The 42,862-nt window shown below is 69.2% G+C and carries 44 protein-coding genes, 1 tRNA gene and 3 pseudogenes; 16 read left to right on the top strand and 32 right to left on the bottom strand.

Annotation, left to right across the window (positions count from 1 at the left end; all coding sequences use genetic code 11):
- On the bottom strand, positions 1-881 hold an 881-nt coding region (locus ACFV9O_RS31400), incomplete at its 3' end, for an Hsp70 family protein (RefSeq protein WP_385423773.1).
- A 231-nt stretch (positions 882-1,112) separates the two neighbouring features.
- Between ACFV9O_RS31400 and ACFV9O_RS31395 the strand changes: the two genes are divergently transcribed.
- The 6 genes and pseudogenes from ACFV9O_RS31395 to ACFV9O_RS31370 all read left to right on the top strand — a co-directional run bounded on the left by ACFV9O_RS31395 (position 1,113) and on the right by ACFV9O_RS31370 (position 10,223).
- Positions 1,113-1,634, top strand: a complete 522-nt coding sequence (locus tag ACFV9O_RS31395) for a sugar transferase (protein ID WP_385423771.1) — start codon at positions 1,113-1,115, stop codon at positions 1,632-1,634.
- Positions 1,635-1,718: 84 nt separating this feature from the next.
- Entirely contained in the window at positions 1,719-4,013 is a 2,295-nt protein-coding gene (locus ACFV9O_RS31390) for a heterodisulfide reductase-related iron-sulfur binding cluster (protein ID WP_385423769.1), read from the top strand.
- A 406-nt stretch (positions 4,014-4,419) separates the two neighbouring features.
- A complete protein-coding gene (locus tag ACFV9O_RS31385; RefSeq protein ID WP_385423767.1) occupies positions 4,420-5,565 on the top strand; it encodes an FG-GAP repeat domain-containing protein in 1,146 nt (381 codons plus the stop codon).
- Between the two features lie 84 nt (positions 5,566-5,649).
- On the top strand, positions 5,650-6,573 hold the full coding sequence (locus ACFV9O_RS31380) for a Yip1 family protein (RefSeq protein ID WP_385423765.1): 924 nt from the start codon (positions 5,650-5,652) through the stop codon (positions 6,571-6,573).
- A gap of 686 nt (positions 6,574-7,259) precedes the next feature.
- Positions 7,260-8,286: pseudogene (locus ACFV9O_RS31375) on the top strand (polyphosphate kinase 2 family protein).
- A 203-nt stretch (positions 8,287-8,489) separates the two neighbouring features.
- Positions 8,490-10,223: a SulP family inorganic anion transporter gene (locus ACFV9O_RS31370; RefSeq protein ID WP_385423763.1), complete on the top strand. Its 1,734-nt coding sequence runs from the start codon at positions 8,490-8,492 to the stop codon at positions 10,221-10,223.
- A gap of 185 nt (positions 10,224-10,408) precedes the next feature.
- Here the strand turns inward: ACFV9O_RS31370 and ACFV9O_RS31365 are convergent, their stop codons facing one another.
- From ACFV9O_RS31365 to ACFV9O_RS31355, 3 genes are all read right to left on the bottom strand, one after another.
- Complete coding sequence (locus tag ACFV9O_RS31365) at positions 10,409-10,918, bottom strand: phosphoribosyltransferase (RefSeq protein WP_385423761.1); 510 nt, start codon at positions 10,916-10,918, stop codon at positions 10,409-10,411.
- 13 nt (positions 10,919-10,931) lie between these two features.
- Positions 10,932-11,507: a dCTP deaminase gene (gene dcd / locus ACFV9O_RS31360; protein WP_385423759.1), complete on the bottom strand. Its 576-nt coding sequence runs from the start codon at positions 11,505-11,507 to the stop codon at positions 10,932-10,934.
- 72 nt (positions 11,508-11,579) lie between these two features.
- Positions 11,580-11,792: a hypothetical protein gene (locus tag ACFV9O_RS31355; protein WP_385423757.1), complete on the bottom strand. Its 213-nt coding sequence runs from the start codon at positions 11,790-11,792 to the stop codon at positions 11,580-11,582.
- Between the two features lie 310 nt (positions 11,793-12,102).
- On the opposite strand from ACFV9O_RS31355, the gene ACFV9O_RS31350 reads away from it, so the two are divergent.
- Positions 12,103-12,176 (top strand) — tRNA-Gly (locus tag ACFV9O_RS31350).
- Positions 12,177-12,227: 51 nt separating this feature from the next.
- On the opposite strand, the gene ACFV9O_RS31345 is transcribed toward ACFV9O_RS31350, so the two are convergent.
- From ACFV9O_RS31345 to ACFV9O_RS31285, 13 genes are all read right to left on the bottom strand, one after another.
- Positions 12,228-13,388: a tyrosine-type recombinase/integrase gene (locus ACFV9O_RS31345; protein ID WP_385423755.1), complete on the bottom strand. Its 1,161-nt coding sequence runs from the start codon at positions 13,386-13,388 to the stop codon at positions 12,228-12,230.
- A complete protein-coding gene (locus ACFV9O_RS31340) occupies positions 13,388-13,600 on the bottom strand; it encodes a helix-turn-helix domain-containing protein (RefSeq protein WP_385423753.1) in 213 nt (70 codons plus the stop codon). Before ACFV9O_RS31340 ends, ACFV9O_RS31345 begins: the two co-directional genes overlap by 1 nt.
- A complete protein-coding gene (gene repSA, locus ACFV9O_RS31335; RefSeq protein ID WP_385423751.1) occupies positions 13,597-14,967 on the bottom strand; it encodes a replication initiator protein RepSA in 1,371 nt (456 codons plus the stop codon). The genes ACFV9O_RS31340 and repSA overlap by 4 nt, the downstream gene beginning before the upstream one ends.
- Entirely contained in the window at positions 14,964-15,281 is a 318-nt protein-coding gene (locus ACFV9O_RS31330; RefSeq protein WP_385423749.1) for a hypothetical protein, read from the bottom strand. Before ACFV9O_RS31330 ends, repSA begins: the two co-directional genes overlap by 4 nt.
- Positions 15,282-15,285: 4 nt before the next feature.
- A complete protein-coding gene (locus ACFV9O_RS31325; protein ID WP_385423747.1) occupies positions 15,286-15,474 on the bottom strand; it encodes a hypothetical protein in 189 nt (62 codons plus the stop codon).
- 92 nt (positions 15,475-15,566) lie between these two features.
- On the bottom strand, positions 15,567-15,896 hold the full coding sequence (locus ACFV9O_RS31320) for a SpdD-like protein (RefSeq protein WP_385423745.1): 330 nt from the start codon (positions 15,894-15,896) through the stop codon (positions 15,567-15,569).
- A 25-nt stretch (positions 15,897-15,921) separates the two neighbouring features.
- Entirely contained in the window at positions 15,922-16,080 is a 159-nt protein-coding gene (locus ACFV9O_RS31315; RefSeq protein WP_104860443.1) for a hypothetical protein, read from the bottom strand.
- Positions 16,081-16,096: 16 nt separating this feature from the next.
- On the bottom strand, positions 16,097-16,291 hold the full coding sequence (locus ACFV9O_RS31310) for a mobile element transfer protein (protein ID WP_134407181.1): 195 nt from the start codon (positions 16,289-16,291) through the stop codon (positions 16,097-16,099).
- A gap of 18 nt (positions 16,292-16,309) precedes the next feature.
- Entirely contained in the window at positions 16,310-16,969 is a 660-nt protein-coding gene (locus ACFV9O_RS31305; RefSeq protein ID WP_385423742.1) for a DUF2637 domain-containing protein, read from the bottom strand.
- A 20-nt stretch (positions 16,970-16,989) separates the two neighbouring features.
- Entirely contained in the window at positions 16,990-17,169 is a 180-nt protein-coding gene (locus ACFV9O_RS31300) for a hypothetical protein (RefSeq protein WP_385423740.1), read from the bottom strand.
- Positions 17,170-17,254: 85 nt separating this feature from the next.
- Positions 17,255-18,613 (bottom strand): FtsK/SpoIIIE domain-containing protein, encoded by a 1,359-nt coding sequence (locus tag ACFV9O_RS31295; protein ID WP_385423738.1) that lies wholly within the window; start codon positions 18,611-18,613, stop codon positions 17,255-17,257.
- Positions 18,614-18,615: 2 nt separating this feature from the next.
- Complete coding sequence (locus tag ACFV9O_RS31290) at positions 18,616-18,960, bottom strand: hypothetical protein (RefSeq protein WP_385423736.1); 345 nt, start codon at positions 18,958-18,960, stop codon at positions 18,616-18,618.
- A 138-nt stretch (positions 18,961-19,098) separates the two neighbouring features.
- The gene (locus ACFV9O_RS31285; protein WP_385423734.1) at positions 19,099-19,878 is read right to left on the bottom strand and encodes a GntR family transcriptional regulator; all 780 of its coding nucleotides are present in this window, start codon (positions 19,876-19,878) and stop codon (positions 19,099-19,101) included.
- An 18-nt stretch (positions 19,879-19,896) separates the two neighbouring features.
- On the opposite strand from ACFV9O_RS31285, the gene ACFV9O_RS31280 reads away from it, so the two are divergent.
- Entirely contained in the window at positions 19,897-20,364 is a 468-nt protein-coding gene (locus ACFV9O_RS31280; protein WP_385423732.1) for an NUDIX hydrolase, read from the top strand.
- Between the two features lie 357 nt (positions 20,365-20,721).
- Here the strand turns inward: ACFV9O_RS31280 and ACFV9O_RS31275 are convergent, their stop codons facing one another.
- The 3 genes from ACFV9O_RS31275 to ACFV9O_RS31265 all read right to left on the bottom strand — a co-directional run bounded on the left by ACFV9O_RS31275 (position 20,722) and on the right by ACFV9O_RS31265 (position 22,745).
- The gene (locus ACFV9O_RS31275) at positions 20,722-21,273 is read right to left on the bottom strand and encodes a hypothetical protein (protein WP_385423730.1); all 552 of its coding nucleotides are present in this window, start codon (positions 21,271-21,273) and stop codon (positions 20,722-20,724) included.
- Between the two features lie 305 nt (positions 21,274-21,578).
- On the bottom strand, positions 21,579-22,172 hold the full coding sequence (locus tag ACFV9O_RS31270; protein ID WP_385423777.1) for a DUF6221 family protein: 594 nt from the start codon (positions 22,170-22,172) through the stop codon (positions 21,579-21,581).
- Between the two features lie 312 nt (positions 22,173-22,484).
- Positions 22,485-22,745, bottom strand: coding sequence for a hypothetical protein (locus tag ACFV9O_RS31265; RefSeq protein ID WP_385423728.1), 261 nt, complete (start codon positions 22,743-22,745; stop codon positions 22,485-22,487).
- Positions 22,746-23,022: 277 nt separating this feature from the next.
- On the opposite strand from ACFV9O_RS31265, the gene ACFV9O_RS31260 reads away from it, so the two are divergent.
- Positions 23,023-23,190: a hypothetical protein gene (locus tag ACFV9O_RS31260; RefSeq protein ID WP_385423726.1), complete on the top strand. Its 168-nt coding sequence runs from the start codon at positions 23,023-23,025 to the stop codon at positions 23,188-23,190.
- 446 nt (positions 23,191-23,636) lie between these two features.
- On the opposite strand, the pseudogene ACFV9O_RS31255 reads toward ACFV9O_RS31260, so the two are convergent.
- Positions 23,637-24,068, bottom strand: a pseudogene (locus ACFV9O_RS31255) (site-specific integrase); the annotation flags it as partial.
- A gap of 903 nt (positions 24,069-24,971) precedes the next feature.
- Between ACFV9O_RS31255 and ACFV9O_RS31250 the strand changes: the two are divergent.
- From ACFV9O_RS31250 to ACFV9O_RS31240, 3 genes are all read left to right on the top strand, one after another.
- Positions 24,972-26,855, top strand: coding sequence for a PA domain-containing protein (locus ACFV9O_RS31250; RefSeq protein ID WP_385423724.1), 1,884 nt, complete (start codon positions 24,972-24,974; stop codon positions 26,853-26,855).
- Between the two features lie 695 nt (positions 26,856-27,550).
- Positions 27,551-27,898, top strand: coding sequence for a transcriptional regulator (locus ACFV9O_RS31245; RefSeq protein WP_385423722.1), 348 nt, complete (start codon positions 27,551-27,553; stop codon positions 27,896-27,898).
- A complete protein-coding gene (locus ACFV9O_RS31240) occupies positions 27,895-28,566 on the top strand; it encodes a nucleotidyl transferase AbiEii/AbiGii toxin family protein (protein ID WP_385423720.1) in 672 nt (223 codons plus the stop codon). Before ACFV9O_RS31245 ends, ACFV9O_RS31240 begins: the two co-directional genes overlap by 4 nt.
- 51 nt (positions 28,567-28,617) lie before the next feature.
- Here ACFV9O_RS31240 and ACFV9O_RS31235 read toward each other — a convergent pair whose 3' ends face one another.
- From ACFV9O_RS31235 to ACFV9O_RS31225, 3 genes are read right to left on the bottom strand one after another with little or no spacing between them, the layout of a single operon-like run.
- Entirely contained in the window at positions 28,618-29,439 is an 822-nt protein-coding gene (locus tag ACFV9O_RS31235; RefSeq protein ID WP_385423719.1) for a methyltransferase domain-containing protein, read from the bottom strand.
- Positions 29,439-29,666, bottom strand: coding sequence for a zf-HC2 domain-containing protein (locus ACFV9O_RS31230; protein WP_385423717.1), 228 nt, complete (start codon positions 29,664-29,666; stop codon positions 29,439-29,441). Before ACFV9O_RS31230 ends, ACFV9O_RS31235 begins: the two co-directional genes overlap by 1 nt.
- Before the next feature lie 13 nt (positions 29,667-29,679).
- The gene (locus ACFV9O_RS31225) at positions 29,680-30,198 is read right to left on the bottom strand and encodes an RNA polymerase sigma factor (RefSeq protein ID WP_385423715.1); all 519 of its coding nucleotides are present in this window, start codon (positions 30,196-30,198) and stop codon (positions 29,680-29,682) included.
- 180 nt (positions 30,199-30,378) lie between these two features.
- On the opposite strand from ACFV9O_RS31225, the gene ACFV9O_RS31220 reads away from it, so the two are divergent.
- Together ACFV9O_RS31220 and ACFV9O_RS31215 are read left to right on the top strand one after the other, a co-directional pair.
- Positions 30,379-31,011 (top strand): methyltransferase domain-containing protein, encoded by a 633-nt coding sequence (locus tag ACFV9O_RS31220; RefSeq protein WP_385423713.1) that lies wholly within the window; start codon positions 30,379-30,381, stop codon positions 31,009-31,011.
- Positions 31,008-31,517, top strand: a complete 510-nt coding sequence (locus tag ACFV9O_RS31215; protein ID WP_385423711.1) for a hypothetical protein — start codon at positions 31,008-31,010, stop codon at positions 31,515-31,517. Before ACFV9O_RS31220 ends, ACFV9O_RS31215 begins: the two co-directional genes overlap by 4 nt.
- Before the next feature lie 255 nt (positions 31,518-31,772).
- Here the strand turns inward: ACFV9O_RS31215 and ACFV9O_RS31210 are convergent, their stop codons facing one another.
- The 3 genes from ACFV9O_RS31210 to ACFV9O_RS31200 form a co-directional block, all read right to left on the bottom strand.
- Positions 31,773-31,937 carry a hypothetical protein gene (locus ACFV9O_RS31210; RefSeq protein WP_385423709.1) on the bottom strand — a complete coding sequence of 55 codons (165 nt, stop codon included), beginning with the start codon at positions 31,935-31,937 and terminating at the stop codon, positions 31,773-31,775.
- An 81-nt stretch (positions 31,938-32,018) separates the two neighbouring features.
- On the bottom strand, positions 32,019-33,125 hold the full coding sequence (locus ACFV9O_RS31205) for a S8 family peptidase (RefSeq protein WP_385423707.1): 1,107 nt from the start codon (positions 33,123-33,125) through the stop codon (positions 32,019-32,021).
- Positions 33,126-33,163: 38 nt separating this feature from the next.
- Positions 33,164-36,397, bottom strand: a complete 3,234-nt coding sequence (locus ACFV9O_RS31200) for a M36 family metallopeptidase (RefSeq protein WP_385423705.1) — start codon at positions 36,395-36,397, stop codon at positions 33,164-33,166.
- Positions 36,398-36,499: 102 nt separating this feature from the next.
- Here ACFV9O_RS31200 and ACFV9O_RS31195 point away from each other — a divergent pair, with 102 nt between their 5' ends.
- Positions 36,500-38,194, top strand: a complete 1,695-nt coding sequence (locus tag ACFV9O_RS31195) for a LuxR C-terminal-related transcriptional regulator (protein ID WP_385423703.1) — start codon at positions 36,500-36,502, stop codon at positions 38,192-38,194.
- Positions 38,195-38,537: 343 nt separating this feature from the next.
- On the opposite strand, the gene ACFV9O_RS31190 is transcribed toward ACFV9O_RS31195, so the two are convergent.
- Together ACFV9O_RS31190 and ACFV9O_RS31185 are read right to left on the bottom strand one after the other, a co-directional pair.
- Positions 38,538-38,903 (bottom strand): protein phosphatase, encoded by a 366-nt coding sequence (locus ACFV9O_RS31190; protein WP_385423701.1) that lies wholly within the window; start codon positions 38,901-38,903, stop codon positions 38,538-38,540.
- Positions 38,904-39,178: 275 nt separating this feature from the next.
- Positions 39,179-40,087 carry a GlxA family transcriptional regulator gene (locus ACFV9O_RS31185; protein ID WP_385423775.1) on the bottom strand — a complete coding sequence of 303 codons (909 nt, stop codon included), beginning with the start codon at positions 40,085-40,087 and terminating at the stop codon, positions 39,179-39,181.
- A 130-nt stretch (positions 40,088-40,217) separates the two neighbouring features.
- Here ACFV9O_RS31185 and ACFV9O_RS31180 point away from each other — a divergent pair, with 130 nt between their 5' ends.
- The gene (locus ACFV9O_RS31180) at positions 40,218-40,811 is read left to right on the top strand and encodes an MBL fold metallo-hydrolase (protein ID WP_385423699.1); all 594 of its coding nucleotides are present in this window, start codon (positions 40,218-40,220) and stop codon (positions 40,809-40,811) included.
- Between the two features lie 110 nt (positions 40,812-40,921).
- Here the strand turns inward: ACFV9O_RS31180 and ACFV9O_RS31175 are convergent.
- From ACFV9O_RS31175 to ACFV9O_RS31165, 3 genes and pseudogenes are all read right to left on the bottom strand, one after another.
- Positions 40,922-41,056, bottom strand: a pseudogene (locus ACFV9O_RS31175) (transposase); the annotation flags it as partial.
- Between the two features lie 52 nt (positions 41,057-41,108).
- The gene (locus ACFV9O_RS31170; RefSeq protein ID WP_385423697.1) at positions 41,109-42,050 is read right to left on the bottom strand and encodes a hypothetical protein; all 942 of its coding nucleotides are present in this window, start codon (positions 42,048-42,050) and stop codon (positions 41,109-41,111) included.
- Entirely contained in the window at positions 42,047-42,595 is a 549-nt protein-coding gene (locus ACFV9O_RS31165) for a SigE family RNA polymerase sigma factor (RefSeq protein ID WP_385423695.1), read from the bottom strand. Before ACFV9O_RS31165 ends, ACFV9O_RS31170 begins: the two co-directional genes overlap by 4 nt.
- Positions 42,596-42,862 lie beyond the last annotated feature (267 nt).

Raw genomic sequence — 42,862 nt, 5'->3', positions numbered from 1 at the left:
ATGACGTTGTGGAACGGCGTCTTGCAGCGCTCCAGCAGGTCGGCGGTGAGCTGCTGGAACTGGGCGCGCGTGAGCTTCTCGTCCAGGTGCAGCGGGCCCTCGGCGGACGCCGTGATGTAGGGCAGGTTGATGGTCGTCTCGGTCGAGGACGACAGCTCGATCTTCGCCTTCTCCGCGGCCTCGCGGAGACGCTGGAGAGCCATCTTGTCCTTCGACAGGTCCACGCCGTGACCGTTGGCGAACTGCCTCACCAGGTAGTCGACGACGCGCTGGTCCCAGTCGTCACCACCGAGGTGGTTGTCACCGTTGGTGGCCTTCACCTCGACGACGCCGTCGCCGATCTCCAGCAGCGAGACGTCGAAGGTGCCGCCACCGAGGTCGAAGACGAGGATCGTCTGGTCGTCCTTGTCGAGGCCGTACGCGAGCGCGGCGGCCGTCGGCTCGTTGACGATGCGCAGGACGTTGAGGCCCGCGATCTCACCGGCCTCCTTGGTGGCCTGGCGCTCGGAGTCGTTGAAGTACGCCGGGACGGTGATGACCGCGTCCGCGACCTTCTCACCGAGGTAGGCCTCGGCATCCCGCTTCAGCTTCTGCAGGATGAAGGCGGACATCTGCTGCGGGTTGAAGGTCTTCCCGTCGAGCTCGATCTTCCAGTCCGTACCCATGTGACGCTTCACGGACCGGATGGTCCGGTCCACGTTGGTGACCGCCTGACGCTTCGCGACCTCGCCGACGAGCACCTCACCGTTCTTCGCGAAGGCGACGACGGACGGCGTGGTCCTGGCGCCCTCGGCGTTGGTGATGACGGTGGGCTCCCCGCCTTCCAGAACGCTGACGACGGAGTTAGTCGTGCCCAGGTCGATGCCGACCGCACGTGCCATTTCGAGTCCTCCAGTGGGCTGTACTTGAGTGCAACTGGCTCAAGGATGCATCACGGGCCCCACGGAGTCAACAGACCTGAGTCGACCCGACTCAACTATGGTGCGCGCGCTCCCGGCGACCCGCCCGGCGCGGCCTGCACTCTCCACGCCACCCACCGTGCCATTGTTCGCATAAAGCGAGCGAAAACATGACACGAACGACGGAAGCGACGGAACGGTCGGGTGAGAGCCATGCAGCCCAAGCGTCTTCTCGATCTCGTCCTCGGCTCGCTTCTGCTGGCCCTCGTGGCGCCCCTGCTGGCGGCGGCCGCCTGCTCGGCAGTGCTGCGCCGCAGACCCGGCGGCGCGTTCGCGCGCGAGACGAGGACCGGACTGCACGGCCGCCCGCTGACCGTGCGCTCGCTGCGCACCCGCCGCTGCCGGCTGGATCTGCTCTCGCGGCTGCCCCACGTCGTACGGGGCGAGATGTCCCTGGTCGGGCCGGCGGCCCTGGCACCCGGCGATCCGCGCGCCGCCGCAGCCTGGCGGCAGGGCGTCAAGCCCGGGCTGACCGGCCTCGCCCAGGTCCGCCGGCATTCGGCGATGCCCTGGGACGAGCCGGAGCTGCTGGATCAGCACTATGTGGAGCACCATTGGATGGGCCTCGACCTGGCCATCCTCGTACATACGCTCCCGGCCCTGCGGGCGCCGCGTACTCAGGATGACCTGAGCGACGCAGATCACCGCTTGCGCAACTACAGTGCGGCCGAATAAGTGGGTAGTCTCAGCACGGACTGAATAAGTTACCGCTTAGTAAGTGCTGATCTTCCCACCTCGCAGGCCCGAGGGAGCCCTCAAATGCAACTCGCCGCGATCATCGTGTCGATGGTCCTGACCGTGGTCGGCGTTGCGCTCATCGCCCGAGCCGTCGCGCAGATCTACCGGTTCGTGAAGCTCGGTCAGCCCGTGCCTGCGGGCAGCCGCACCGACAATCCCAAGGCACGCACGATCACCCTGGTCAAGGAGTTCCTCGGCCACACGCGGATGAACCGCTGGGGGATCGTGGGCTTCGCCCACTGGTTCGTCGCGATCGGCTTCCTGACGCTGCCTCCGACGCTCGCACAGGCGTACGGCCAGCTGTTCCAGGCCGACTGGACCCTGCCGGTCCTCGGCGGCTTCCTGCCGTTCGAGATGTACATCGAGTTCATCGGCCTCATGACGGTCGTCGGCATCGTGATCCTGATGGCGATCCGGCTGCTGAACCTGCCCTCGCGGGCCGGCCGCAAGTCGCGCTTCGCGGGCTCCAAGGCCTGGCAGGCGTACTTCGTCGAGTACGTCATCCTCACCATCGGCCTCGCGATCATGGCCCTGCGCGGCCTGGAGGGCGCGATCCACCACGTGGACCACTACGAGGCCGCGTACTTCGTCTCGTACCCGCTGGTCCTGGCCTTCAAGGGCCTGAGCGTCCCGACCCTCCAGACGCTGATCTACTTCGTCGCGATGATCAAGATCGGCACGTCGCTGATCTGGATGATCACGGTCTCGCTCAACACCAACATGGGCGTGGCCTGGCACCGCTTCCTGGGCTTCCCGAACATCTGGTTCAAGCGCAACGCCACCGGCGAGTCCGCCCTGGGCGCGCTCCAGCCGATGACGTCGGGCGGCAAGCCGATCGACTTCGAGGACCCGGGCGAGGACGACGTCTTCGGCGTCAGCCAGGTCGAGCAGTTCTCCTGGAAGGGCATCCTCGACTTCTCAACCTGCACCGAGTGCGGCCGCTGCCAGTCGCAGTGCCCCGCCTGGAACACCGGGAAGCCCCTCTCCCCGAAGCTCCTCATCATGTCGCTGCGCGACCACGCGCACGCCAAGGCCCCGTACCTGCTGGCCGGCGGCGGCAAGACCATGGAGGGCGAGGAGAAGGCGTCCGAGGAGCAGCTCAAGGACGTCCCCGCCTCCGCTCTGGCCGAGGCCGAGCGCCCGCTGATCGGCACGGTCGAGGCTGCATCTGACAGCGGCTTCGCCGCGGGCGGCGTCATCGACCCGGACGTGCTGTGGTCCTGCACCACCTGCGGTGCCTGCGTGGAGCAGTGCCCGGTCGACATCGAGCACATCGACCACATCGTCGACATGCGCCGCTACCAGGTCATGATCGAGAGCGCCTTCCCGTCCGAGGCGGGCACGATGCTCAAGAACCTGGAGAAGAAGGGCAACCCCTGGGGCCTGGCCAAGAAGCAGCGCGTCGAGTGGACCAAGGAGGTCGACTTCGAGGTCCCGGTCGTCGGCAAGGACGTCGAGGACCTCAGCGAGGTCGACTACCTGTACTGGGTCGGCTGCGCCGGCGCCCTGGAGGACCGCGCCAAGAAGACCACCAAGGCCTTCGCGGAGCTGCTGCACATCGCGGGCGTCAAGTTCGCGATCATGGGCGGCGAGGAGAAGTGCACCGGTGACTCGCCGCGCCGCCTCGGCAACGAGTTCCTGTTCCAGCAGCTCGGCGCGGAGAACGTCGCGATGCTGAACATGGCGTTCGGCGAGGACGACGAGGACCCGTCGACGAAGAAGCCGAAGTCGTCGAAGAAGATCGTCGCGACCTGCCCGCACTGCTTCAACACCATCGCGAACGAGTACCCGCAGCTCGGCGGCGAGTACGAGGTCATCCACCACACCCAGCTGCTCCAGCACCTGATCGACGAGGGCAAGCTGATCCCGGTGACGCCGGTCGAGGGCCTGATCACGTACCACGACCCCTGCTACCTGGGCCGCCACAACAAGGTCTACACGCCTCCGCGCGAGATCATGTCGGCCGTCCCGGGTCTGCGCCAGCAGGAGATGCACCGCCACAAGGAGCGCGGCTTCTGCTGCGGCGCCGGTGGTGCGCGCATGTGGATGGAGGAGCGGATCGGCAAGCGCATCAACAACGAGCGGGTGGACGAGGCCCTCTCGCTCAACCCCGACATCGTCTCCACCGCCTGCCCGTTCTGCCTCGTCATGCTGACCGACTCCGTCAACGGCAAGAAGAACGACGGCGAGGCCAAGGAGAGCCTCCAGGTCGTCGACGTGGCGCAGCTGCTGCTCGACTCGGTCAGGACCCCGGTGGACCCGGGAGAGGGCGCGTCGGAGCCGGCGGACGAGCCGGAACCGCAGCCCGTGAAGTAGTCGTCCTCGTACTCGTACGGGACCGGTACGGGACCAGTACGGATCGGTACGGGAAGTGAGAAGCGGCCGGACCTGCCTCGGGGGCAGGATCGGCCGCTTTTCGCGTCACAGTCACCCGTCACCCGACCCTGTAGGTCTCCAGCAGCTTGCCCTCGAAGGAGTAGACCCGGCTCTCGCCGCCGTACCTGCCGTCCGGCCCGGAGATCACGACCACGGGGCCGCGGCGCGCTGACCCTTGATGAGCTTGGCGATGTGCCCGTCGGGCAGCGCGGTGTGGGCGTGCGCGCGGGCGTCCTGAGCAAGTGGGCCATTACGCACCGCTCAACCATTGGCCCACGCACCTGGCAGGAGCATGATGAGGCGGCTGGGTTCCGGAGAGACGGATGGGGATGGAATGGGTGGCGCCGTGCTGCGTCGACGCCGACTGCGCAGGACCGCGCTCGCCGGCCTGGGCCTGCTGCTGCTGACGCCGCTTCCGGCCGGCTGCGGGCTCTCACCGTCGCACCCCGACGCCGCGTCCGACCGCCCGGCCCCCGGCACCTCCGCCGCCCCTTCCGCATCCACCCTCGCCGGCAGCGCCGCCGCACCCGCCCTCCCCGTACCGCGCGGCGACGGCAGCCGCGTCCCGGAGGACTTCAACGGCGACGGGCACCGCGATCTCGTCCTCGACGACCTCGTCAAGGCGCCGGGCGCGGCCCACGACGACGACGCCGGCATCGGCATCGTCTACGGGACCTCGAAGGGCTCCCTGGCCCCATCCGTACGCCGGCTCCTCACCCCGCGCGCGAACGGCGCCCCCGTCGCGGGCGTGCTCCCCTCCGCGTTCGACGCCGCGGCCGCGTGCGACCTCGACAAGGACGGCTTCAGCGACCTGATCGTGGCCACGGACCCCCCGTACGACGGCGTCGGCCGCCCGCCCGTCCCCCTCCAGCTGCTCTTCGGCGGCCCCACCGGACTCACGGGCAAGGCGGTCGTCCTCCGCATCCCGGAGCAGGCGCGGTACGGCAACGAATGGCCCGACCACCCCGTCTGCGGCGACTTCGACGGCGACGGCGCCCAGGACCTCGCGGTCACCGCGAGCGGCGGCCGGCTCAGCTTCCTGCGCGGCCCCTTCACCCGTACGGGCGGCCCGCGCGCCGCCGGGGCCCCGCTCCAGGGCGCGGGCCCGGTCCTCGCGGCCCCCGAGCCCGACGCCGACCCGAACGGAGACGGCTACGACGACCTGGCCTTCTCCACGCGGCCCCGCACCCCCGGCACCGCGGCCGAGGCCAGGCTGCTGCTCGGCGGCCCCGACGGCCCCGGCCGCCCCGGAGGCACGTACACCTTCAAGGCCGTGCGCCTCCCGCCCGCGCCGGCGCTCCCGGCCGGCGAGGCCGCGGCCGTCACCGAGCTGCTGCGCCACGCGGACTTCGACGGCGACAAGCGGGCGGACGTCGTGACGCGTACGCACCGGGGCGAGAACGCCGACGTCATCGCGCTGTACCCGGCCTCCGGCGACCGCGCAAGGCCCTTGATCACTTTCAGCACGTCGATCTTCCTGGGGATCCCTTAGGGGATGTCACAGGTCGGCAGCAAAGGCCCCCGGGTTCCTCCGGCCGGGACACCGGACACAGCGGGAACAGGTACGTTCGAATGCGTGGCTGGATTCAGGATCGGACGCGGCCGGGGCAACAACCGCACCCCGCAACAACAACCGCAGCAGGCGCCTCCGCCGCCGCACGGGCAGCAGTACGGCCAGTACGGCGGTCAGTACGCAGGCCCGTACGCAGGCGACCGGACGGCGCCCTCGTACCCCCCGCAGCAGCAGTGGCAGCAGCACCAGCAGCCGCACGGCGAGCCGGAGTACTTCGGCGACCCGTACGCCCAGGCGCACCCGCAGCAACCGCAGCCGGGCGGGTACGCGGCGGGTGACCCGTACGCCGACAACCCCGGTCACACCCGCGCCTTCAGCGTCGGCGACGACCCGTACGGCGACGGCGCCACCTACCGCGCAGGCGCCGCCCCCGCGGCCCCCGCGGGCCCGCGCCTGCACTGGAAGGAGCTGCTGAGCGGCATCGTGCTCCGCCCGGGACCGACGTTCCTGCAGATGCGGGACCACCCGGTCTGGGGCCCCGCCCTGACCGTCACGTTCCTCTACGGCCTGCTCGCGATCTTCGGCTTCGACGAGACGCGCAAGGAGGCGATCAGCGCGCCGTTCGCCACCGCACTCGTCTCCGTGCTCATCACCGGCGTGGTCTTCGTCATCGGTGGCCTGATACTCGGCGCCGTCACCCACACCCTGGCCCGCCAGCTCGGCGGCGACGGCTCCTGGCAGCCGACGGTCGGCCTCTCCATGCTGATCATGTCCCTGACGGACGCCCCGCGGCTGGTCTTCGCCCTCTTCCTGGGCGGCGAGAACTCACTGGTGCAGGTGGTCGGCTGGGTGACGTGGCTGGCGGCGGGCGCGCTGTTCACGTCGATGGTGAGCAAGTCGCACGATCTGCCGTGGCCGAAGGCGCTGGGGGCATCGGCGATCCAGCTGATCGCGCTGCTGTCGATCATCAAGCTGGGAACGATCTGACCCGAGCGGACACAAACGGATACGAGAAGGCCCCCACCCGGGAAGAGCGTGGGGCCTTGCTGTGAGCGGCGCCGGCAGCGCAGGACCGAGGCCGAAAGGGCATCGTCGGCCTCGTTGGCTCCCGGACGCCGCCCGGGAGCGATCTTGAGGCGTCGGCCGGAGAATGGGGTGGCGGACTCGCTCACGGGCGATGGCGTGCTCCGAGGTGCGGGGGTCTGGAGGTCGTGGGCCCATGCAGTCTGTGACATTCGGGAACGGAGCACGGGGCCGGGCCGTGCGAGTCCGCGAAGCGCCAGGTGAGCGGGGCGTCGTCGGGCTGCTCCTCGAACCCGTGCCGTGCCCGTCCGGCAACCGCAGGCCGTCCCGGCACGTATGGCACGCGGCAGAAGCCGCAGGCCCGGTGACCAAGGTGACCTGGGCGCTGCTGCCCCCGGATGCCGGGCCGGCGCGGCCATGACGGACGACGAGCAGACACCTCAGGCCGGCGAGTGTCCTCCCGCCGAAGAAGGGAGTCGCTGTCCCGGCCCGGTGGACCACGCGCATCCGGCAACGCCGGGGCAGAGCCCATGTCCCGATCCTGGAGGGCGGCGGGGCTGCCCATGCGGCGGCGGGGAGAAGTCCGCGACCGTGGCGAGGGCTTGGGACGCGCAGCGCTCACCGTGACCGGAGAGAAGGGCTGATCGGTGATGGCGGACGAGAGAGCCGAACGCATCGCGGAGATCATCAGGCCGCTGCGGGTGAAACCGGGCTCGAAGGTGAACCTGGGCCGGGACTTCGATCCCCGCCACAAGGCCGGCCTGAAGAAGCGCGACGGGGTCGAGCTGCTGCGGACCGGGGTGTCCCTGCTGGCCGAGTACCAGGATCGGCTCGCCGCCCAGGACACGTACGGCGTACTGCTCTGTCTCCAGGCGCTCGACGCCGGGGGCAAGGACGGGACGATCCGTCACGTCATGAGCGGCGTCAATCCCCAAGGCGTGCGGGTCAGCAGTTTCAAGGTGCCCTCCACCGAGGAACTCGACCACGACTACCTGTGGCGTTACGCCCGTCGGCTGCCCGCGCGCGGAGAGATCGCCGTCTTCAACCGGTCGCACTACGAGGAGGTACTCGTCGTGGGGTGCACCCCGAGAACCTCGTCCGGCAGAAGCTGCCGGACCACTCGCGTGGACCGGGGGTATGGGACCGCCGCTACCGGGAGATCAACGACTGGGAGCGCTACCTCACGGACAACGGGTTCAAGGTGGTGAAGATCTTCCTGAACCTGTCCAAGGAGGAGCAGCGCACCCGCTTCATGAAGCGGATCGACCTGCCGGAGAAGAACTGGAAGTTCTCCGCGGCCGACGTCCGGGAGCGGCGCCGGTGGGACGGCTACCGGCACGCGTTCTCCGAGATGCTGTCCGCCACGAGCACGGAGTGGGCGCCCTGGTGCGTCGTGCCGGCGGACCGGAAGTGGGTCGCGCGGATCTGCGCGGCGGCGGTGCTCGCGCACACCCTGATGGACATCGATCCCCGGTACCCCGAGGTGGGGGAGGAAGCGCGGAGGGATCTGCTCGCCACCAAGCGGGAGCTGGAGCAGGAGGCCCCGCGGGGGCCCCGGCCGATCCGTACGCCTCCCGTCATCCGGCGCCCGCCCGGGCCGCCGGCGGGAGTGACACGCCCGCGGGAAGCAGACGCGCGTCCGGCGCCGGGCGTCGGACGAAGAAGAAGCGCGGCTAGGATCCGGCGGACCGGCGTAGACCCGCCCGGATCGGAGGCACGACGATGACGGTGCAGTCGGAACCCGGGGGAGAGTGGTCCCACCCTCCGGAGGAAGGCTGGTACGCGCGTTCTTCCGAGCAGGTCGTAGCGGCGTTCGGTGTGGATCCGGCGGTCGGTCTCCCCGCGGCACGTTTCCTCGCCCGCCGGTCCAGGGGCACAGGGTGAGCCGTCGTTCCGCCCTGCCCCGCGCGCCGGGCATCGCCGTTCTCAAGGGATACCGGCGAGGCCGGCTGCGAGGGGACCTCGTGGCCGGGATCACCGTAGCGGCCTATCTCGTGCCGCAGGTCATGGCGTATGCGAGCGTCGCCGGTCTGCCGCCGGTCGTGGGACTGTGGGCGATCCTGCCGGCCATCGTCCTCTATGCGTTCCTCGGCACGTCACGGCTGCTGTCGGTCGGTCCCGAATCGACGACCGCGCTGATGACCGCCACGGTGGTGGGGCCGCTCGCCGCGGGGGATCCCGCGCGGTACGCCGTCCTGGCATCGGCGCTCGCCGTCGCGGTCGGCCTGATGTGCCTGGTGGCGTGGGCCGCGCGGCTCGGCTTCGTGGCCGATCTGCTCTCGCGGCCCATTCTGATCGGCTACCTCGCCGGCGTCGCACTGATCATGATCGTCGACCAGCTGACCAAGCTCACCGGTGTCCCGACGGAGGGCTCCGGCTTCTTCCCACAACTGCTGTCCTTCGTGGGGAACCTGGGCGAGGCACATGCGACAACGGTGATCTTCAGCATCGTGGCCCTGCTCTTTCTCTTCCTGGCGGCCCGCCTTCCCCGCGCCGTCCCCGGTCCGCTGCTGGCCGTCGTGCTCGCTACGGCGGTGGTGGCGGCGTTCGGCCTGGAGAAGCGCGGCCTCTCGGTGATCGGGGAGATCCCGGCCGGGCTGCCGGGCCCGGAACTCCCGGCGCTGGGCGACCTACCCCGGCTGCTGCTGCCCGCAGTCGGTGTCCTGCTCGTCGGCTACACCGACTTCATCCTCACCGCGCGTGCCTTCGCCACCGACGACGGCGGGCCGCGCCTGGACCCGAACCAGGAGCTCCTCGCCCTGGGCGCCGCGAACCTCGGTGCCGGCACGATGCAGGGATTCCCTGTGAGCAGCAGCGCCAGCCGGACCGCGCTCGCGCAGTCGGCCGGCGCACACACACAGGGCTACGCGCTCGTCGCGGGCGCGGCCGTACTGGCGGTGCTCCTGTTCCTCAGCCCACTGCTCACAAACACGCCCACGGCCGTACTGGGCGCACTGGTCGTCTACGCCGCCGTACGGATGATCGACCTGACGGGCTTCCGGCGGCTGGCCTCCTTCCGGCGCAGGGAACTCCTGCTGGCCCTTGGCTGCCTCATCGGGGTCCTCGTCCTGGACATCCTCTACGGCGTGCTCGTGGCCGTGGGCCTGTCGGTCGTCGAGCTGCTGAGCAGGGTGGCGCGACCACACGACGCCGTCCAGGGGCTGGTGCCGGGCCTGGCCGGCATGCACGACGTCGACGACTACCCGCAGGCGCGGATCATCCCCGGGCTGCTGGTCTACCGCTACGACTCCCCGCTGTTCTTCGCCAACGCGGAGGATTTCAGACGACGCGCCCTGGCCGAGGTGGCCGAGCAGGAGAGCCCCGTCAGGTGGTTCGTCCTCAACGCCGAGGCCAATGTGGAGGTGGACATCACCGCGCTGGACGCCCTGGACGCACTGCGACGGGAGCTGACCGGCCGCGGCATCGAGTTCGCCATGGCGCGCGTCAAACAGGACCTGCGCGACGAGTTGGACGCGTACGGGCTCACCCAGTCCGTGGGCGAGGACCGGATCTTCCCCACCCTGCCCACGGCGGTGGCCGCGTACCGCGCCTGGTCCCGGGAGAACGAGAACGGTGACGGCGGCGCGCACCCGGCCGACGGGGCCCCCGGCTAGGACGCTTCGTTTGCCGTGCGACCGGCGACCGGGCGGCTCCGGCAGGGCTGGGGTGCCGACGCCTCCATCCGGCACACAAAGGGCACGCGCTGCCCCCTCCGCGCCCCTCATACATCGTGACTGATCCTTGCCGGACCGTAGCTACCGCAAGGATCGCCATCCGGAGGGCACAACCGCCTCGGCGGCTACAGCGCCTCCTTGGAGGGCGTGATGGGCTCGCCCGACTTACGTACGGGAGGCAAGACGCTCCACGGGAAGTTGATCCAGTCGTCGGTGCGCTTCCAGACGTACTCGCACTTCACCAGGGAGTGCGACTTCTCGTAGACGACGGCGGACCGCACCTCGGCGACGTGGTCGACGCAGAAGTCGTGGACGAGCTTCAGGGTCTTGCCCGTGTCGGCGACGTCGTCGGCGATGAGGACCTTCTTGTCGGAGAAGTCGATCGCGTTGGGCACCGGCGCGAGCATGACCGGCATCTCGAGGGTCGTCCCGACGCCCGTGTAGAACTCCACGTTGACCAGGTGGATGTTCTTGCAGTCCAGGGCGTACGCCAGCCCGCCCGCGACGAAGACCCCGCCCCGCGCGATGGACAGCACGATGTCGGGCTCGTACCCGTCGTCGGCGATGGACTGCGCGAGCTCACGGATCGCGCCGCCGAACTTCTCGTACGTCAGGTTCTCGCGTACCCCACTCATTGCGTACCCGCCCTCACACCTGCGTCCGGTGGAAATTCATGAACGACCGCGAGGCCGTCGGCCCCCGCTGACCCTGGTACCGGGAGCCGTACTTCTCGGACCCGTACGGGTGCTCCGCCGGCGAGCTGAGCCGGAACATGCACAGCTGCCCGATCTTCATCCCCGGCCAGAGCTTGATGGGCAGGGTGGCGAGATTCGACAGCTCCAGCGTGACATGCCCCGAGAAGCCGGGATCGATGAAGCCGGCGGTCGAGTGCGTGACCAGCCCGAGCCGCCCGAGGGAGCTCTTGCCCTCGAGCCTGGACGCGATGTCCTCCGGCAGCGAGACGACCTCGTACGTCGACGCCAGCACGAACTCGCCGGGGTGGAGGATGAACGCCTCGTCGCCCTCCGGCTCGACGAGTCGCGTCAGGTCCGCCTGCTCGACGGCGGGGTCGATGTGGGGATAGCGGTGGTTCTCGAACACCCGGAAATAGCGGTCCAGCCGCACGTCGATGCTCGAGGGCTGCACCATCGAATCGTCGTACGGGTCGATACGGACCCGTCCCGCGTCGATCTCGGCCCGGATGTCCTTGTCTGAGAGAAGCACGCCCCGAGGATACGCAGAGCGCGCGGGCCCGCCCCAATCGGGCGGATCCCCGCGCGCCACCTCCGCCACACCTCAGCGCTTCTGCAGCTCCACCACTCGGTCGCCCTGCCCGGCCTTCTGGACGGGCACGGCATGCCTCAGCCGCGCACACCGCGGACACCGGATGAGCCGCCCGGGCCCGATCCGGTCGGCACCGAGCTGCTGCATCGGGAACGACGAAGTGGTGAAGACATGCCCTTCGGCACAGCGGACGACGGTGCGCTCCGTCGAGTCCTTCGGGTCCATGAAGTCCCTTCCCCAACACGTGGACGAGATAGCCACATTAGGGGATCAACAGGACACCACTCCACGCGGCACTCCGCTCCCCCAAGGTACGCCTCCACCCCTCCACGCCACCCGCACATCCCCGACTCCACCACGACGCGGGCACGGGCCGGGCGCGAGCCGGGCGCGGCGCCGGCGGGGGCCCGGGGTTGCTCCCGGCGCGGCTCCGGTGCGGGGCCCTGACAGCCCGAAGGCCCCGCGGCTCAATTCACCGGGGGCCTTCGATGGGGTACAGTGTGCGATGATGCAGTGCTGATCAAACGGCCGCTGTGCGGGTGTAGTTTAATGGTAGAACATGAGCTTCCCAAGCTCAGAGCGCGGGTTCGATTCCCGTCACCCGCTCCACGACGAAGGTCCAGGTCATAGACCCGGGCCTTTCTTGTTGTCTGGACCTGCCTAAGCGTCCCGTGCCACATCCGTGCCAGATGCTTGGTCATCCACTGCATCACGCCGCTGCCGGACGAGCCTGTCGAGACCGGCCGCGACCTCCCGCTGACGCTCGACGTCCGAGTGCTGATAGATCAGCGCGGCCCGCTCGGTCGACTGTCCGGCCCGCACCATCGTGTCCTTGAGCGTCGCGCCGGAGCGGGTCGTCAGGGTGTGTCCGGTGTGACGAAGGTCGTAGAAGCGGAAGCCGTCGGGGAGACCCACCTTCGTACGGGCGGTGCGCCACTTCCGCCCGAAGCTGGACCGCCGGAACGGTTTGCCCTTCTCCCCCACGAACAGAAGCCCGTCCGGGCCCTTCTCGGCGTACCAGTCGAGGTGCCGTCGAAGGTCGGTCCGCAGAAAGGCCGGCAGGACGACGAGCCGCTTGCCCGCTTCCGACTTGGTCGGCCCTGCGGCCCGCTTGCCGGTGGTCAATTCCGGTGCAGCCTGCCGAACGCGGATCGTCAGGTTGTCGAGGTCCACATCCTTGCGGCGCAGCTCGGCTTGTTCCTCCGGGCGGAGCGGACCGTACGCGCCGAGGTAGACCATCAGCCGCCAGCGCGGACCGAGGGCGTCGGCGAGCGCGTCGACCTGGTCGACGGTGGCGACAGGGCGTTCGGCGGCGGTTTCCTTTCCGGCACCGCGAATACGGCAAGGGTTGCGGCGTATCAGCTCGTCCTCGACGGCCGTCTCCAGGATGGCCTTCAGAAGGCGATAGCTCTTGGCGACGGTGGTCTCCGCCCCGGTCGAGTCGAGCCGTTCCGAGCGCCAGGAGCGCACGCGCGGAGCCGTGATCTCGTCGAGGTCCAGGTCCTCGAAGGCGGGCAGGATGTGCAGCCGGAGGAGTCGCCGGTACAACTCGTCGGTCGTCGGGGAAAGCCGCCGTTCCTTGACCCACAGGGTCGCGTACTCCTCGAACTTGACCGCTCCGGCGTCCGGGTCCTGCCAGTCACCACGGCGGATCTCGGTCCGCTTCTCGGCGAGCCAGTCGTCAGCGTCACGCACGGTCGCGAAGGTCTCGGGCGCCGGCCGCATGACACCATCCGGACCGGGATACCGAGCTTGGTACCGCCCGGAGGGCAGCTTCCGCACCGCCCCGAACGCCCGCCGCTTGCCCTTCTTGTTGGCCATCAGGCAGCCCGCTCATACCGCGCACGGCGACGGCGGATCGGCTGGACGGTGTTGCCGTTGATGTAGGCGTCCAGCGCGCTTTCCGCGATCCGCACATGGCGACCGACCTTGACGAAGGCGATCCGCCGTTCGGCGATGAGCCGCCGAGGGAAGCGGATGGTGGTGCCGAGGCGTTCGGCGGCTTGCTCGACGGTCAGCAGGAGGTCACTCACGACCGGTCTCCTTCCAGGGCGGCGAGTGCTTCGCGGGCGGTTTCGCGGTTGAGTTGGATGTCGCAGGCGATCGAGGCAGCGAGTGCGGACTCACCAGAGGTATGGCCGTGCCCGGCGTACTCCCAAGAGGCGAGGACCAGCACCGTGTCCGGGTCGCCGAGCGCGTCTTGCTCCTGGGCGGCGCGGTAGTCGGCGCGGATCTGGCGGAGGGCGCCGAGGGTGGTGGAGTAGCGGCGGGATTTGGTGGAGAAGTGACCGCGAAAGCCGAGCATGTGCGCCCAGGCGCCCAGCTTGCGGTCCGGGTAGAGCGGGGCGAGGTCGAGGCAGGCCTCGATGAGGCGGCGGGGGTGGTCGGGCACGTCCAGGAGTTCGAGGACCTCCCGGTTCCCGATGCGGCGGTCGAGGCTGCCGGTCGACTCGGCTGCTTTCGTGGCGTACTTGGCGACGTACGAGGCAACAGCTTGCTCGGTGATGTCGGAGCCGTCGCCGAAGGCCTTGACCGGTCGGATGTCGAGCTGGCGGCCCCAGCGGAAAGGCCGGCACGGCTCGTTCCCGGCGGCGGGCACGGTGATCGAGGTGTAGGAGTGTGCGACCGCAGCGCGGATGGAGTCGTCGAGCAGCTGCACGGTGGCCCAGGGCGGCGGGGCGGTGTCTGGGCCGTCGGGTCCGTCGAGTCGGATCACGGCGTGGAAGTGGATCGCGCCGCGTTTCTGGAACTCGGCGACCTTGCCGTACGAAACGCGCAGCGCGTCTTTGAGCTCCCGCTGTGAGAGCCCGGCGCGGGCGGCGATCTCGCGGCGCAGGCGGGTGGTGAAGCGCTGCCAGAGCTGCCCGGCGTGGTTGTTGAACAGCACCGTGCCCGCGTAGTCATAGGTGGCCGGGTCGAGGGCCGTGCCGAGGACGGGGGCGTCCTCGGAGTGGCGGGTGCCGCAGCGGCAGACGCCGCGGTCGGGCCGGTTGTGCACGGGGCCGAACGAGGGGGCGGTGAGGGTGGCGAAGACGCGCGGGTGGTCGCGGACGGTGGCGGGGATGTGCTTGCTCTCGTCTCCGGCGAGTCCTGCGCGGATGAGGTGATAGGTGTCTCCGGCGTAGGTGTAGGCGCAGGTGGGGCAGCGGGAGGCGCGGCGGTTGCCGCAGGCGACGCGGAGCCGTCCGTCCGGTTCGGTGTCGGTGGAGTAGCGGCGCAGCGTCTCACCCGTCGCGCGGTCTTTGGCGAGGGTCCAGCCGGTGAGGTGGATGGGGTCGGAGCAGCCGCCGGTGCGGTGCACCTGGTCTTTCCAGCGGTCGAAGCCGGGGGACCCGGCCACCCTGAGCAGGTCGTTCAGGGTGGCCGGGTTCAGACCCGCGAAGGTCGCGGTGTCGGTCACGCGCTCACCACCAGGGCGGCAGGGGTAAAGACCGTGTAGACCCGCAGCGAGATCCGGCCGAGGGGTGCCGTGAACGACAGCTTCGTCTCGTCACCGCGCTCGGTGATCAACACGTCTGCGGGGTCGGTGTGGAGGGCTTGGCGCCACGCTTCGAGGTCGCTGGGGCTGTCGAGCAGGACGTGAGTCTCGCCGGGGGTGATGTCACTGGTGGTGATGTAGGCACCCGGCAGGGCCTGGTGTGTCTCGGCGAAGCGGGCCAGCGCGGCGAGTAGTGCGGCTTGCATGCCCAGGGGGTTGTTCAGGGACTCGTTCATGCGCTTACCTCCCCGCCGGTGCGGTGAGCGGGTGGCGGGCCGGGCGGGTGCCGGTGCCGTGGCAGGCCGGGCAGTGGGCGGCGATGGTGCGGAGGTTTCCGCGTCGGTCCCGGCCGCCGAGGGTGACGCGGACGGTGGGGAAGCCGTCGCAGTTCGAGCAGACCCGCACGGCGGGGGTGGTGGGCTGGGCCATGATGGGTGTTCCTTCCGGATCGTGTGGTTCGGGCAGGGGCACGGCTCCCGGGGCGGGCAAGACTTGGCGGTTGAGACCGCCCCGGGGGCCGGTCAGCGGCGCTTGTGCTCGGAGGCGATCAGCGAGCGGACGACGAGCGCGCACACGGCGACCGAGGCCGCGGTGACGGCGGCCGCCAGGAGCATCGAGACCAGGACCGCGCCGACGACGAGCACGACGGCGGTGCCGCCACCGACGAGGGCGAGCGCGGTGCCGGGCGTGAGCTGGACCGTGGGCCGGGCCCAGGCCGCCGGGGCGTCGGAGACCGGGGCCGGGGCCGGAGCCGGGGCGGGAGTGTGCTGGACGATCGCGGTCGGCTCGACAGCGGGCGGGGTGACGATGCCGGTCGGGGTCGGCATGGTCGGGATCTTGGGTCGGAACATGAGTGCATCTCCTTCCTGCGGTGGACTACTTGCTGATGGCGGTGTCGATGACGGGGGCCAAGAGACTGTCGGCGAGGAGGAAGCCCCCGAGGAGGAGCACAGCGACGAGCCACCAGGGCGGGCGGATGAGCTTGATACCAAGGGCGCCGACGACGACCAGGGCGAGCCAGAGCGGAACGTCCATGGCGGTGATCTCCCGTTCAGTCGGTGATGCGGCAGCGGTGCGTACGGGCGGCGAGCTGGGCGGCCGAGGAGCTGGAGAAGTCGGCGGACCAGCCGCAGCGGTCGGCCGTGCAGACCGCGGCGTGCTTGGTGCGGCCGTGCCGATCGCGGTGGGTGCCGATCTGTACGGGGCCGATCCGCATGACGGAGTGGAAGTGGTCGCGGGCGGGCATCGCGGTCGTCCTTTCTGGTCAGGCGAGTTGGGCGGCGATGGCGTCGGCCATCGGCGCCGGGACGCCGAGGCGGGCGCGCAGGGTGTCGGTGTCGATCGGTGTGCCGGTACGGGCGTGGTGGTCGTCGGCGACCTTGCGGGCGTGGTCGACCAGGGCGGCCGGGACCGGTGGAGCCGGGACGGGAGCAGGTTCGGCAGCTGCGGGCAGCGCCGGGGCGGGCTCCGCCTCGGCGACGGGGACCGGCTCGGGGTCGGACTCCGGTTCGGCCGGCACAACCTCGACCGGCTCCGGCTCCGGCTCCGGCTCCGAGTCAGTCGCGGCCGGTGAGTGGGCGAGGAGGGTGCCGCCGAGGAAGGCGAGCGCGGGCCATCCGGCGATGCCGAAGCGCAGCCAGGCGGGCGGATGCGCCAGGTCGAGGAATCCAGCGGTGGCGACGTTCGCGCCGAGCGAGGCGACCAGGGCGATCAGGAACCAGCACCAGGCGAGCCGGGACGGGCCGTCGTTGCGCAGCCGACGCCAGGCGGCGACCAGGAGCAGGTCGACGGAGACCGGGTAGGCCCATGCCTTCCAACCGGACTGTCCGGCAGCGGCGGCGAGGTCGTGCAGGTGGGCGAAGGACAGGGCCCCGGCAATCACGGCCTGCACCAGGACGGCATCGATGCGGAGCTTGCGGGTCATGTCCTCACCTCCTTCAGGTGTCAGTGGTCGTCGGGTGTGCTGGCAACGCGAGGGCCGAGGAAGAGCAGGAGTTCAGCCCGGGCTTCGCCATCGGTCGCGGCGCGGTAGGCATCACGGGCGATGCGCAGCGCCGTCGTGAAATCCGAAGCGTCGAGGGCCTGTAGGACTTCACGGATCACGACCTCGTTCGCGGCTCGCATGGGCGTGCTCCTTTCTGAAGCCAGGGCATGGCAGGGGTAGGGAGTTGGCGCGAGGCGGTCGCGCCGACCGGGGTGGGGGCGGCTCTCAGACGGAGGCGGGTGCCTCGGTCTGGGCCGGGATCTTGACGAGTGAGACCGTGGGCGGCAGCTCGGGCCGGAAGGCGGCGAGGCCGGGCAGCTCGGGGGTGCGGTGGGCGTGCCGGTTGCAGGCGTTGACTGCCTGGCGCATCGAGGTGTGCGGGGTGCGGATGCGGGCCCAGCCGCCGGTCGAGTCGCCGGTGACGGCGAGGCCGGGGGTGTCGGTCGGGATGGAGATGGCAGCCAGGACGGCGTCGGGGGCGATGTCGCCGAAGGCCATGTTGGCGGAGGTCTCGTCGTTGACGCGGTGGGCGGTGCGGGCGGTGAGTTGGGCGCGGAGCATGGTGATGCCCTTGCCGAGTTCGGAGCCGAAGCGCTGTCCGCAGATCTCCAGATAGATGCCGGCAGCGCGGCCGAGCTGGGCGAGCCGGGCGAGCGCGGTGATGATGCGGTCCCGGCGCTTCTCCTCTTCCTTGGTTGCGAACAGGGCGAGTTCGGCGACCTCGTCGACGAGCAGGACGATCGGGGTCGGGCGCAGGCGAGCCGGGAGGTCCCAGATGTCGGCGGCGATCTCCGCGTCGGGTATGTCGGCGGTGATGCGCTGGTCGTCGCGGATCAGTTGGTAGACGCCCTCCATGTGTGTGACGAGTGCGTCGAGGAGGTCGGCGGCGGTGTCGGGGTTGTCGGCCAGCGCGGAGAACCGGCGGGCCAGCGGGAACAGCTCCACGCCTTGCTTGCAGTCGATGCCGACCAAGGCCACGTCTTGTGCGGCGAGTTCGGCGACCAGGTTGCGCTGGTAGACGGACTTGCCGGACTTCGTGGCCCCGACGGTCAGGGCGTGCGGGGTGGTGCGGTAGTCGCGGTAGTGGACGGCGCCGTCCTCGCGCAGGGCGACCGGGACCCGCATCGGCACACGCTCGACCTTGGTAGGCATCTGCACCTGGGCCAGGACGTCGTAGCCGGTCATCCGGAGTTCGACCACACCGGAGCGGATCTCGCGCGAGGTGACGCCGTACATGGCGAACGAGTGCCGCAGCCGGTCACACGAGGCGGCCACGTCGAAGGCGTCCTGACCGGGCCGTAGCCCCAGCCGCAGCACCAGGCCGGTGCGAGTCGGGCGGAGCCGCAGGATGCGCGGTGCACGCGACTCGGGAGCTGGACGGTTGGCCATCCGGGCGAGGGCGAGCCGCCAGCGCGGGGGCGGGACGGTCAGCCCGCACGCTTCCATGACCGAGGCGTAGCGGACCAGGACCCGCAGCACGGCGAGGGTGACGCCGAAGGTCATCCAGTACCAGGCGGGGCGCCGCCACCGCAGGAGACCCGCGACGGCGACGACCACCAGCAACGCGACCGTGAAGCCGGTCATGATCAGGCCACCTGGGGCTTCGTGGCGCCCTCGACCAGCGACGTGACGGCGACCGCGCGGAAGGCGATGCCGTGACGGCCGTCCCGCTCCCAGGGCCGAGCGACCAGCCCGGTCAGCGCGACCGGAGTGCCCATCGTCAGGTCACCGGAGATGCCGGTCTTCGGGACCGTCACGGACAGGAGTTCCACGGTGTCGTTGGCCGCGAACATCACGTTCACGGTCATCAACGTCGCCCCGGTCTCGGCGTCGACGGCGATTTCACCGGTACGGCGGTCCTTGACCTTGGGCTGCGGGGGCTGAGCCGCCATGACGGAGGCGGCGGAGGTGTCGACGGGGATCTGACGCACAGAGATCACTCCTCTAGAAGTGCTGAACTCCGTCACTTATGTATATGAGTGACATGAAGAAGAGTGCATGACTCCTGTACATGAGTCAACCCGCCAGGGCAAAGAAGTCCCGGCGGGTTGTGCAGAGTTGAGTGAGCGTCAGTCGGCAGCGGGGATGCGGTACTCGAAGACGAACTGATCAGCGGCCATGAGGGTGTCGCAGACCTCCACCACCCGGCCAGCTTCGGTGACCGCGTTACGGATGAGGTGAACGACAGGCGCGCCGGGGCTCAGGGACAGTTCGGATGCCTCAGCCTTGGCGGCCGGGCGCGCTGTCAGCGTCTCGACAAACTCGGCGAAAGTGTGGCCGTCGTCCTCCAGGCGGGCGTAGATGCCGCCAGGGCCGGGGTTCTCCGCGAACAGTTCTGGGATGTCCTTGACGACGTCCCACGGCAGGTACGACGACGCGGTCTCGACCGGGACGCCGTTGCGGAAATAGAGCCGTCGCCGTGCAAGGACCTGGGTGCCGGCGGAGACGCCGAGCCGGTCGGCAATGTCCTCCGGGGCCTCCATCGGGCCGATGTACAGAACGCTGACCTTGGCCGTGGCGCCGGATTGGGCCGACTCGGCGAGGTACGCGGCCTTACCTCCCCGCCGGTGCGATGCCCGGAACCGATCCGAAGAGCGCAGCCGCACGGGCGGTCGGTCCTTCACGATCGAGCCCTTGCCGTGGCGGGTGTCCACGAGCCCACTGGCCCGGACTTCCACCATGGCCTTGCGGATGGTGCCGCCGGAGACGCCGTAGCGCTCGACCAGCTCGGATTCGCTCGGCACCATGTCACCAGGCTTGAGGACGCCAGCCCGGATCTGCTGGATGATCTCGTCGGCGATCTGAACGTACCGAGGTACGGCCCTCCCACCTCCTACGGCTGTTCCCATAGTCCTTCTCACTCTCCTATGCTCCTGTACATGAGTAACAGCGCCCGAGAGACCCAGTCAACGCCACTGCACTCCGTGTCCGTGGCGGGAGCAGTGGTACGCGAGGACGGGCGTCTCCTGGCGATCCGCCGAGCCGACAACGGAACGTGGGAGCTCCCGGGCGGCGTGCTCGAGCTCACCGAGGCCCCCGAAGACGGAGTGGCCCGAGAAGTCTGGGAAGAGACCGGCATCCGAGTCGAGGTGGACGAGCTCACCGGGGTCTACAAGAACACGACGCGCGGCATCGTCGCCCTAGTGTTCCGATGCAAGCCGTCCGGGGGCGTTGAGCGAACCTCGGTCGAGTCGACGGCAGTTGACTGGCTCACGCCCGAAGAGATCCGCGAGCGGATGGCCGAGGTCTACGCGGTCCGGCTGCTCGACGCACTGGACGGGCACGGGCCCCACGTCCGGAGCCATGACGGCAAGCAGCTGATCCAAGCGCGGTAAGAGTTTCTCTACTTCATCAAGGCGGCTCGCTCCGCTCGCCGCGCGCGGCACCGGCTCGCCGCCGGGCCCGACGCTCCTGTCTTCGCCCCGCTCCGGGCCCGGCTCCGCCGGCCGCGCGGCTGAGCGAGCAACGCCAGATGCGCGAGACGGTAACCCGCTGTGGCTGGGGCGGTCGGCTCCGCGGCTTTACGCAGCCACCATGGGGCGAGCCTCGAAGATCATGGCCCCGATCGGGCTATTGCGGGCAGGCGAGGAGCCAGCCCGATTCGCGGCCAGCGTAAGGGGCCATGATCTCTCGCCCCATGGCAGCTCCAGCCCAAAGCCGCTACACCGACTGCGTGGACGTGCAGCCATCAGCTACGCGGGAGGCGCGAAAGGGTTCCCGTCGGACGTAGAGTGACCGTCCCGCCGCGCCCACGGTGGTGGGACAGGGGCCCAATCCGGTCCGCGGTGGGCCAGCCACCACCGTTCGATGGCGTGGAATTTCTCCTCGAACCTGCGATCCCAGCAGAGGATCCCGGTAACGGGTGCCCGTAGGCGGGTGCGGCGACCGGTGGCCTCGTAGATCACGACGGTCCGCTGCCCCAGGGAAGACTCGGCTTGGACGCCTTGCACGTCGGACCACGGGATGGTCCGCCGGCGCAGATTGTGCACGACGGCTGCCGACGGCGTGAGGGTGATCCCATGGCGCGGAAACACGATCATTGGCAACCAAGGCATGGCGATCCACACCCAAAACGGGTTGGCAGCCCCAGCGCTGTACGGCTCGCCTCGCATCCAGTCCATGACCTCGATGACCTCGATGACGACACCGAGGACAGCAAGGGGCAGAAAAGGCAGCGCGCGCTGGAAGGGGGTCAGCCCGTAGCGGATGCGCTCCGGCGGCGAGGCCTCGGCCTGTGCTCGCATCACCAATCCCCACCCCACTGCACCGTGCAGCCGCAGCTGCGTGATCGCCGATGCAGCATGTCGGAGCGGAGCCGGGCTGTCCAGATCCCCCGCGCAGCGTGCCCCCTGCGTGCCCGTTCAGTCGGAGACGAGCGGGGACCCTCGGGGAATGGCGGCGGCTCAGCGGCTCCCCCGCAGGTCGGCAATGCCACAGGTCAGGCCGCATCCGCATACGTGGTCTTCCAAACAGGTGCTCAAGCGCCCTGTCTCCGGCCCTTTGCCAAGCTGCAGACTCCACCGTCTTCAAGGGTCTCCTTGATCAAACTCTAGGGACGCCACTGCTCACGGTATTCGGGGTGCTCAGCATAGGACTGTGCGAGTACGCGAAGGGCGTATGTGAGGCCGGCGAAGCGTGGGTCCGTGGGATCCATAGCCGCGTAGTCCCGCGCCAGCATGTTGACAAGGTCGAGCATCGGCAGGTGACTGTCGAGCAGGGCATCGCCGCCGAAGCGGTAGCTCACCTCGGCATAGGCGTGGTTGTCCGCCTCGTACTGGGCGTGAATGAACTTCAGCATCCTGACAACCAGCGGCAGCTGCCAGCCGGCGCAGGCCACTAGTGCGCTGCCGTCCTCGGTGAGGAAGAGCAGGGTGGTCCATGTCCGATCGGCAGAATCGATAAACCCTGTGCGCACGGGCCGGCCATGTTCGCGGACGAGCTGCACTGCTCGTTCCAGTCCACGAGGTTCGAGTCCGTGCATCCGCATGCGCTGAAGACGGAGCTTGAAGACTCCGGCATGCTGGCCTGCGGGTTGTGCCCGGTCTCCCACCCAGTAGGTGGCGCCGTTGCGGAGGGTGGCCAGAGCTATCACGGACGCCTCGTCATCACCGGCCAACAGCGATTCCAGCACATGCCGTTCCATGGTCACCCCCGCCTGGATCCTGCGGTACAGCAGCCAGGTACCGCAACCCAGCAACCGCCCGCGTCCGGTAGCGCTCCTCCGGGGCCTGGTAGCGGCCGGAATGGACGTCGCTGACCGATTCGGCTAGAGCTACGGATCAGAAGTGGCCGTGCCCCTCCCGTGCCCGATCTAGGGGGAACCGGCGGGGAACCACGGTGATGGACGGGCAGCAAGCAAGAGAACGGCCCCTGACCGATTGACCTGGTCAGGGGCCGTTTCACCTGGCGGTGGGTGTGGGATTTGAACCCACGGTGACTCGCGCCACGACGGTTTTCAAGATCGTGGGGTGTGGTCCGAAGACTGGCGATGCAACCCCCAAGCCCTGAACCGGCCGCTCACAAAGACTCCCACGCCGAGAGACGCGACAATCAACAGGGCGGAGCCCCCAACATCGAGGGTCACCCGGTGCCCGGCTGCGAGCGGCAGCAGAAGCATGATCATCGTGAGGGCCACGGCTGCCACGGCAAGGCCGATCACCATTTCAGCCCACCACATCGCCCGTGTTGGTTGAGTCGTCACGGCGTCGTTGTACATCGCGAAACCGGCTGCTGTACAGCAGCGGAGTACAGCAACCACGGCGTTGCGGCATTCGTGTCTCGTCCCGGGCCGTCTGTGGGCCGTACGGGGGCGCCCGAGAGTGACCGACGACGACAAACAGTGACAGATCAACTACGAGGGTGATCAGCTAAGGGCCAGGTCAGAGGCCCCCGATCCCATGGGTTTCGTTCCAGGGGTGGCGGTCAGGCAAGATGGGGTGTTTCTTACCGTGAGCGGATTACACGTCGTCGAGGCAAGCAACCAAGGAACCCTTATGACCGCCGTCTACGTACGCATCGGGGACCACCGGTCCAAGTACCACACCGATGTTGACTGTCCGTCGCTCAACGGGAAGCAGGACACCTACATGGGTCAGGAGTCGATGCCCGAGGACGAGGCCAGGGAGCAGGGGCTCACAGCCTGCAAGCACTGCAAGAGGTAGCTGTCCAAGCGCCGCGGCAGTCCAGTCACCTGGTCGGGGCCAAGACGCCGACGGCAAAAGGCAACACGCATTGCACGGCATGCGATGAGTGTCTAACTGGGTGACAACGCCGACGAACAGCGGCGGACAAGCGTAGACGGTTGCGGACCAGCGCAGCAGCTCAGAGACACAACGGCCTCTGGTCAAGTGCCAGTACGAGTTGCTTCGGGACGAAGAGGTCGCCGTGCCATAGCCGTGCCAGAACGCCGGGCAAACAGCGGTCAGCAGCGGTCAACCAACCCTCCCTTTGGGAGTCGCTCAGAGCTTCGTCGTCGCAGGTCAGCACTCGGCCATCTGTAGTCATGCCGGTGATTCCCAAGCTCAGAGCGCGGGTTCGATTCCCGTCACCCGCTCCACGAAAAAGCCCCAGGCCAAGAGCCCGGGGCTTTGTTGTTGTCTAGACCGCGCTAGGCGTCGCGCACCAGATCCGCACCAGAAGGCTGGTCACGACCCTTCTGGCGAGCGGCTCGCACGAGCTTGTCGAGGCCGCCCGCGACTTCCTGCTGTCGCTCAAGATCCGAGTGTTGGTAGATCAGCGCGGCCTTCTCCGACGACTGCCCGGCGCGGACCATCGTGTCCTTGAGCGTGGCCCCGGAACGGGTCGCGAGGGTGTGCCCCCGCCTCCGACTTGGTGTCGCCAGGAGCGCGGCGGCCCGTCGTCAGCTCGGGCGCGGCCATGCGCACGCGGACGGTCATCGCGTCCAGGTCGATGTCCTTGCGCCGCAGCTCGGCTTGCTCCTCCGGCCGCATCGGACCGTACGCGCCGAGGTAGCCATCAGCCGCCAGCGAGGACCGAGGGCGTCGGCGAGCGCGTCGACCTGGTCGACGGTGGCGATCTGCTCGGCGCCGACATCGAGACGATCTCGCCCACCCAGTGCCGTCTGACCGGCGCAGGCGTGGAGGCCACAGACATCCGCACCGGCTCGGCCCTGCTTGTCGCCGGACTCACCGCCCGCGGCGTCACCACGCTGCGGCCGTACGCCTCGCACAGCGTCCGGCAGGCCACCAGGGTGGTGCGGACCGCGGAAAGACACCCGAAGAAACACCGGAGGAGATCCTCGACCGCCGCTCCGCGTCCGGCGAGATCGACGCGGACACCTACTCCGAGGCGCGCAAACGCCTCGCCGATCACCGGCCGGGGCCCCGGTGACCAGTCTCCGGGGCCGCTGGCTGCCGCTGACCGTGCTGGTCGCGGCGTTGGCCATGCTGATTGCCTCTATCGTGTGGGCCGCCGGAAGCGACTTCGCTGGTACGTCTTGGCGACCGTGGTCGGCTCAGGTGGTGTCGCGACGGCAGAGAAACCCCGCGTATCACTGGCAGAGGCGGCAAGCAGGACCATCAGCCGCCGGCGCAATCCGATCACGTGGGCGAGGGGAAAGACCTGCACGACCGAGGCGACGGGGCCCGGTTGGGCACGCGGAGGGCGCGAGTGCTGGGTGAGCGGCATACGCTCACCACCCCCGTCATAGGAACGTGTCGATGACCTGGGCGTCGTATCCGCTCACGGCCTTCCCGCAGGAGAAGCCCTCAGCCCGCTGTTCCCTTGGCAAGGTTGAATGCCGTTTTCGTGCGCCGCAGAGGCGACGACCGCCACGGCCGCCGACAGCCCATGGAACGGTGAATACGATCACGTTAACGCGGCTCCGCGACCCTTTCCACACAGGCCACGCACAGAGTACGTTCCCCTCGCCGCCCCCCGCGCCTTCTTCACTCTCAGACCAAGGAGAGCCATGGGAAGAGCCATGGGCAGAGCGAGGGTCCGCGTACGCGCCGTGAGTTGTCTCGCCGCGGCCGGCCTCGTCGCCGGCGCCTTCGCCGGTGCCGCCCGAGCACATGACGGTGTCTCCGCCGACGACGGCGGTATCGACAACGCCGGGGCCACACACGATCACCACAGCCACCAGCACGGCGGTGACGAGGGCCATCTCCCCGCCGGAAGTGAGAACGTCCGGCTCGTCAGCAAACTCGGCCTGAGGAACGTCGAGCCCGAGAAGATCGCCGACGTCGGCGTCTTCGAGGGGTACGCCTACCTCGCCGCCTGGGGCGGCGCGACGTGCAAGTACAACGGCGTGCACGTGGTGGACATCCGCAAGCCCGCCGCGCCCAAGGAGGTCGCCTTCATCCAGGCGAAGGAGGGCAGCGCACCGGGTGAGGGCATCCAGACCCTGCACATCGACACCCCGTACTTCAACGGGGACGTGCTGGTCAGCAACAACGAGAAGTGCAAGGAGGCCGCTGGCTTCGGCGGCATGAACATCTACGACGTCAGCGACCCGGCCCATCCGACACCGCTCGCCGAAGGCGTCGGCGACCACACGGTCATGGGCCAGGGCAAGAAGGACTCCAACGACATCCACAGCGTCTACGCCTGGGACGCGGGCGACAAGGCGTACGCGGTCATCGTCGACAACGAAGAGGGCCCGGATGTCGACATCGTCGACATCACCAACCCGAAGAAGGCGAAGGTCATCGCGGAGTACGACCTCGACGAGGCGTTCCCGCAGATCGTCCAGGACGCCCCGCCCAACCTCACCGAGATCTTCCTGCACGACATGGTCGTCAAGCAGATCGGCGGCCGCCAGATCATGCTCGCCTCCTACTGGGACGCGGGCTACGTCACCCTCGACGTGACCGACCCGACGAAGGTCGCCTACCTCGGGGACACCGACTTCGCCGCACTCGACCCCGAGGCGCTGGAGAGCGGCTTCCAGGTGGCGCCCGAAGGCAACGCCCACCAGGCCGAGTTCACCCTCGACAACAAGTACGTCATCGGCGCCGACGAGGACTTCGGGCCGTATGCGCTCACCGCCCGCAACCTCACCGACGGCACCGAGCTGACGGCCAGCCAGGGCAGCAACACCACGCGCCTGGAAGAGGGCCGGACCATCACCGGCGACTCCGTCTTCGTGGGCCGCGCCTGCATCGGCGACCCGGCGGTCCCCGCCGGCGACCCGAACGCCGTGGACGTCGCCGTCGTCGAGCGCGGCGTGTGCACCTTCACCGAGAAGGTCTCGAGCGTCATTGCCGCGGGCGGCTACGACGCCGTACTCATCTTCAACCGTACCGGCACGGACGCCTGCGACCAGACACTCGGAATGAGCGTCGAGGGCGACATCCCGACCTTCGGCGTCGCACCGCGCGGCCAGGGCTTCGCCATCTTCAGGCAGCCCTACGACGAAGCGGCCTGCCTGGCCGGAACGGGCCCCGCGCAGCTGCCGGTGGCGCTCGGCACCAAGGGCGACCGGCTGGCCTTCTCGTCGTACTTCGACGGCTGGGGCTACGCGCACCTCTACCGCAACGAGAGCGGCAAGCTCACCGAGCTGGACACCTACGCCGTTCCCGAGGCGCACGACCCCGTCCACGCGACGGGATCCGGCGATCTCTCCATCCATGAAGTGGCCGTCTCCGAGAAGCGGGCCGACCTGCTCTACTTCTCGTACTACGCGGCCGGTCTGCGCGTCGCGAAGATCGTCGACGACGAGATCGTCGAGGTGGGCCACTACATCGACGAGGGCGGCAACAACTTCTGGGGCGCCCAGGTCTTCGAGTCGGGTGCCAAGGAGTACGTCGCCGCGTCCGACCGCGACCACGGGCTCTACATCTTCGAGTACACCGGAGGACTGTGAGCAGCGGGCGCGGCCCGGAACGGGGCCGCTGACAACGCGGGGCCCCGCCGATGCGGGCGCGGCCCCGCGCGTCGCACTTGGAAGGAGACCGCCTGCCACGGCGTCGTGCCACAAGCGTGCCCTTCAGAGCCGGCCTCACCCGCTCCAAGCAGTCGCGCCATGGGCCCTTGGTGGCTGGCACCGCCGCTCCTTCTGGGCGTGGTCGCGGCCGCCCGGTGGGCCGTCGGAGGGTTAAGGACGGTCGTCCTCACTCATGCCCCAACCGTGCCCTTCAGAGCGGTTACCAGCGGTCGGCACGGGTGTCCACCAGCCTGCGGAATGAGCGCCACCAGAGCATGTTTCCGCAGTTCAGACGTGAGATGATCGAGCTGGGCGTCAGTGATTCCCAAGCTCAGAGCGCGGGTTCGATTCCCGTCACCCGCTCCATGACAAAGCTCCAGGTCGGCGGCCTGGAGCTTGTTTGTTGTTCAGGTGGACCCACCACTTGAACGCCGGAATCGCCCCCTTTGCGCCTCCGAGATAGGGCACGCGAAGGGCACGAGCTGCGCGTTGATCCCTCCGGTTCGTCCGCGCGTGCACCCCTGACCTGTGCCTACGCCGTCGGTGCCCTCACTTCTATCAGGCTGAAGCCCTGAGCCCGGCGTTCCTTGTGCAGGAACACCTGGCCGCCAGGTCTCCTGCGGAATAATCAAGGCATGGCAGCCACGCCCAGCGTCTCAGAACTACGCCGCGCCAGATTCGCCCGGCGGCTTCCCGCCGAGCTCTCGGAGCTCGACGGCCCCGCACACGGCACGGTCAACCTCCCGCTGCACCTCGCGTGGTCCGGCCTGTCCCACTTCGATATCGACCAGCCGCGGCTGCGGATGAGCTGCTACAGGATCGTTCTGGCCGAGGGACAGCACGATGATCTGGTCCGCTGTCTGAATCGGGAACTGCTCATCGGCATGTGGCCCGTCCTGCGCACGCTGATCAGCCGGGACATCCGCGACGTCTGGGAAAGCGCCTTCACCGAGCTGGCGTCCAGCGCCCGGACCGCCGCGTGAACCTCACGCAGCTGCGCCGCCGCCTGCTCGCGGACGTCCTCGCAGTCGGCAATGCCTACCCGCTCGTACTCACCGGTGGCTACGCCGTCCAGGCACACGGTCTTGTCAACCGGCTCAGCCAGGACCTCGACGTCGCCACCGAGAATCCGGAGCCGATGGAGCACATCGCCGCCAACGTGCGCGCCGGGCTGGAAGAACGCGGTTGGGGCGTCCGGGCGTTGGAGGCAGATCCGCTTTCCGCGAGGCTGATCGTCACTGACCCCGCCACCGGAGAGGAATGCGAGATCGACATCCTCAAGGAAGCGCTCTGGCGTCCTCCTGTGGAAACCGAGCACGGGCTGGCGCTCTCGCTGGAGGACGTGGTCGGCACGAAGGTACGCGCACTGGCCGACCGGGGCCTGGCCCGTGATCTCATCGACGTCCGAGCCGCGGCCGACCGCTGGAGTCACATCGAACTCGAAGAGCTCGGCCGCCGCCACGCACGCGACACCTTCGACCTCACAGACCTCCAGGCCCGACTCTCCGGAGCCGACTGGATCGACGACACCGAGTTCGCTGCCTACGGACTCGACGACGACACGATCACCGAACTGCGCCGGTGGGCTCAGACTTGGTCCGATGACATTGCCGAACGGCTCCAGGAACTGGAAGACCCGTTTGAAGACTGATCAACTGCGCTGTTCATCGAGGTGCATCCGCCCACTGCGCGCGGATGTCACTCATGGACGTGCAGGCGCAGGGCCGCTCCCCGCGAACTCCGCCCGAACGACGATCGAGACAGCCACAGCCTGCTGCTTCTCCGCCGGGATGAGGTCCCTCATCAGCTGGATCGTCTCCGGGCTGAAGAGGGGATACAGCGCGCAGTCGTCGACGCTCATCGGCTGCCGGTACGGCACGTGGATGTCCCGGAAGCCCGCCCGCTCAAGCTTTCGTACGAACTCCTCCTCGGCCAGCGCGCCGGCCACGCACCCCGCCCATGCGGTCGGCTGCGTCAGGATCTCCGGCGGAAGCTCGTCCTGTCCGACCGTCAGGTCCGAGACGCAGAGCCTCCCTCCAGGGCGGAGAACCCGTGCGCACTCGGCCACCACCCTCGCCTTCCTGGGCGACAGGTTGATGACGCCGTTGGAAATGATCCGATCCACCTGATCGTCCCGGAGCGGGATGGCCTCCATCTCTCCCTCCAGCATCTCCACGTTGTCCAGGCCCGCCTCGGCCACCGCACGGGCGGTGCGCCGGAGCATCTCGGGCAGGAAGTCGAGAGCGACCACCCGGCCGGCGGGGCCGGTGCGCCGAGCGGCGAGGATGGTGTCGATACCACCGCCACAGCCGAGGTCGAGGACGGTCTCACCGAGGTGGATAGCGGCGAAGCGGAGGTGGTCGGCCACGCCGAGGGCACAGTCGATCGCGCGCTGGGGAACCTGGGCCAACTCCTCAGCGCTGTAGAGCTTGTGGGCCACGGCGGCCGTGGTGGCGGGGATGTTCCGGTAGGCGTCCTGGACCAGTTGCTTCACTTCGGCGCTGTGCATCAGGTCCCGGCTCATCAGTCCAGCTCGTTCAGAGTCTGGTTCAGGCGCCGCATGACGTCGTCCGGGATGTCCCTGCGACCCGATGCGGCCAGGAGCCGCCGCAGCTCGACGGCGAACTCCAGCTCACCACAGCAGCGACGGCACAGCGACAGGTGTTCGTCGACCTCCTCGTGCTCGGCCTGGCCGACCGTGTCATCGAGGTACTCCCAGAGCCGCTTCACCGCATCCGAGCAGCTGATCAACGCACACCCTCCTTCAGCAGTCCGTTCTCCTGCGCGTAGTCCCACATCTGCTTCTCGAACAACTTCCGCCCCCGATGCAGGCGCGCCAGCACGGTTCCCGGGGCACCTGGAGGATCGCGGCAGTCTCCTTGACCAGGAAACCGTCCATGTGGACCAGGACGAGTGGGACCCGGTAGAGCTCGGGCAGCCGGCGCAGCACAGCGTGCACGTCCTCCCGCCCGAACTCCTCAAGAAAGTCCAGATGCAGTGAGTCCGAGTAGGGGAATGGATCCTCGTACGCGATCTTGCGGAAGAGGGAGAAGTTCTCGGCCTCCTCGAAGTCCACCGAGTCCGGCTGCCGGGCAGTGGCCCGAAGGCGGTCGCGACAACAGTTGACCAGGATGCTGCGCAGCCATGCGGCGCCCGCCGCAGGATCGTTCAACTGATCAAATCTCTCGAACGCCTTGACCATGCAGTCCTGGACCGCGTCCTCGGCATCGTCGCCGACCAGAGCCCGGGCGACCCAGTAGAGGCGGGGAAGCTGCTCTCGCACCAGTTCGCGAAAGCCTTCCCTTCGATCCGCCCCGACGACCTGCACTGACACCACATCCACAAGACGGTCCCGGCGGCCATTTTATTGCGTTTCATCCAGATGCAATGACACTCGGCACTCAGGCGTCTCCATAGCCAGAAGGAAGCCACGGGCCGAAGAACCCCGAAGGGCGTGGAGGCCATGACCGCAGTGGACTCCGCGGTGCTTGAAGTCAAGGTCAAGGACCTCTACCGGCATGTGGCCGAGGAGCCGCAGCGCCCCTATCACTTCGAGATGGGCCGGCAACTCGCCGACCGCCTCGGCTACCCCGCCGACCTGCTCGACCAGGTCCCGGTAGAAGCGGTCGAATCCTTCGCCGGCGTCGCCTATTTCTTCGACCTTGCCGCTCTCCGGCCCGGGGAAGACGTGATCGACCTGGGCAGCGGTTCAGGAATGGACGCTTTCTGCGCCTCACTGCAGACCGGGCCGATGGGCCGGGTGATCAGCATCGACTTCACCCTCGAGCAACTCCGCAAAGCGCGACGGCCGGTCGGGCTGGGCCTCGGCACCGGACCCCGCCGCGGCCCCACGGACGACGCCGACCTGCGGGCCTCGTGCATCGGCGGAGCCGCTCAGCAGGACGCCTACCGTCACATGATCGAGGACGCAGGACTGAAGGTCCTCAGGGTCCGCCAGAACCCGTACGCCTTCCTCTCCTCACGGGCGCGCGGGGCGAGCGCTCGGTACGGGGTCAGAAGCATCTCGCTGCTCGCGGCCAAACCCGGGCCGTGGACCACTTCTTCCGCCGATCGACCGCCGAGGAGGCAGCCATGACCAACATCATCCACCAGACCACGACCCCGGCCACGACGAGCCCGGGCGCGCTCCGTCTCGGCTCCGGCCTTATGGCGCTCGCCGGCCTGGCATTCATCGGATACGCGGTGATCTTCTTCATCCGCAACCTCACCGGATCGTTCCTGGAGCTGGGCATCGGCCCAGGCGAGGTCGATGTCGGCGAGCCCGAGATCAAGGCGTTCAGCCCTGACCTGTACGAGTACATCTCACACCTGCACATCGCCGTGTCCGGCTTCATCGCGGCCGCCGGACTGGCCACCGCGGCACTCGCCTGGTTCGGCGTACGCCGCGGCCTCCTGTGGGCCTACGTCAGCGCAGTCGCCGTCCCCGTGCTCGGCCTGGCCGTCGCCCTGCCCGCCCACTACCCCTACAACCTCGACACCCTCGGCCATCTCGGCCTCATCTACCTGGCGACGGCTGTCTTCGTCATCGGAGCACTGATCGCCCTGAGACCACTGCTGGCGGCACGGAAGGAGAACGTCTGATCTGACAGACACGGACCCGACCGCGCTCCCGCACCGAGCTGGCTGCGGGAGCACGGTCGCAAGGAAATCGCTCCCCCGCCCTCACCACCCGGGCCTCGCACCTCCCCGCCGTGCCGCCCAACCGGCTTTCCTCAGTCCTGGATCGACGTGCCACCCGGCCGTGCCACCACGTGCCATTCACATCGGTGGGCAGCGGTCGACCGAGGCGCCTTCCGACCACCACAGGACATGGTCAGCAAGGGCTGTTTTCGCAGGTCAAGCCAGCAATGGTCGCCACGGTAACCGGTCCGCGTCCTGGCCTTCGACAAGTGTCTCGATGTGCAGATCTGCTGGAGCTGCCGCAAGCTGGCGGATCAGCCGCTCGGCCCAGGTGAGGGGATAGCCCTGCTCGGGTACCACCACCTCGATCGACGTGCGCAACTTCCCCGTACGTGGGCGTCCACCCAGGACACACGGGTGGCCGCCCCAACGTCCAACGTCGAGCGATGGAGACCGATCGGTTCAGCGCTTCTCCGTACCGCCCTTACGGCCCTTGCCGGCGGCCGCGCCGGCATACTTCACGGCGGCGGCGGCGTCCGCGATGCCCCAGCCGTAGGCCGGTGAGTAGACCCCCGTCAGGCCGGTGCCCGGCTGGCGGGCCGTGTCGAGCAGCGCGTCCTCGACGTTGGCCAGAGTCCGGCCCTGGGCGAAGAGCAGGGCGGCGACACCCGCCACGTGGGGCGTGGCCATGGATGTGCCGGCGTAGTAGTCGTAGTCCTTCTGGCCGCAGGACGCGGATCCGGTGCCGACCGGCACGGTGGACACGATGTCGTCCTTGCAGGAGACGAGTCCCGCGCCGCCGGGTGCGGCGACGGCCTTCAGGTCGGGCTTGTTCGGGAGTTCGGAGAACCAGCTCTTCAGCTCGTTGCGGTCGGTCGAGGCCACGCAGATCGCGCCGGGCTCCCACGCCGGGGTGTTGCAGATCGCGGTGGCGGAGTTCCCGGCGGCCACGATGACCGAGGTGCCGTGCGCGTTGGCGTACGCGATCGCTTCGGTCACCGACGACTCCAGGCCGGTGAGGGTGAGGACCTGCGTTCCCGCGAGCCCGCCAAGGCTCATGTTGATCACGTCGGCGCCGTGGTCGACCGACCACCGTATGCCGGCGGCGATGTCCTCGAAGGTGCCGCTGCCGTCCTCCAGGACCTTGACCGGCATGATCTTGGCGTTCGGCGCGACACCGGCGACACCGGTGCCGTTGTTGGCGACGGCGGCCACGATGCCGGCGACGTGGGTGCCGTGCTCGTCGGCGTTGTTCTGCCCGTCGGGGCCGCGGAAGTCGCCGTTCCCGCAGGGCCCACCCGCCTTGCCGCAGCCGGTGAACGTGGCGCCGGCCACCAGGTTGCCCTTGAGATCGGGGTGGCTCAGGTCCACCCCGGTGTCGACGACGGCAACGACGGCACCCGTGCCGGTGCTGGTGGCCCACGCCTGTTCGGCGCGGACCTGGTCCAGGCTCCACTGGTCGCCTCGCAGCGGGTCGTTGGTGCCGGCATGCGCGAGGCCAGCCGATGTGCTCAACAGGGCGGCGCCGAGAAGCGACGCGACCACAGTGAATCTGCTGGTGTAGGACATGTGTTCCTCTCCTGGGTGACGGACGGGAGCACCGATGGTCAGCCGGCCTGCCGCGCGGTGAGTGTGAACTGGTAGTCCGTGCCGTACAGGTAGAGCAGCCCGACGTAGGCCGCGCCGGGGGCGATCACGGCCTTCTGGCCCGGGATCGCGAAGTCGCCGGTGATCGGCTTGCACGCCGAGTCGTAGAAGAACATCTGCATCTCGCCGAGTTGGCTCTCCGGCTCGGTGTAGGACGCCACGTGCAGTCCGTCGCCCCAGCCGGCCGGCAGCTTCGTGATCCACGCATCGGTGCCCTGAGCGGCCGGCGGTGTGCCGCAGGCTGCCTGCCAGGAGGCCACGGTCACGCCGGGGCGGTAGGGCTCGGTGCCGGGGAGGTACCACAGTCCCTGCGGCTCACCGGCCTGGATCGTTCCCGACTCGCTGACCGGTGCGTCCGGCGTGAACGGCAGCGGCTCGACACCGGAGGCGTTGCCGAACACCTGCAGTTCGGACAGCACGGCGTACGTCTTCGTCTCGCCCTGGATGGAGTCGATAAAGACCCGGACGTGGCTCGCCCTGACCGGCGTGTCCAGCTTCAGGGTCTGGATCAGCATGTCCGGGGCCGTCGGCCGCGGAGCCTGCGCACCGAACGTGCCCGCCTTGACCGTCTTCCACAGCACACCGTCGGTCGAGGTCTGGACCGTGAAGTCCTTGGTCACGTTGAACCGTCCGGCCGTCGTCGGCTTGAGCGTGCTGACCGCGACGCTGGAGACCTGCGCCTCCTTGGCCAGCTTCACCTCGGCGACCTGGTGCGCGCCGGCGTTGTACGGCTCGCCCAGGTCCTTGGTCTTCCACGCGGTCGCCTCGGTGTCGTCGATCAGGAAGCTCGCGGGAAGGCCGTCGTCCTGGCTGGACGTCTTCACGACGGTCGCGCCGTTGTGCTTCGAGGCGAGGTTCGGCGCCAGCTTGAGGGTCCGAGCGGTCGTCCTGCCCGACTGCACCGACAAGCCCCGGAACTTCTGGATGCCGAAGCCGCGCGCCTGCACGGTCACCGTGTACGCGCCGTCGACCATCGGCGCCGAGACGACACCGCCGGAGCCCGACGTGCCGAGCGGTGTCACCCGGGCCTCGAACTCACCGATCATCACCCGGGCGTCCTCGACGGGCTCGCCGGTGGAGGCGTTCACCAGCTTGACGGCGAGCATCCCGTTGCGCGACGGGGCCGCATGGTCGAAGCCCGGCTTCGGGTCGGAGTCGTCGGGACCTGCGGTCGCGGCCGAACGGCCCGCGCCGCGGCGGGCGAACGCGGTCCAGATGGTGTCGGTGTTGTCGCCGTGGAACCGGAGGGTGTCCGCGTCGAGGATGGCGTCGCGCATGTCGAGGAACGACGGCGACGGCGGGGAGAGCGGCATGGCGTCGGTCACCAGGTGCTCGGCGATGTCGCTGCCCGCCTTGGTGCCGTACCGGTCGACCAGGGCGCGACGCAGGTCCCACAGCATGGCGGTCCAGATCTCGCCGTCCGCGTGAACCTCGGGACCCGTGATGTCGTAGCCGTAGTCGCCGTACGTCAGCGGGCTCTTGTCGTACGCCCAGTTGCGGATGCCCCGCTCGGCGTTCCCCACGGCATACTCGCCGACCACGGCCTTGTCGTAGAGCCCCTCGCGGCCCAGGTGGTTGATGGCGTACCAGTCACCCCAGCCCTCGCCCATCGCACCGGACTGCTCACCGCCGAGCGAGCCGAGCCCGCCGCCGCCGACGTACCGGTTGGACAGACCGTGGCTGTACTCGTGCTGGATCACCGTCTGGTCGAAGTTGCCGTCGGCGTACGGGCCCTCGAACGCATCGTTGATCGGTTCCCACAGATACATGCTCGAGAACGACGGGATGCCGTCGGGCAGGGTCAGCATGTTGGCGTTGTCCCGGCCGAGGTAGGTCGGCGCGCCACCGGTCGCGGCGCCGGAGTGCGCGAGACCGCTGATCGGGTCGCCGCCCTGGCCGCCCTTGCCGAAGTTGTTGACCTGGAAGTTTCCTGCCGTCTCGGTGAAGCCGAACCGGTAGTACTCGTCGTGGATCCGGTTGTGGTGGTAGAAGAGATTGGTCACCGCGGGGTCGCGGTCAAGGACGTACGACGGCGGCAGCGTCTGGCCTTTGGTACGGGCCCAGTTGGCGCCGTACGCGTAGTTGAACTGGGCCGTCGGGCTGACAGGCCGGTTGTGCTCGTCGGTCGGCGCCAGGGGTGCCGTGTACTGCGCGAAGGTGTTGGCGTTGTTGCCGAGCGTGGTGGGGCCCGGCAGTCCCAGGGCCCCGGTCGGGTCGACCCAGCCGCCGGGCGACGACGCGTTCGGGCCGAAGCTCTTGATGACCGGCCCGCCGCCCTGCGCAGCGCCCGGGAAGTTCTCGTAGACCGTGCCCTCGGGCTCCAGGGGGCCTTCGTGCTGCACCAGGGAGTGCCGGGCCAGCGTCTTCCCGGTCGCCGCGTCGACGACCACGCCCCACGCCTCGTCGAGGCTGTTGACGAACAGCACACTGTACGCCGGGCGGGCGCCGCCGGCCGTCGGGAAGGCGGCCTTGCGGACCCGCTGAACCTGTGCGAACGGCCCGGCCGCGAACACCTGGTAGCCGGCCTGGGTCTCACCCGTCGGCAGCGGGACAAAGCCGGAAGAAGGGGCCAGTGACGACACTACGGCGGTGAGCGCGTCGGCCGGAGACCTGTCGAATCCGGCGAGCAGGCCGCCGCTCCGTACCGGATCACCGGCGTAGGACAGCACCCGGCCGTCCTTGGCCACGGTCACCGTCAGCACGCCACCGTGCACGGCCTCGACGCCGCCGAAGGTCTGCGTGAAACTCACCACCCGGGCGCCGATGCCCGGGAGTTCGTGGTTGCGCCGCACCGCGAGCGCCTCGACGTCCGCGGCCGACAGGCCGAACGCCGCGCGGTTCGCCTGCAGCCAGCCCTTCGCGATGGCGAGCGGCTCGCCGGCCTGAGGACCGGTGAGATAGCCGCCGGGCGCCCGCACGGCCCGAGGCGTGCCGTAGGTGGTGTTCCAGGTTATTCGCGGCGATATGCCGTCCGGTGCGGATCTCAGCAGCGCCGACACCGCGGCGCGCTGCGCCTCCGTGGGCGACAGGGGAGGCAGGTCACGCCGCACGTCCATCGAATCCTGCGGTACGTCACCGGCGATGGTCAACGCCGGTACGGACAACTGGTCATCGGTCGCCGAGTAGGCGACCGTCGGCGTCGCGATCAGCGCTGCGGTCAGCGCCGATGCGACCAACTTGCGGGATCCGTTCATGGGCACTCCTCAGCTGGAAGGGATGCCCCCCGTAATCGGCCATGAAAGCCCGCGCTCAGCCCCCTGGACAATCCAGAAACTGCACCTATTCTTGCTGTCACCATGAACGCCAACGCGTCCGGAGCACGCCCGCTCCTGCCGGTCCCGTCCCATGCGTACTTCGCCAAGAATGTTTCGCCCGTCGTCCAGGAACAGCTTCGGCACGCGGAGTCGGCCGGGCTGGCCGGCCGGGCCGACCTCGGCTTGGGCACGCTGCTGTACGCCCTGGCGGAGTTGCCGCGGCTCGCCGACGACGACCGAGTCGCCCTCGCCGAAATGGTCTCCCTGCTCACCCGGTGGGGAGCGCCCGGCCCCGGCCCCTGGGCGTTCCTCGACGAGTTGGCCGCCTCATGCCACACCCCCCGCGCACGCGGCGCGGTGTTTCTCGCCCAGGCACGGGCCGCCCGGGGCAAGGCGATGGCAGAGTACGGCACCCGCGCCCTCTTCGAGTTCACCTCGGCAGGAGACATCGGGGGACAGGCCCTCGCCCTGAGCCGCATGTCCTTCCCCGCCGACGCCGGCCTCAGCCCCGCCTACCGGCGAAAACTCGCCCGCCGGGGCCTGGCCCTGGCCCAGCAGTCCGGCGAGCCATGGATCATCGCCCTCGTCGCCGGCATGTTCGCCGCCGTCGAGACCTACCAGGGACGCAAGCGCGCACCCAAGCGCTGGCGGCAGGCCGTCTCGCTGCTGTCGGCCGACCTCGATGCGGTCACCGGGGAGATCGCCTCGCTGAACTACCTGAACTGGGCGCTGACCTGCGCGTACTTCGGGGACTACCACACTGCCCTGGAGGCCGTCGCCCGCGGCCGAGTGGTGGGCCGCGGGCCCTGGGTCAACAAGTTCGCCGCGGTCGAGGCGCTCGTGCGTCACCGTACGGGGCACCTTGACGCCGCGAGGGAGCAGGCTGGGGTCGCCATGGCCGGCGTCGCGCCGGGCATCCGCGAACTCGGCAGTGCTGTCGCCGCCGCGGTGACGTTCGAGACGGCCCGACGCCTCCAGCACGACAACCTCGAGGAGGTCGTCGAGGTGGCGTACGCGACCTCGCCTCCGTGCGGCGCGAGCGCAGCGGCAACGCTTGCCTACATACGGCATGCGCGCCGCGAGCCGCGCCCGGCGCGCGGGCTGCCCCGGATCCTGCGGAAGGCGCGCGAGGCGGAACACCACTTCGGCTGGGAGGACGCCCTGCTCGCGCTGGCCGAGATCGCACCCGCCGCGGCAAGGGACGAGGCCGCCGCCATGTCCCGGCTCTGGTCGCCCTATCCACGCGCCGCCGCGATCCGTTCGGTCGTCGAGGGGCATCTCGCCGGCAAGCGCGGCTGGACCTCTCTGATCAAGGGCGCGGACGCCCTCGCCGACATGGGCGAGCCCATCACCGCCGGCCGCGCCTACCACGCCGCCGCGAAGGTGGCCCCCTCCCGGCTCGAACAGGCCCACGCCCGCGACCGCGCCGCCCAACTCCTCACCTCGACCGGAGCCGACAGATCCCTCGCCACGCTCGCCCGCGACCGCTCCCTGCACCACGGCCTGCTCCACGTACCGGAGAACCAGCGCCATCAGGTGAACGCCGGACTGACCCCCCGCGAGCGCGACGTCGCACTACTGGCGGCCCAGGGGTTCACCGCGGTGGAGATCGCCGACCATCTGGGCATCACGGTCGGCACCGCGCGCAACTACGTGATGAACGTCCGCCGGAAGTTCGGCTCGGTACCCAAGCGACGCCTGGCACTGGTACTCGGCATCGTCGGCGAGCCCGACTGAAAGCGACATGGCTACCGGTGACAGTCTGCGTCGCACCTCAAAGTTGTCGGACCTGTCGCAGCCGCCGCGGAACCAGCGTTGGTTCGTCTTCAAATCGATCTGGCCCAGAGCAGGAACGAGGCCAGAAGACCACTGCTTCGTAAGAGCTGACGATCCTCCGAGCCCGACGCACCGACTGGAACAACAACCCCGCCCGTTCGTCTGGACGAAGACCGCCGACGAGGTCCTCGTCCCGTCTCGCCAGTCCGGCCTGCAGTGGCGGACAGGCTGCGATGCGGGCTGACCCGCTCGTGCCTTCAGGCCAAAGCCACCTGGCTTGTTCTTCGGCCCCGACCAGGCTGTGTCAGGAGGGCGTTTCAAGTCCCGCCAAGAGGTAGGCGACGTCAAGCCCCGTGGTGAGGTACTGCTCGAAGGTCTGACTGTTCAAGGCTCGCGGGGATCTCTTCTGCCGAAGGAGGGAAATCGCTGCGGTGGTGTCGTGTCCCAGCTCAATCAGCGCCTGCGCGGCTACGAGGCCGGAGCGGTTGTAGCCGGAGTGGCAGCAGAGCAACGTAGTGCGCCCTTCCCGCACGGCCTGCGCGGCCCTGACTGCGAGCTGCTGGACCGTGAGGATCTGCCCGGCTGTGAGGGGGGCGTCTGGGATCTCGGAGACCACGTGCTCGACCTGCGGGTCCGGTCCGTGCCCTGCACGGGCGAAGAGGCTGATCACCAGGTCGAACTCTCGGGCCGCAACGGTTTTGGGCCTCGCCGAGCGGCCCTCACGTGGCTGGAGTCGATCACCGCCCGGGACCAGTCCAGTTGCTTGGCCGCTGTCCTGTGACAGCGAACCTTGACCGATTGCCATCGAAGTCTGACGACCGGGCGTCCGTGCCATCGAAGCTTGACCGGAAGGAGTTCCGCAGCTCATGCCGTAGCCAGGTGCCTGCGGGAGTGGGAGGCGGCCCTGCTCGGAGCGGCGTTGGCCCGCCTGGCTCGCCTTGTTCGTTACGGCGCGTTCGTGAAGGAGCGGCGGTAGGAGTGGGGCGGCACTCCCCGGCGGCGCACGAACTGTTCGCGCAGGACGGCCGCGCTTCCGTATCCGACGCGGTGGGCGATCTCCTGGACCGGCAGGTCCGTGGTCTCCAGGAGCTCCTCGGCGCTGCTCAGACGCAGGCTCCGCAGCCAGGCGTGGGGGGTGGTGCCGGTCGCGGCGGTGAAGCGGCGGGCGAAGGAGCGTTTGCTCATCAAGGCACGCCGGGCCAGTTCCGCGACGGGAAGCGGCTCGTGGAGGTTCTCGCGGGCCCACGCGAGTACCTCGGCGAGACGCTCGTCGCGGCAGTCTTCGGGGACGGGGGCGGCCAGGTACTGCGCCTGCCCGCCGTCGCGGTGGGAGGGCAGCACCACGTCCCGGGCAACGGCGTTGGCCATCGCGGCTCCGTACTCCCGCCTCAGCAGGTGCAGGCAGAGATCGAAGCCCGCGGCGGCTCCCGCGCCCGTGATGATGCGTCCTTCGTCGATGTAGAGGGCGTCGGGTTCGACGGTGACGTTGGTGTGGCGGCGGGCGAGCAGTTCGGCGAACCGCCAGTGGGTGGTGGCCCGCCGACCGTCGAGCAGTCCGGCGGCGGCGAGCGCGAAAGCGCCGACGCAGTGGGCCGCGACCAGTGCGCCGCGCTCGTGTGCGGCCGACAGTGCATCGAGCACGGCGGGAGTGGGTGGCGTGCGGAAGCCGGCCCACGGCAGGGCGATCACCAGATCGGCCGAGGCGAGCCGGTCCAGGCCGTGGGTGATGGTGAGGGCCAAGCCGAGGTCAGTGGGGACCGGTCCGGGCCGGTCGGTGCACAGGGCGAAGTCGAAGCCGGGCAGTGTCTCGCCGTGCGGGCCGAAGACCTCGGTGACGATGCCGACGGCGAGCATGCCGACTCCGGGCGGGGTGTACGCGGCGACGGTCACGAAGGGAGGCACACGTGCAGTGTGGCACTAATCCTGCGATCAGCGGCAGCTGTGCCACTCGTGAACGATCGGCCTGCCCGGAAGGATTGAGGACATGACAGACGCACCGCTCGGCCGCAGCGCCGTGTACACGATCCTGACCACCGGATACGTCGGCTCCACCGGCCCCGGAGTCGCCGCCACCGTCTCCTACGTATCCGACGCCGGCCGGCATGTGATCTTCGACCCGGGCATGGTGGCGAGTCGCGACCGTATCCTCGCCCCGCTCGACGAGCTGGGGCTCGGCCCCGACGACATCACCGACGTGGTGCTCAGCCACCACCACCCGGACAACACCATGAACGTGGGCCTGTTCGGACGGGCCCGGGTGCACGACCACAAGGTGGAGTACCTCGGCGATCTCTGGAGGAACCGGGATGCGGAGGGTTACGAACTCACCCCGTCACTCCGGCTGATCCGCACCCCGGGCCACAGCGCCGAGGACATCACACTGCTGGCGGGCACGGACTCGGGCGTGGTCGCCTTCGCCGGTGACCTGTGGTGGCACGCGGACGGCCCGGCGGACGACCCAGTAGCCCCCGACCGTGAGGTGTTGCGCGCCTCCCGGCTCCGGGTGCTGACCGCCGCGGACCTGATCGTGCCCGGCCACGGCGGCCCGTTCAGGGCCGACGACACCACGCCACGCTAGCCGCTCTGTCCGGTGTGGGCTGCGGAATTCCGTCCGGTCAAGCTTCGGCGACACGAACTGCCCGGTCGTCAGACTTCGATGGCATCGGTCAAGGTTCGCTGTCACAGGACAGCCGCCCGCAGCTTCGTCAGCAGGACAGTGTGAAGCCGGTCCCACACGCCGGCCTCGTTCCACGCGGCCAGTCGCCGCCGGCAGGTCATCCCCGACCCGAAGCCCAGCTCCTGGGGCAGGTACTCCCACTGGATCCGGCCGGGGGGCGCAGTCCCCTGTGCCGCGCCCCCCGGCCCGGAGGCGGCGCTACGGCAGCGTCTTCTGGTAGCCCTTGTCCTGGTCGGAGTCGTAGACCAGCTCGCCGTCGGCGTCGTACCCCTTGATGTGCGGGGCCGCGGAGACCTGCTGGTTCAGGACGCCGGAGGCGACGAACCAGCCGTGGTCCAGGACGGCCTGGCTGGTGGCGTCGCCGTAGGAGACGGTCACCCGGGCGACCGACGGCTCGGCCCGGCCGATGGCGCCCCAGCGGAACGGAAGTTTCCAGTTGCCGCGGTCGAGGAACGACTGCTGGTAGAGCTTGCCGCCGTTGATGTCGGCCATCACGGGGCCGGCGTCCGGCGGACCGTCGGCGCCGACGCTGGTGTTGATGCCCTGGGCCTCGCCGTCCTTGATTCTGCAGATCAGCCGGGTCTGCTGTGGCTTCTCCTTCACCGCGACGACGAACATGCCGTCGCCGGGCGCGTTGGAGTCGCCGGTGCTCTTCATCGCCAGGATGATCCGGTAGCCGTCGGCCGAGCCCAGGTCCGTCTTGCCCTTGATGCCTTGGTGCCCACGGTCGTAGGCGAGGCACTTCTCCAGCCCTTCGGTGGCCTGCTCGAAGGTGATTCCGTCGAGGAGCTGGCCGTCCGTGGCCGGCCGCGCGGGCCCCGACGGGGACGCGGACGGCGCCGGTGTCGGCGCCGCCGTCGGCTGCGTGGCGCTGAACGACGGCGTCGGCGCCGCCGTGTCGCCACCCGTGTCCCCGCCCACCAGCGCGTACGCCCCCACGGGCACCGCCGCCAGCGTCATCAGGACCGCCCCGGCCGCCGCCACCCGGCGCCGCCGCTCCACCGTGCCCTGGCGGCGGATCGCCGGATACGGTGCCGACGAGGGCCGGATCGTGTACGCGTCCTCAGCGAGCAGCCCGCGCAGCTGCGCCTCGAAGTCCCCGCCGGTTCCCATCTCCTGCTGCTTCTGCTCCTCGTTCACCTGATGCCTCCCTGCCCGGACGGGACCTGGCGGCGGTCAGGTCCGTCCATGACCTGCGCGAGCCCCGGATGTGTACGCAACTTCGCCAGTCCCTTGGACGCCTGGCTCTTGACCGTGCCGGTGGAGCAGCCGAGCACCTCGGCAACCTCCGCCTCGGACAGGTCCTCCCAGTAGCGCATGACGACCACCGCCCGCTGCTTGGACGGAAGTTGGGCCAGCGCCGCGAGCAGGGCGCTCCGCTCACCGGCCCACGAGACGGCTTCGTCGCGCCCGGCCACCTCAGGCGGCGCGGCGGTCAGCGCCTCCGTCACGCGCCGCTTGCGGAACCGGTCGCTGTTGCAGCTGACCAGCATCCGGCGGATGTACGCCTCCGGACTGTCGCTGCGCGAGACGCGCCGCCATGAGCGGTACGCCTTCGCCAGCGCCGTCTGTGTCAGGTCCTCGGCGTGGTGCACGTCGCCAGTGAGCAGATACGCGGTCCGCACGAGATGGGACCACCGCGCTCTGACGAATTCCTGGAACTGAGCGTCTTGCTCGGCTTGCATCAAGCACCCTCCTCGCCCTCCAGACCACCGTTTCTGCGGATTCGGTTGCCCGGGATCCGAGGCCAGGTTTCGAGGGGAGGTGCCAGGGCCGGTCTGGCGGCCGAGGCCAGAGGAGGTCAGCGGCGCCCCTCATCGATGAAGCCGCTCTCCTCTGCAAGCGCGCCGTCCTGGCCTGAGCTTGACTCTGTCGGGGATCTTGGAGTTTCCCGGTGCGACAGCATGATCAACGGGCATGCTCGGGTGGTTCCGCCGATCGATGCAGCTGTC

It is taken from the genome of Streptomyces sp. NPDC059909 (genome assembly GCF_042730885.1).
Taxonomy (GTDB): Bacteria; Actinomycetota; Actinomycetes; order Streptomycetales; family Streptomycetaceae; genus Streptomyces.
The sequence above is the reverse complement of the archived record's forward strand: the minus strand, read 5'-3'. Positions and strand labels throughout refer to the sequence as shown.

Bases quoted from the DNA above. Each gene is read 5' to 3' on its own strand.
- ACFV9O_RS31185 (WP_385423775.1), bottom strand. From the start codon at position 40,087: ATGCTCGCCGTCGGCATCGTCACCGAGGTCTTCGGCCCGCACGGCGAG.
- ACFV9O_RS31315 (WP_104860443.1), bottom strand. From the start codon at position 16,080: ATGGACGTTCCGCTCTGGCTCGCCCTGGTCGTCGTCGGCGCCCTTGGT.
- ACFV9O_RS31220 (WP_385423713.1), top strand. From the start codon at position 30,379: ATGACCGCAGTGGACTCCGCGGTGCTTGAAGTCAAGGTCAAGGACCTC.
- ACFV9O_RS31310 (WP_134407181.1), bottom strand. From the start codon at position 16,291: ATGCCCGCCCGCGACCACTTCCACTCCGTCATGCGGATCGGCCCCGTA.
- ACFV9O_RS31205 (WP_385423707.1), bottom strand. From the start codon at position 33,125: ATGTCCTACACCAGCAGATTCACTGTGGTCGCGTCGCTTCTCGGCGCC.
- ACFV9O_RS31215 (WP_385423711.1), top strand. From the start codon at position 31,008: ATGACCAACATCATCCACCAGACCACGACCCCGGCCACGACGAGCCCG.
- ACFV9O_RS31365 (WP_385423761.1), bottom strand. From the start codon at position 10,918: ATGAGTGGGGTACGCGAGAACCTGACGTACGAGAAGTTCGGCGGCGCG.
- ACFV9O_RS31235 (WP_385423719.1), bottom strand. From the start codon at position 29,439: ATGAGCCGGGACCTGATGCACAGCGCCGAAGTGAAGCAACTGGTCCAG.
- ACFV9O_RS31320 (WP_385423745.1), bottom strand. From the start codon at position 15,896: ATGTTCCGACCCAAGATCCCGACCATGCCGACCCCGACCGGCATCGTC.
- ACFV9O_RS31245 (WP_385423722.1), top strand. From the start codon at position 27,551: ATGGCAGCCACGCCCAGCGTCTCAGAACTACGCCGCGCCAGATTCGCC.
- ACFV9O_RS31325 (WP_385423747.1), bottom strand. From the start codon at position 15,474: ATGGCCCAGCCCACCACCCCCGCCGTGCGGGTCTGCTCGAACTGCGAC.
- ACFV9O_RS31395 (WP_385423771.1), top strand. From the start codon at position 1,113: ATGCAGCCCAAGCGTCTTCTCGATCTCGTCCTCGGCTCGCTTCTGCTG.
- ACFV9O_RS31300 (WP_385423740.1), bottom strand. From the start codon at position 17,169: ATGCGAGCCGCGAACGAGGTCGTGATCCGTGAAGTCCTACAGGCCCTC.
- ACFV9O_RS31390 (WP_385423769.1), top strand. From the start codon at position 1,719: ATGCAACTCGCCGCGATCATCGTGTCGATGGTCCTGACCGTGGTCGGC.
- ACFV9O_RS31295 (WP_385423738.1), bottom strand. From the start codon at position 18,613: ATGACCGGCTTCACGGTCGCGTTGCTGGTGGTCGTCGCCGTCGCGGGT.
- ACFV9O_RS31280 (WP_385423732.1), top strand. From the start codon at position 19,897: ATGCTCCTGTACATGAGTAACAGCGCCCGAGAGACCCAGTCAACGCCA.
- ACFV9O_RS31260 (WP_385423726.1), top strand. From the start codon at position 23,023: ATGACCGCCGTCTACGTACGCATCGGGGACCACCGGTCCAAGTACCAC.
- ACFV9O_RS31330 (WP_385423749.1), bottom strand. From the start codon at position 15,281: ATGAACGAGTCCCTGAACAACCCCCTGGGCATGCAAGCCGCACTACTC.
- ACFV9O_RS31250 (WP_385423724.1), top strand. From the start codon at position 24,972: ATGGGCAGAGCGAGGGTCCGCGTACGCGCCGTGAGTTGTCTCGCCGCG.
- ACFV9O_RS31195 (WP_385423703.1), top strand. From the start codon at position 36,500: ATGAACGCCAACGCGTCCGGAGCACGCCCGCTCCTGCCGGTCCCGTCC.
- ACFV9O_RS31200 (WP_385423705.1), bottom strand. From the start codon at position 36,397: ATGAACGGATCCCGCAAGTTGGTCGCATCGGCGCTGACCGCAGCGCTG.
- ACFV9O_RS31355 (WP_385423757.1), bottom strand. From the start codon at position 11,792: ATGGACCCGAAGGACTCGACGGAGCGCACCGTCGTCCGCTGTGCCGAA.
- ACFV9O_RS31180 (WP_385423699.1), top strand. From the start codon at position 40,218: ATGACAGACGCACCGCTCGGCCGCAGCGCCGTGTACACGATCCTGACC.
- ACFV9O_RS31265 (WP_385423728.1), bottom strand. From the start codon at position 22,745: ATGTACAACGACGCCGTGACGACTCAACCAACACGGGCGATGTGGTGG.
- ACFV9O_RS31275 (WP_385423730.1), bottom strand. From the start codon at position 21,273: ATGCGAGCACAGGCCGAGGCCTCGCCGCCGGAGCGCATCCGCTACGGG.
- ACFV9O_RS31165 (WP_385423695.1), bottom strand. From the start codon at position 42,595: ATGCAAGCCGAGCAAGACGCTCAGTTCCAGGAATTCGTCAGAGCGCGG.
- ACFV9O_RS31305 (WP_385423742.1), bottom strand. From the start codon at position 16,969: ATGACCCGCAAGCTCCGCATCGATGCCGTCCTGGTGCAGGCCGTGATT.
- ACFV9O_RS31285 (WP_385423734.1), bottom strand. From the start codon at position 19,878: ATGGGAACAGCCGTAGGAGGTGGGAGGGCCGTACCTCGGTACGTTCAG.
- ACFV9O_RS31345 (WP_385423755.1), bottom strand. From the start codon at position 13,388: ATGGCCAACAAGAAGGGCAAGCGGCGGGCGTTCGGGGCGGTGCGGAAG.
- ACFV9O_RS31270 (WP_385423777.1), bottom strand. From the start codon at position 22,172: ATGGAACGGCATGTGCTGGAATCGCTGTTGGCCGGTGATGACGAGGCG.